At 37.0% G+C, this 57,671-nt stretch carries 49 protein-coding genes and 1 pseudogene (2 of these 50 only partly in view); 9 read left to right on the plus strand and 41 right to left on the minus strand.

Features of this window, described 5'->3' with window-relative positions:
- The 5 genes in view from RV17_RS02300 to RV17_RS02320 are tightly spaced (at most 48 nt apart) and all read right to left on the minus strand, a layout consistent with a single transcriptional unit that may run on beyond the window.
- Nucleotides 1-49 carry the 5' end (the start) of a glycoside hydrolase family 2 protein gene (locus tag RV17_RS02300; protein ID WP_071868400.1) on the minus strand. 1,778 nt of this gene lie to the left of the window's left edge, so only the first 49 of its 1,827 coding nucleotides appear in the window; it begins with the start codon at nucleotides 47-49; its stop codon lies off the left edge, out of view.
- Between the two features lie 15 nt (nucleotides 50-64).
- Nucleotides 65-475 carry a hypothetical protein gene (locus RV17_RS02305; RefSeq protein ID WP_067482126.1) on the minus strand — a complete coding sequence of 137 codons (411 nt, stop codon included), beginning with the start codon at nucleotides 473-475 and terminating at the stop codon, nucleotides 65-67.
- A 6-nt stretch (nucleotides 476-481) separates the two neighbouring features.
- Nucleotides 482-1,318: a carbohydrate ABC transporter permease gene (locus RV17_RS02310; RefSeq protein WP_067482128.1), complete on the minus strand. Its 837-nt coding sequence runs from the start codon at nucleotides 1,316-1,318 to the stop codon at nucleotides 482-484.
- Between the two features lie 11 nt (nucleotides 1,319-1,329).
- Nucleotides 1,330-2,235 (minus strand): carbohydrate ABC transporter permease, encoded by a 906-nt coding sequence (locus RV17_RS02315; protein WP_379904522.1) that lies wholly within the window; start codon nucleotides 2,233-2,235, stop codon nucleotides 1,330-1,332.
- A gap of 48 nt (nucleotides 2,236-2,283) precedes the next feature.
- Nucleotides 2,284-3,546: an extracellular solute-binding protein gene (locus tag RV17_RS02320; RefSeq protein WP_067482130.1), complete on the minus strand. Its 1,263-nt coding sequence runs from the start codon at nucleotides 3,544-3,546 to the stop codon at nucleotides 2,284-2,286.
- A gap of 251 nt (nucleotides 3,547-3,797) precedes the next feature.
- On the opposite strand from RV17_RS02320, the gene RV17_RS02325 reads away from it, so the two are divergent.
- Nucleotides 3,798-4,709, plus strand: coding sequence for an ArsR/SmtB family transcription factor (locus RV17_RS02325; protein WP_067482132.1), 912 nt, complete (start codon nucleotides 3,798-3,800; stop codon nucleotides 4,707-4,709).
- A 463-nt stretch (nucleotides 4,710-5,172) separates the two neighbouring features.
- Nucleotides 5,173-6,681 carry a helix-turn-helix domain-containing protein gene (locus tag RV17_RS02330; protein ID WP_071868401.1) on the plus strand — a complete coding sequence of 503 codons (1,509 nt, stop codon included), beginning with the start codon at nucleotides 5,173-5,175 and terminating at the stop codon, nucleotides 6,679-6,681.
- Between the two features lie 52 nt (nucleotides 6,682-6,733).
- Here the strand turns inward: RV17_RS02330 and RV17_RS02335 are convergent, their stop codons facing one another.
- The 6 genes from RV17_RS02335 to RV17_RS02360 all read right to left on the minus strand — a co-directional run bounded on the left by RV17_RS02335 (nucleotide 6,734) and on the right by RV17_RS02360 (nucleotide 14,846).
- Nucleotides 6,734-7,675, minus strand: a complete 942-nt coding sequence (locus RV17_RS02335) for a dihydroorotate oxidase (protein ID WP_071868402.1) — start codon at nucleotides 7,673-7,675, stop codon at nucleotides 6,734-6,736.
- A gap of 393 nt (nucleotides 7,676-8,068) precedes the next feature.
- Nucleotides 8,069-9,283 (minus strand): multidrug effflux MFS transporter, encoded by a 1,215-nt coding sequence (locus tag RV17_RS02340; RefSeq protein ID WP_071868403.1) that lies wholly within the window; start codon nucleotides 9,281-9,283, stop codon nucleotides 8,069-8,071.
- Between the two features lie 231 nt (nucleotides 9,284-9,514).
- The gene (locus RV17_RS02345) at nucleotides 9,515-10,501 is read right to left on the minus strand and encodes a LacI family DNA-binding transcriptional regulator (protein ID WP_071868433.1); all 987 of its coding nucleotides are present in this window, start codon (nucleotides 10,499-10,501) and stop codon (nucleotides 9,515-9,517) included.
- Between the two features lie 11 nt (nucleotides 10,502-10,512).
- Nucleotides 10,513-12,807: a glycoside hydrolase family 3 N-terminal domain-containing protein gene (locus RV17_RS02350; protein WP_071868404.1), complete on the minus strand. Its 2,295-nt coding sequence runs from the start codon at nucleotides 12,805-12,807 to the stop codon at nucleotides 10,513-10,515.
- Nucleotides 12,800-14,131 (minus strand): PTS sugar transporter subunit IIC, encoded by a 1,332-nt coding sequence (locus tag RV17_RS02355; RefSeq protein ID WP_071868405.1) that lies wholly within the window; start codon nucleotides 14,129-14,131, stop codon nucleotides 12,800-12,802. The genes RV17_RS02350 and RV17_RS02355 overlap by 8 nt, the downstream gene beginning before the upstream one ends.
- Nucleotides 14,132-14,312: 181 nt before the next feature.
- A complete protein-coding gene (locus RV17_RS02360) occupies nucleotides 14,313-14,846 on the minus strand; it encodes a TetR/AcrR family transcriptional regulator (RefSeq protein WP_067482145.1) in 534 nt (177 codons plus the stop codon).
- 104 nt (nucleotides 14,847-14,950) lie between these two features.
- Between RV17_RS02360 and RV17_RS02365 the strand changes: the two genes are divergently transcribed.
- Nucleotides 14,951-15,862 (plus strand): NAD-dependent epimerase/dehydratase family protein, encoded by a 912-nt coding sequence (locus RV17_RS02365; RefSeq protein WP_071868406.1) that lies wholly within the window; start codon nucleotides 14,951-14,953, stop codon nucleotides 15,860-15,862.
- A 195-nt stretch (nucleotides 15,863-16,057) separates the two neighbouring features.
- On the opposite strand, the gene RV17_RS02370 is transcribed toward RV17_RS02365, so the two are convergent.
- The 14 genes from RV17_RS02370 to menB form a co-directional block, all read right to left on the minus strand.
- The gene (locus RV17_RS02370; protein WP_067482147.1) at nucleotides 16,058-16,411 is read right to left on the minus strand and encodes a DUF1048 domain-containing protein; all 354 of its coding nucleotides are present in this window, start codon (nucleotides 16,409-16,411) and stop codon (nucleotides 16,058-16,060) included.
- Nucleotides 16,404-16,736, minus strand: a complete 333-nt coding sequence (locus RV17_RS02375) for a PadR family transcriptional regulator (RefSeq protein ID WP_071868407.1) — start codon at nucleotides 16,734-16,736, stop codon at nucleotides 16,404-16,406. The genes RV17_RS02370 and RV17_RS02375 overlap by 8 nt, the downstream gene beginning before the upstream one ends.
- Before the next feature lie 183 nt (nucleotides 16,737-16,919).
- Nucleotides 16,920-18,389 (minus strand): ribosomal protection-like ABC-F family protein, encoded by a 1,470-nt coding sequence (gene abc-f, locus RV17_RS02380; protein WP_071868408.1) that lies wholly within the window; start codon nucleotides 18,387-18,389, stop codon nucleotides 16,920-16,922.
- A gap of 243 nt (nucleotides 18,390-18,632) precedes the next feature.
- On the minus strand, nucleotides 18,633-19,454 hold the full coding sequence (locus tag RV17_RS02385) for a maltodextrose utilization protein MalA (protein ID WP_071868409.1): 822 nt from the start codon (nucleotides 19,452-19,454) through the stop codon (nucleotides 18,633-18,635).
- A 12-nt stretch (nucleotides 19,455-19,466) separates the two neighbouring features.
- Nucleotides 19,467-20,318, minus strand: coding sequence for a sugar ABC transporter permease (locus RV17_RS02390; RefSeq protein WP_071868410.1), 852 nt, complete (start codon nucleotides 20,316-20,318; stop codon nucleotides 19,467-19,469).
- A 3-nt stretch (nucleotides 20,319-20,321) separates the two neighbouring features.
- The gene (locus tag RV17_RS02395; protein ID WP_067482155.1) at nucleotides 20,322-21,626 is read right to left on the minus strand and encodes a carbohydrate ABC transporter permease; all 1,305 of its coding nucleotides are present in this window, start codon (nucleotides 21,624-21,626) and stop codon (nucleotides 20,322-20,324) included.
- A 97-nt stretch (nucleotides 21,627-21,723) separates the two neighbouring features.
- Nucleotides 21,724-22,983, minus strand: coding sequence for an extracellular solute-binding protein (locus RV17_RS02400; RefSeq protein ID WP_067482157.1), 1,260 nt, complete (start codon nucleotides 22,981-22,983; stop codon nucleotides 21,724-21,726).
- Nucleotides 22,984-23,091: 108 nt separating this feature from the next.
- Nucleotides 23,092-24,858 carry a glycoside hydrolase family 13 protein gene (locus RV17_RS02405; RefSeq protein ID WP_071868411.1) on the minus strand — a complete coding sequence of 589 codons (1,767 nt, stop codon included), beginning with the start codon at nucleotides 24,856-24,858 and terminating at the stop codon, nucleotides 23,092-23,094.
- A 165-nt stretch (nucleotides 24,859-25,023) separates the two neighbouring features.
- Nucleotides 25,024-26,130 (minus strand): o-succinylbenzoate synthase, encoded by a 1,107-nt coding sequence (gene menC, locus RV17_RS02410; RefSeq protein WP_071868412.1) that lies wholly within the window; start codon nucleotides 26,128-26,130, stop codon nucleotides 25,024-25,026.
- A gap of 13 nt (nucleotides 26,131-26,143) precedes the next feature.
- Nucleotides 26,144-26,968 (minus strand): 2-succinyl-6-hydroxy-2,4-cyclohexadiene-1-carboxylate synthase, encoded by an 825-nt coding sequence (menH, locus tag RV17_RS02415; RefSeq protein ID WP_067482163.1) that lies wholly within the window; start codon nucleotides 26,966-26,968, stop codon nucleotides 26,144-26,146.
- Nucleotides 26,961-28,688, minus strand: coding sequence for a 2-succinyl-5-enolpyruvyl-6-hydroxy-3-cyclohexene-1-carboxylic-acid synthase (menD, locus tag RV17_RS02420; protein WP_067482165.1), 1,728 nt, complete (start codon nucleotides 28,686-28,688; stop codon nucleotides 26,961-26,963). The genes menH and menD overlap by 8 nt, the downstream gene beginning before the upstream one ends.
- Nucleotides 28,678-30,060, minus strand: a complete 1,383-nt coding sequence (locus RV17_RS02425; protein WP_071868413.1) for an isochorismate synthase — start codon at nucleotides 30,058-30,060, stop codon at nucleotides 28,678-28,680. Before RV17_RS02425 ends, menD begins: the two co-directional genes overlap by 11 nt.
- Nucleotides 30,041-31,555: an o-succinylbenzoate--CoA ligase gene (gene menE / locus RV17_RS02430; protein ID WP_083571956.1), complete on the minus strand. Its 1,515-nt coding sequence runs from the start codon at nucleotides 31,553-31,555 to the stop codon at nucleotides 30,041-30,043. The genes RV17_RS02425 and menE overlap by 20 nt, the downstream gene beginning before the upstream one ends.
- Complete coding sequence (gene menB, locus RV17_RS02435; RefSeq protein WP_067482168.1) at nucleotides 31,500-32,315, minus strand: 1,4-dihydroxy-2-naphthoyl-CoA synthase; 816 nt, start codon at nucleotides 32,313-32,315, stop codon at nucleotides 31,500-31,502. Before menB ends, menE begins: the two co-directional genes overlap by 56 nt.
- A gap of 118 nt (nucleotides 32,316-32,433) precedes the next feature.
- Here menB and RV17_RS02440 point away from each other — a divergent pair, with 118 nt between their 5' ends.
- Entirely contained in the window at nucleotides 32,434-32,793 is a 360-nt protein-coding gene (locus RV17_RS02440) for a PaaI family thioesterase (protein ID WP_067482170.1), read from the plus strand.
- Between the two features lie 57 nt (nucleotides 32,794-32,850).
- On the opposite strand, the gene RV17_RS02445 is transcribed toward RV17_RS02440, so the two are convergent.
- Both RV17_RS02445 and RV17_RS02450 read right to left on the minus strand, forming a co-directional pair.
- A complete protein-coding gene (locus RV17_RS02445; protein WP_067482172.1) occupies nucleotides 32,851-34,092 on the minus strand; it encodes an MFS transporter in 1,242 nt (413 codons plus the stop codon).
- A gap of 151 nt (nucleotides 34,093-34,243) precedes the next feature.
- Nucleotides 34,244-34,711 carry a MarR family transcriptional regulator gene (locus RV17_RS02450; RefSeq protein WP_067482174.1) on the minus strand — a complete coding sequence of 156 codons (468 nt, stop codon included), beginning with the start codon at nucleotides 34,709-34,711 and terminating at the stop codon, nucleotides 34,244-34,246.
- Between the two features lie 207 nt (nucleotides 34,712-34,918).
- Between RV17_RS02450 and RV17_RS02455 the strand changes: the two genes are divergently transcribed.
- Entirely contained in the window at nucleotides 34,919-35,767 is an 849-nt protein-coding gene (locus RV17_RS02455; protein ID WP_067482176.1) for a YitT family protein, read from the plus strand.
- Between the two features lie 141 nt (nucleotides 35,768-35,908).
- Here the strand turns inward: RV17_RS02455 and RV17_RS02460 are convergent, their stop codons facing one another.
- The 6 genes from RV17_RS02460 to RV17_RS02485 all read right to left on the minus strand — a co-directional run bounded on the left by RV17_RS02460 (nucleotide 35,909) and on the right by RV17_RS02485 (nucleotide 45,491).
- On the minus strand, nucleotides 35,909-36,868 hold the full coding sequence (locus RV17_RS02460; protein ID WP_071868414.1) for a LacI family DNA-binding transcriptional regulator: 960 nt from the start codon (nucleotides 36,866-36,868) through the stop codon (nucleotides 35,909-35,911).
- A gap of 14 nt (nucleotides 36,869-36,882) precedes the next feature.
- On the minus strand, nucleotides 36,883-40,194 hold the full coding sequence (locus tag RV17_RS02465; protein ID WP_071868415.1) for a GH36-type glycosyl hydrolase domain-containing protein: 3,312 nt from the start codon (nucleotides 40,192-40,194) through the stop codon (nucleotides 36,883-36,885).
- Nucleotides 40,195-40,210: 16 nt separating this feature from the next.
- Nucleotides 40,211-42,361, minus strand: a complete 2,151-nt coding sequence (bglX, locus tag RV17_RS02470; protein WP_071868416.1) for a beta-glucosidase BglX — start codon at nucleotides 42,359-42,361, stop codon at nucleotides 40,211-40,213.
- Nucleotides 42,362-42,373: 12 nt separating this feature from the next.
- Nucleotides 42,374-43,204: a carbohydrate ABC transporter permease gene (locus RV17_RS02475; protein ID WP_071868417.1), complete on the minus strand. Its 831-nt coding sequence runs from the start codon at nucleotides 43,202-43,204 to the stop codon at nucleotides 42,374-42,376.
- 13 nt (nucleotides 43,205-43,217) lie between these two features.
- Nucleotides 43,218-44,111: a carbohydrate ABC transporter permease gene (locus tag RV17_RS02480; RefSeq protein WP_067482187.1), complete on the minus strand. Its 894-nt coding sequence runs from the start codon at nucleotides 44,109-44,111 to the stop codon at nucleotides 43,218-43,220.
- Nucleotides 44,112-44,249: 138 nt separating this feature from the next.
- The gene (locus RV17_RS02485; protein WP_071868418.1) at nucleotides 44,250-45,491 is read right to left on the minus strand and encodes a sugar ABC transporter substrate-binding protein; all 1,242 of its coding nucleotides are present in this window, start codon (nucleotides 45,489-45,491) and stop codon (nucleotides 44,250-44,252) included.
- A gap of 210 nt (nucleotides 45,492-45,701) precedes the next feature.
- On the opposite strand from RV17_RS02485, the gene RV17_RS02490 reads away from it, so the two are divergent.
- Together RV17_RS02490 and RV17_RS13630 are read left to right on the plus strand one after the other, a co-directional pair.
- Complete coding sequence (locus RV17_RS02490) at nucleotides 45,702-47,324, plus strand: glycoside hydrolase family 13 protein (RefSeq protein ID WP_071868419.1); 1,623 nt, start codon at nucleotides 45,702-45,704, stop codon at nucleotides 47,322-47,324.
- A 379-nt stretch (nucleotides 47,325-47,703) separates the two neighbouring features.
- Nucleotides 47,704-48,006 carry a DUF5960 family protein gene (locus RV17_RS13630; RefSeq protein ID WP_067482193.1) on the plus strand — a complete coding sequence of 101 codons (303 nt, stop codon included), beginning with the start codon at nucleotides 47,704-47,706 and terminating at the stop codon, nucleotides 48,004-48,006.
- A gap of 538 nt (nucleotides 48,007-48,544) precedes the next feature.
- Here RV17_RS13630 and bsh read toward each other — a convergent pair.
- Nucleotides 48,545-49,519: a choloylglycine hydrolase gene (bsh, locus tag RV17_RS02500; protein ID WP_067482195.1), complete on the minus strand. Its 975-nt coding sequence runs from the start codon at nucleotides 49,517-49,519 to the stop codon at nucleotides 48,545-48,547.
- Nucleotides 49,520-49,681: 162 nt separating this feature from the next.
- On the opposite strand from bsh, the gene RV17_RS02505 reads away from it, so the two are divergent.
- Nucleotides 49,682-49,939, plus strand: a complete 258-nt coding sequence (locus RV17_RS02505; protein ID WP_002295273.1) for a hypothetical protein — start codon at nucleotides 49,682-49,684, stop codon at nucleotides 49,937-49,939.
- A 231-nt stretch (nucleotides 49,940-50,170) separates the two neighbouring features.
- Here RV17_RS02505 and RV17_RS02510 read toward each other — a convergent pair whose 3' ends face one another.
- Together RV17_RS02510 and RV17_RS13775 are read right to left on the minus strand one after the other, a co-directional pair.
- On the minus strand, nucleotides 50,171-50,602 hold the full coding sequence (locus RV17_RS02510; protein WP_172843727.1) for a DUF4231 domain-containing protein: 432 nt from the start codon (nucleotides 50,600-50,602) through the stop codon (nucleotides 50,171-50,173).
- A gap of 250 nt (nucleotides 50,603-50,852) precedes the next feature.
- Nucleotides 50,853-51,005: pseudogene (locus RV17_RS13775) on the minus strand (N-acetylmuramoyl-L-alanine amidase); the annotation flags it as partial.
- An 81-nt stretch (nucleotides 51,006-51,086) separates the two neighbouring features.
- Here RV17_RS13775 and RV17_RS02520 point away from each other — a divergent pair.
- On the plus strand, nucleotides 51,087-52,013 hold the full coding sequence (locus tag RV17_RS02520; RefSeq protein ID WP_067482199.1) for a hypothetical protein: 927 nt from the start codon (nucleotides 51,087-51,089) through the stop codon (nucleotides 52,011-52,013).
- A gap of 175 nt (nucleotides 52,014-52,188) precedes the next feature.
- Here RV17_RS02520 and RV17_RS02525 read toward each other — a convergent pair whose 3' ends face one another.
- From RV17_RS02525 to aroB, 5 genes are all read right to left on the minus strand, one after another.
- A complete protein-coding gene (locus RV17_RS02525; protein ID WP_071868420.1) occupies nucleotides 52,189-53,373 on the minus strand; it encodes an LCP family protein in 1,185 nt (394 codons plus the stop codon).
- A gap of 215 nt (nucleotides 53,374-53,588) precedes the next feature.
- Nucleotides 53,589-54,098 carry a shikimate kinase gene (locus tag RV17_RS02530; protein WP_071868421.1) on the minus strand — a complete coding sequence of 170 codons (510 nt, stop codon included), beginning with the start codon at nucleotides 54,096-54,098 and terminating at the stop codon, nucleotides 53,589-53,591.
- Nucleotides 54,091-55,401 carry a 3-phosphoshikimate 1-carboxyvinyltransferase gene (gene aroA, locus RV17_RS02535; RefSeq protein WP_071868422.1) on the minus strand — a complete coding sequence of 437 codons (1,311 nt, stop codon included), beginning with the start codon at nucleotides 55,399-55,401 and terminating at the stop codon, nucleotides 54,091-54,093. Before aroA ends, RV17_RS02530 begins: the two co-directional genes overlap by 8 nt.
- Before the next feature lie 54 nt (nucleotides 55,402-55,455).
- Nucleotides 55,456-56,622 carry a chorismate synthase gene (gene aroC / locus RV17_RS02540; protein WP_071868423.1) on the minus strand — a complete coding sequence of 389 codons (1,167 nt, stop codon included), beginning with the start codon at nucleotides 56,620-56,622 and terminating at the stop codon, nucleotides 55,456-55,458.
- A 1-nt stretch (nucleotide 56,623) separates the two neighbouring features.
- Nucleotides 56,624-57,671, minus strand: the 3' portion of a protein-coding gene (gene aroB / locus RV17_RS02545) for a 3-dehydroquinate synthase (RefSeq protein ID WP_071868424.1). It continues 26 nt past the right edge of the window; 1,048 of the gene's 1,074 nt are visible here — the last part of the coding sequence; its start codon lies off the right edge, out of view — the gene reads right to left on this strand; it ends in the stop codon at nucleotides 56,624-56,626.

Raw genomic sequence — 57,671 nt, forward strand, 5'->3', positions numbered from 1 at the left:
CAAAGTGTTCACGGACAAATTGCGGACGAGGATACTCTTCACGCATCATATTTTTAACTCCCAACTAAGATTTTTGAACGTTCAATTTAATTCCCTTATTTCTAGCAAGTAAAATAATTCCTGCTGTCATTCCTAACGCCAAACTAATGATGTCCAGAATCAAATAAGAGAATAAGCCTTGAACTAATAAGTACACACCTATTTTTATATTCACCTGATTGTCTTTTACATATCGTTGGCTAATGACTAAATTTGCTAATCCTAAACCAATCAATAACGTGCCAAACGTACAGACAAATAAGAAAACATTCCCAAATAATGCATCAATTGCCTTCAATTGTGCTAAATGACTTTCGACCATACCAGAAAAGATTTGTTGCTGGTACAAGCCATAAATTCCGATTGTTACTACCCCATCAAGGATTTGCCAGATTCCCATCATTCGAATCAATTGTCGTTCTCTTTTTCGTTCCATTTTCTCTTATCCTTTCACACCAGCAGATAAAGACATCGACTGTAAAAAATATTTTTGAGCAAATAGGTACAAAATAAAAGTCGGAATAATCGCCACCAAAGCGCCCGCCATCAACAAGGTTGGTTGCGCTTGGTACATGCCTTGTAAAAGTTGTAACCCTGAAGTGATCGGCATTTTTTCAATATCATTAAATACGATGGATGGCCACAAGAAATCATTCCAAGAACCCGTAAAGGCAAATAACGCTACTACTAATAACACTGGTTTAATCAAAGGTAAAATAATTCTACGGAAAATCGTCCATTCGCTCGCACCATCAATCTGTGCGGCTTCATCAAAGTCTTTTGGAATATTATCCATAAACTGCTTAACTAAGAAAATGTTGAATACACCAGCTGCTCCTGGGACAATCATTGCCAATGGCGTATTGACCCAACCTAAAATATCAACGATTTTATAAAGTGGAATCAAATTCACTACACTCGGAAACATCATCGTTGCTAGCAAAAAGGAAAAAAGTCCATTTTTACCTCTAAAACTTAAACGGCTATAAGCAAACGCCGAAAATGAGACGACAACTAACACCAAAAGAGTATGAGAAACAGAGATGAATAACGAATTAAAGAACCATTTAACTAACGGTGTACTTGAATTATTCACTAAAAGTTCTGTGTAGTTCGTTAAGACCCATTCAATTGGTAATAACTTAAACCCCGCTGTCATCAGCTCCATCTCAGATTTAAATGATGTCAACACACCATACAGTAATGGAATCATCCAAACAATCCCCATCACAAGCAAAAAGCAAAATGCCATTAGTTTAGACATTGACTTTTTCTTCATCTTGTCTCCCCCTACTCTTTTCGTAAAAACTTAAATTGAATCGCAGAAACGACCATGATACAGAGACCTAAAATGACTGCCATCGCAGATGCCATTCCGGCAATTGATTGTCCTGAACCAAACGCATTTTGTTGGATATACATCAATAAGACTCGCGTTGAGTTGTTTGGTCCACCACCTGTCAACATTAGCGGTTGTCCGTAAACATTAAACTGTGCAATCGTTGTCATTACTACGGTATATAAAATCTGTCCTCTGATTGCTGGCAAAGTAATTTTAAAAAATTTTTGTAACGTCGTAGCGCCATCAATATCGGCTGCCTCGTAAAAATCTTTTGAAATGCCATTTAATGCTGCTTGATAGATAATCATATTTCCACCAATTGTCCACCAAACTGTTACAACCACTAACGCAATCCAGGCATAGGGCTGTGTCCCAGTCCAAGGAATGTTAGATTGTAAAATCGTGTTGATTGGACCATAGTTGACATTAAAAATTAGCGTCCAAATGATTACTACGGCAGAAATGGCAAAGAGTGATGGTAAATAAAACAGTGATTGAAATAGTTTTGCTAATTTTGGTTTCGTATTTAATGCTGCTGCTAAAATCAACGGAACGATAATACAGCTCGGCACTGAAAACAGAACAAATAAAAATGTATTTTTTAACCCAATCCGCAATTGTTCATAAAAAGTAGACTGTTCATTAAACAAAAGATCTTGATAATTAGCTAAGCCAACAAATGTCGGCGAGTTGAATAAGTCCCAGTCTGTTAAAGAAATATACAAACCAAAAATGACAGGTAGTAAGAAAAAAATTGTAAAAATCGTTAAGTGTGGTGCCAAGAACATCCAAGGCAGCCATTTCTTTTTCTTGATTACCTTGCCTGTACTTGACATCGTTTCCGTAGAAGTCATCATAACTGCGCAATCCTTTCTTGAATCAAAATAACTTGTGAAAAAAATTTATTTATTGGAACTATCCTTGGCAATTTTATCGACAACTTCTTTTTGCATCCCTTTCGTGAAATCAGCCACCGACTGTTTCCCAAAAATCGTATCAAAACCATGCGCATCAATGTACTCTGAAACATAACCATTATATTTATAGTCAAAGATTGAAAGTGTTGCTTGTTGTTCAGGTGTTTCAATGAAGAATGATTGTGGCATCTTTTGGTATTCTTCATTCTCTAAAATTGCTAACGTTGCTGGATTTTGCCCCGCTTTTGCCCACTCAAGTGAATTCGTCCGCAACCAATTGATAAATTCCATGATTCCTTTTGTTTTCTCATCGGAACGATCTTTGTTCTTGAACATCACAAATTGATGGGAAGATGCCCAATTGACTATTTTACTTGCGTCAGCTGTTAGTTGTGGTGAATTGGTCAATCCCCACTCAAATTTTGCATCTTTGATATTATTTTGTAGCCAAATGCCTTCTGGGAAAAAAAGTAGTTTTCCAGCTAAGTATAATTGCGTTGGGTCTTCCCCATCTTTTGTTGTAACTCCAGCTTGATATAAATCAGCCCATGCATTCATTGCTTCCTTAGCCGCTGGTGTATCCAAGGTTGGTGCCGTTCCATCTTCCGTTAATTCGCCTCCCGCTTGCTTGAATGTAGATAAGTAATTGGGTTTCATCCAAGTAACAGCTACGCCTCGAACGTCATCAGCTTTTGCTTTTTCGCCTGCCTCTTTGATCTCATCAAAGGTCAAGATATTGTCATCCAGAGCATTGGGTGCATATTTTTCTAGCAGTTCTTTATTGTAATAAGTTCCCCAGTTGTGGATATCAAGTGGCAAGCTGTATCGCACACCATCCAATTCACCCAAATTCCATGCTTCAGTCACGTAATTTTCGGCTTTGACTTCGGGAAAATCAGCCAAAATTTCATCATAATTTTCTAGCATGTCGTTGTCTTTATACTGCTTAATTCGCTCTGCATGAACAATATTCAAATCCGGGATATTTTTCCCTGAGTTAACGACCGTTGGGATTTTGGTATACATATCTGTTTCTTTTAACGAGACATTTTTGATTTTATATTCAGGGTCTGTTTTGTTATACTCATCAATCATTGCCTTGACGTTTGAACTGTCCGCCCCTGTGAATGGATTCCAAAAAACGATTTCTTTTTCATTTGCCGACCCCGTACTTCCAGAACTGCCACATGCTGTTAATGTCATCAAACAAGCGCCCGTCACCAATGCCATACCTAATAATTTTTTCATTTTTCTGTCCCTCTCTCAATTTTACTAAATAGTTAATTTTCAACCGAAATTATTTTTAGGCTAATGAACCATTTAGTATTTTTTTATTTTCAACAACTAGTACATTGCTAAATTAGCATCGTATGTAAGCGCAGTCAACACTATTTTGTCAACGTTTATCAAAAACAACTATACAGTTAAATAGGTGTTGGGATATAATCGTACTGAGAGATAATCTGTTAACTTTTTAGTTAAATAGGAGATGGAAAATTATGGAACTTTCTTTAGATGAACGTTCATTGCCTGTTTTTGAATGCCTCGCTAGTGCTACCCGTTTGGAAATTTTAAAATTTATCGGGAGCGAGAAAAAAAGTATTGGTGAGATTGCGAAACATTTGGAAATCAGTAGTGCGATCACCACTAGACACATTCAAAAAATGGAAGATGCAGGTTTGATACATTCTGAGCGTGGCGTTGGTGCCAATCGAAATAAAAAAATGGTCTACCTTAAAGTCGATGATATTAATATTTGTTTTCCAGAGAAAATTTATCAAGAATTTCAACGTTATTCTACTAACCTGAAACTTGGTCATTTTACTGATTTTTCTGTTACACCTACTTGTGGATTAGCGACGATTGAAGATGTGGTTGGTAAAGCAGATGACCCAAAATATTTTATGGACGCCAAACGAGTTGATGCGTCATTGTTATGGTTCAGTAGTGGGTTTGTTGAGTATAAAATACCTAATTTATTACAAGAAAATGAAACACCTGAAATGCTTGAAATTAGTTTTGAAATTGCATCAGAATTTCCGTTATCAAATAATGTTTGGCCAAGTGATATCTCCATCTACGTGAATGATGTCAAAGTAGCTGTCTACACTGTCCCTGGAAATTTTTCAGATATTCGTGGACGCTATACGCCCGAATGGTGGAACGATAGTTTCAGTCAATACGGTCTTTTAAAGCATCTTCGCATCAATAAATTAGATACCGGAATTGATGGTGAAGCTTATTCTGACGTGACGATCGAAGACTTGAAACTACGTGAACTACCTTTTATCAAATTACGCTTTTCGGTTGAAGATGATGCCAAGCATCAAGGAGGATTAACATTGTTCGGTACTGGATTTGGGAACCACCAGCAAGATATTTTGATTACTACCTATTATTTGAAAAAGTAACTTAAACATGAAACCTTAAAACCAAAAGAGAAAACCGCTAGTAATCTTTCTTCTTTTTTTGTTGAAAGCTATTACTCATCAATTCATACAGTATTTACGTAAAAATGCTTGCTTAAAAAAAGCAGAAACCAAATCTCCAAAAATTATTTTTCAGAGTTAGGACGAAATTCACTTGCTCACCCAAGTTATATCTGCTCTTCTTTTCATCTAAACTGATTGACGGAAAAGAAAAAGACTGGAACTAATTTTGTCCCAGTCTCCCTTTTTCTAAGACTTTTTCTCGTTGGTTTCGTTCATTGTGAAGAAAAAAACATTTTTAGCGCCCAGAAAATATTCTTTGCTTTTTTTTAATTGATGTTATAATTATCTATGCTAGATTCATATATATTGTTGTTATTTATAAATTCCGTGTTATGTGTGATGAACTAAGTCTTACTAAAAATGTGAAAAGCAGGTGTTGATTTTGAACCTTTTGAATTTATTGGATAAAAATAGTCGTATTCAAATTTCAATGGTCCATTTTTTATTGGATTATAATGCTAAGACAAGCACCACAACAATGATTGAAGAATTAGCACTCACTCGATTCCTTTTTGAAACAAATATTGAAGAAGTCGGCTCTACCCTCGAGCAATTAAATATCGGGTTATCTCTTACATACGATAAAATACACAACAGTATCACACTTCAAAAGGATAATCACACCAGCTTAGACAAGTTCTATTATTATTATTTGAATCGTTCGGTTGACTATCAAATTCTCATCTATCTATATCAACATCCAAGTTATTCAATCGTTGATTTAAGTCACAGCGTTTCATTAAGTGAAGCTGCTATTTATCGTCACCTAAAAAAATTAAACAAGGAAATTGAAGAATTTGATATTCAGATTCGCAAAGGAACCATCATTGGCGACGAACTACAAATTTGTTATTTTTTCTATCAATTATTTTGGGTAGGTGTCCCGCTAGACGAATTGGAAGGGAAAACAAATGACGTAAGCACCATGCGTTTTGCAGATTACTTGGAAAAGAAATTAAAACAAACTTTCACAAGAGAAGCAAAATTAAAGCTATACCTTTGGATTCGGATCTTAAAGACACGTATTTTAAAGCAATCTTTAAATGATTCAAGTCCTATTTTGGAAACTTTTTTTGACTATCAGACAGAAGATTCTATTTATCAGATTGTGCGTGATGCTTACTTTTTTTCACTCAGTCACTCTGCTGTTTTTGGTTCACCCCATAATGCAATTTATTTATACCTATTCATCTCTTCTATGTCGATAGTGCCACCTGATGTTGCAATGATTTTAGAAGATGGCTATTGGCCGACCAGCAACCCTAAAATCATCGCACTGAATGAACTGGTAGTAAGCAAAGTTAAATCTGACTATCAACTTGACCAAGAGAAAATTGACGAAACATTTATTGCTAATTGGAAGTACTATTTGACACAAATACATGGTTCACTTCTCTACTTTCGAGGAAGTATCACCTTTCTTGAAGAAAAAATTATTTCTGAACGGTTACTCAAAGCAACCACCTTTATTCCTAACTTCGAACTTGCAAATCAAATCGTAGATGAAGGAGAAATTTTAGTTGAAAAAGCTTTATTAGATACTACTAAACAACTAGTAACTCGTATCTACCTTTATTTCATTAATCAGATAAAACGTTTTTCAACAAATCAGATTACGATTGGCGTCCACTCAAGTGATGATTATCTTTACAGTAATATCATGGTGGAAATGGTCAAAACTGAATTTGAAAACCATTTTTTCATCACGTGTGAAATCGCTGAGTTTGGTAAGTCTTATGATATTCTGGTTACTAACTCCACTGTCTCTCTTTGTGATTTTGGATATACCGATCTTTATATCACAAATAATTTCAAAACCAATAAGGATGTTAGCTCTTTACGCGAACTATTAGCAAAACATTCCCAAAAAAATAAACCTTTAGAAGAATAAGCGTAAACAAAAAAAACGTGGGGCACAATTGCCTCACGTTTTTTGTTGAGTTTTATGAAATAGTTCGTAATTTCCCTTGAAATTCGCTAATTGATTGATACCCTTTTACTTCCATAATTTCTGCTAATTCTTTGATTATTCTAGTAAAAATTTCTGGTCCTTCTTTGTGCAATTGCGTTCCAATTTGCAACATGCTTGCGCCACACAATAAATGTTCGAAGGCGTCTTGTCCATTACAAATCCCACCAGTCCCAATAATTTGAATTTCAGGTTTTAATCTAGTATAAAAAGCACGAACATTTGCCAAAGCAGTTGGTTTGATATACTCGCCACCAATTCCGCCAAACCCGTCCTTCGGTTTGATTACTACCGTGTCACTTTGAGGATCGATATATAACCCATTCCCCACACTATTGATTGCATTAACGTAGGTCAAAGGAAATTGATTCAAGATATCTGCCATCGCATCGAAATGAGCAAAGTCAAAATATGGTGGTAATTTCACGCCCAACGGTTTTGTAAAAATGGCAAATGCTTGTTTAAGTGTTTCAAAAGTGGCATCGAAATCATAAGCAAGTTGTGGTTTCCCTGGAACATTAGGACAAGAAAGATTTAATTCTGTGATTCCACGAAAATCACTTTTTTCGATCATTTCTAACATTTCTAAGTTCTCTGCTACACTCATTCCCGCAATTGAGAAAAATAACGGAGCAGCAGTTGGATTTTCTTTTTCATATTGAAGTGCGTAGTCCAAATAATAAGCAAAACCTAAATTAGGTAACCCCATCGAATTGATGCTCCCTAACGCTACATCATAGTATCGTGGTTCAGGATTTCCTGCGCGCTCTGGGATGGTGCAACTCTTAGTAATCATTGCACCAGCATCTGAGCTTGCTAGTTCATGCATTTCTTGCACCGTTATACAATGAACACCAGACGCATTCATAAACGGATTAGCAAAAGTATGGTTGGCAAAGGTCATTTCTAAATTCAAGATAATCGCTCCTTCAAAGGCATTTTATCTAGTTTAGCATTTCCAACTAGAAAATCAACAAAAAAACTTTATTTTTTTCAAACGAACTGGATAACGTTCGTCTTTTACAAGAACAAAATTTATTTTAACGAAGGTTTCTGTTTATTTCACTAACAATGAGCAATCACCTTCACACAACCAGCTTCATTTTTATCAACTTAGACAAGAAGATTGCTGATTTTCTGGCAAAAAGAGGTAAAAAATACTCTATCCTCTTTTTAGACGTTTTCAGATACCAGAAAGCGTCTATTTTACACAAAAAAGGCCAGAACGCTGTCCAGCCTCTCCTCTTTTCAACATTCAATTACGTACTGAAACGAAAGCCAGCCTTTTGTTTCAGCCACTTTTACTTAACTAATTTTTTAACAGTGATTTCTTTTTTTCTTTCGAAAAGATATCTCTTCCTAACATTCTATATAAAATAACCGCACATGCTTCAGAAATAAAAATCAATACAGCTAAAGGTAAATACGTATTGCTTCCCATGATTCCTACTAGCGGCGTGAAGACCATCCCGATTGCATACATTCCTAATCCAAGTACGGAAGAAGCAATCCCAGCATGTTTGCCTTGCCTTTCCATCGCCATTGTTGTTACCACTGCATTTACTAACCCCAATGTCGACACGACTAACAACAACCCAAGCAGAGCTAACCACAAGTGATTTGTATGGATGCCACTAATAATCACTAAAATGCTACCCAAAAAACCAAGACCTACTCCCCAACCTAGCTGACGGAAGCTACTCATTCTCTTCGATAACACACCAGCAAGTTCTGCTGCAACTACAATTCCGATTCCATTGATTCCATAAATCAAGCTAAACATTTTATCCGACAAACCAAAAACATTTTGTAACATAAAGGACGAACCAGAAATGTAACAAAACATCGCTGCATAAACGAAACCTTGAATCAGCACGAACATCATAAATGGTCGATCGCTGAATACTGCTTGCCAACCTGCTCTTTGATCAACTTTTTCAGTTGCCAATTGGACTTCATGCGTTTCCTTAAACCCGATTAGAACACCTAAAAATAATAACAAACCAATTACTGCAAGAAAAATAAAAATAACTCGCCAAGAAAAATAGCTCAAGAAAAAACTGCCCAGTAAAGGAGAAACAATTGGAAAAATACCATTGATTGCCATCAACATTGCAATGAATCGAGTCAATTGAGTTCCAGAAAATAAATCTTTTGCAATTGCTCGCGTCAGAACAACGCCAGTTGAGCTAGCAATTCCTTGAATCAAACGTAAGCTTAAAAATAACCAAATATTTGTGACAGATACTGATAATAAACAGGCAATGACAGAAATACCAATGCCCCATAGAAGTGGTTTCTTCCGCCCGATACGGTCACTGATTGCGCCAATAAACAATGGACCAAATGCGAGCCCTGCTAAACACATGGTCAAGCTTAACTGAACCATTGATGTCGGGATGCCAAAGTCCGTTTCTAGCACTGGTAAAGCTGGTAAATAAGTATCAAGTAGTAAGGGGCCATAGGCGCTTAATGTGCCAAGCAAAATAGATAGCCACCATATTTTCTTTTTGTTTTCAATCATTTTCCTTTCACCTCAAAAAAGAAAATAGCATGGAAAAACGGAAATATCAATAAAAAATCCAGTAAATTTTCACTTTTTTCAAAAAAATGAGAACAATACTCATTTAAGTCGTTTTTCACCGCAAACAAAAAAACGCCGAGACCTCATTTGATCTCGCACGTCTTTCATCATTCCTATGAAATCAACTACTAGTTCTTCCCGATTCCTTTTATCAAATAAACTTTTCAACTATTATTCAGTAGTCATCCCTAAAATCTGGTTATTCAGAATAATTGTTTGTTTTTCAGATGGCAAGTTTTCCGGTATTCCTTTGATTCGTTCAAGGATAATCGTTGCTGCCGTTTCACCAATTTTTTCGGTTGGCGGATTAATCGTGACCTGCGGTAAAATACTTTGCTCCCCTTCAGATAAATAGTCATAATGACCAAAGGCAATGTCTTTTTTTACAGAAATTCCTTGTTCATTAAAACATTCTAAGGATCCAAGAGACATATTGTAGTTGCTGACAAAGATAGCTGTTGCATTTGCCATTAATAATTCTTTTGTTCCTTGGTAGCCACTCCTTCTGGTGTAATCCCCTTCGTAAATTTCAAGTGCTACTTCGGGGTGATTCTCGACTGCATCTTTTGCGCCTAACAGTCGTTCTTTTGCTGTGTAATCTGTTTGCGGAGCAGTGATATAACCGATTTTTTGATGGCCTTTAGCAATGTAATCAGAAATCACATTTGAGACACTTTCACGATCATCCAATAAAATGACATCTGCATTGTTCAATGGATCTGGATAATTCAAAGAGACAATTGGGACGTTGACTTGTGCTAATTTTTCCATGTCAATCCACTCTTCACTTGATAAAAAGACAATCAATCCATCCACGGAGTGTTTCAACAAATAATCAATTTTCTCATCCATTTGCTTTTCACTTTTTGAAAAACCACTAAGTAGTATGCTATAACCATTTGCTTCAGCAACTTTTTCAATTCCTGACACAACTTCTGAGCCGAATCGACTAGAAATACTGTTCATCAGTAAGCCAATGGAAAAACTTCGATTATTTTTAAGCCCTTTGGCAATAATATTTTCTTTATAGTCTAAAACTTTGATCGCTGAAGTAATTTTTTCAACATTTGATTGTCTTAATTTTTGACCATTCAAGTACCGTGATACTGTTCCTACTGAAACACCAGCAAGTTGAGCAACGTCTCTAATTGATGCCATTTCTCCCACCCCTACCAATCACAATTGATTTCTGCCTCCTGATCACCAACCATGATTTTTGCTTTTTTGGCGAAATGCCAGCAATTGTCTGCACCTACATATTGAAAATCCTCTGGAGACAACTCAAACGTCACCGTTTTTTCTTCCTGCGCTTTTAATTCATGTTTGCTAAAAGCTTTCAGCAATTTTTTACGCTGAATAACAGATCCTCCAAGGAGTTTGACAAATACAAGCGAACTAACTTTGCCAGCAATCGTTCCTTTATTTTTAACTTTAACGGATACCGTTAGTTTGTCAACATTTGTTTTGCATTGAAGTGCTGAATAAGCAAACGTGGTATAGCTTAACCCTTCCCCAAAATCATGCAGTGGACTGCCACTTAAATCATAATAATTCTCTTGTTTTGAGGCATCTCTCTGATAATAATAAACAGGTAATTGCTGACTATTTCTAGGATAAGTAACACTTAAACGACCACTTGGATTTGATTGTCCGAGTAATGTCTTCGCGATTGCTTTTCCTCCTTCTTGGCCTGGAAACCAGCCAATCAAAACAGCATCAGACACTGCTTCGACCAATGACAAGTCAGATGGACGACCTTGGATTACTACTGAAATGAGTGGTTTTTCAAGTTTTGACAGTTCAGTTAAGAGGAATTCTTGCTTTCCTCCTAAAGATAACGAGGCGACATCAACATTTTCTCCAGAGTCCATATTTACCCCTTTTGATGAGACCGCGCCATTTTGTAAAAATTCCATATCGAAATTTCGCGCACTTGAGCCACCTAAAACAGTAATGATTAGATCTGCCTCTCCTGCTACTTGAAGTGCTTCTTCGATTTTTGCTTCTTGTGATACTTCATTTCGAATTTCGCAACCCTCGGCATACGTAACAGTCGCTGAAGAAAATAGCTGCTTGATTTCCCGATAAACCGTTTTTTCTAATTGGATTTCTGTTTGTGGAGCTGAATAATCACCCAACAAATGATACAAGTTATCTGCATTCGGTCCGATAACAGCAACTTTTTTCCCGCTTGGATTTAGCGGAAGCACACCATTGTTTTTAGTAAGAACTAAGCTTTCCTCTGCCAACTGTTGATTTAATTTTCTTGATTCTGTCAATAACTCTTCCCATTGATCTTTCGGGTCTTTGATAAAAGGATCTTCAAATAATCCCAATAAAAATTTAATTGCTAGAATGCGTCGGACAGACCGATCAAGCATGGCTTCGTCAATCACATCTTCCAACACGCCTTCTTCAATCCGAGTATAAGTTTCATCCCACAAACTTAAATCAATCCCAGCAGTTAATGCATGGCTAGCTGCTTCTGTTTGGCTTTCATATACATCATTCAGACGATCCAGAGCAATCCCATCTGCCATGACCAATCCTTGGAACCCTATTTTTGCTCGCAGGTTTTGTTCAAACAATTCATGGTTCACATGACAAGGGACACCATCAATATCATTGTATGCAGCCATTACTCCGACAGCATTACGTGTACTTTTTAATAACGGTGTATAAACATCTGCAAATTCTCGTCTGCCAATTGGAACAGTTCCAGAATTATGACCACCAAGAGCCTCCCCTTGTGCAATGCAATGCTTCAAGACCACACCAATTTGTTCTTTAGACCGATTAATATCTGCCACTCGTTGATCCAAGAAAGCTATTTCATCAGAAATCAGAGAACCTTGAAAACCTTGAACAATTGCTTCGCTCATTCGTGCACTGAGAATCGGATCTTCCCCAAAGCATTCTTCTGACCTTCCCCAGCGCGGATCTTTTAATAAATCCAAGGTTGAAACTAATGCTAAGTGCACACCTTTTGCTGCTAGTTCTTTCGCCATTAAGCGACTTGTCTGCTCAACTAGTTCTAGGTTAAAACTACTACCTCGACCAACATTCGTAGGATAAGAAATGCTTTCCAGTCCTTGATGCCCATGAGGACACTCTTCAACGATTAAAGCGGGAATTCCCCAACGAGAATGGCTAATCACGTACTCTTGCACTTGGTTTGCTACCTTCCAACTATCCTTTGCAGCAATTCCATTTTTATCATCAACTTTTGACCAAGGATCTGCACGAAACAACCCGTAAAGTGCGCCTAAGCCACCACCCCACTGAACATGATTCTTAAATTTTTCTGTTAATTCAACAGCTTCTTGTTCCTTTTTATAACACTCCCAGCCATAGAGATGCTGATTGACTTGCCCAACTTTTTCGCTAAGACTTAAGCGTGCCAATAAGTCTTCTACACGTTGGCGAATCGTTAGTTCTGGATTTTGATATGGATACTTAGCCAAGTTCCCCCGCTCCTTCTTGTCGTGCTTTATTTGCAGCTAATACAAACGGTACAAATAAAAAGACGTCTAAAATAATTAATAACACAGTCAAAATAGCTGCTTTTACATCGCCCCCAGTTGCAATAAATGATTGGATTACTGGCGGTGTAATCCATGGTGCTGCAGCAACTGTTTTTTCAATCAAACCAACACTTGTTGCAACATAAGCAATAACTAAATTGATTGATGGAATAAGCGCACAGGGAATCATATAAATTGGATTCATTACGACTGGTAGCCCAAACATCACAGGTTCAGTAATATTGAACAAGCAAGTTGTCAAACCAAACTTGGCGATTTGTCGCTGTTCTTGTCGTTTTGAAACCCACAAAATCGCAATCACTAATGGTAAGATACAGCCTCCTCCACCAATTAATCCAAATGCATTCGTAAAAGGTTCGGTAATAATATTAGGAATTTCTTTTCCAGCAGAAAAAGCATCCATATTTTCTTGAATCGATTGTAATAATGGTGCTTGACGAATTGGTGCCAAAATACTTGAACCATGCATACCAAAAACCCAAAGAAAATCAGAGAAGAATTGTAAAAATAAAATACCAGGAACAGATAAGACGAAAGCTTTTAAAGGTGTTTGAATGGCTAATTCAATCAAACTTGGAAAATCAAGACCAGTAAACTTATCCAGTAGAAAAACAAAAATAGCAAATAAAAGAATAACTGCTGTTTCAGGAACTAAAGAATTGAATGAAGTAGCAACTGCCGGTGGAACACCATCAGGCATTTTGATTTTTAACTTCTTGATTTTTGCTAGCTTCATAAATAACTCTGTCCCAACAATGGAAGCAATCATCGCCGTTGCTAGACCGGAAGAAGAAGTCAGACTTTGTAAAAATACGCCAGTTGCTTCAGCTGTACTACCGTCCACCAAAGTAACACTGCTTTTCAACGGCATCAGAATAAACATAACAGCAACGCTTAACACACCTGCATGCACTGCACTAAAAGCCGGATCATTCATCTCACCTGATCGAATGTAATGATTTGCTAAATTCCAGCCGATGTTATAACACACAACAATTGCTAAAATACTCATCGTACCATTATTGACGATGGAAGCCAGGTTTGCTAGAAAACTCAAGTCAATCCATTGTTGAACAAAGGCATTAGAAAAAATCAATGCATTTAACAAGACCATGACAGACGCCGCCATTACTAGTGGCATCGTAATGATAAAACTATCTCGAATTGCAAGTAAGTGACGCTGGTTGTTCATCTTAGAAACGATTGGTAATAACTTTTCAGATAACTTGTCTACAAAACTCATTAGTAAATCTCCCCCATTTAAATAAGTTGAACCGGTTCAACTTCACTATAGCATGACTTTTATTTTTTGCAACAGTTTTTTTGGAGGCGGATTCATTTTTTTGTAAAATAGCTAGTTAACTAAAAAAATACCCAACCAAAAAATTGGATGGGTATTTTAGATTTTGTTTTTTAAGAAATAACTACTCATGAAATTCCTTAATTAAATCTGTCATTGCTGAAATACTTTCTTTCTGTCCCGTTTCGATCCAACTCAACCACACTTCAAAGATGCCAGCTGACATGAATTTGATCCAGTAGTAACGTTTACTTCCTTCCCAATCTTCCCAAGTGGTCGTTTCATCGTAAAAGCGGGCCATTTGTTGACTAAAGAGTTGAAAGATAATCTCTTTGTAACCTCCTTCAATAGCCGCTTGGAAATCTGGTGTCAGTTCTTGAAAAAATTCAGACAAATCATCAATTTTCTGTTCATGACTAACTTTGTTGATTGTTTTATCAAAAATAGCTTGAAATTTGGGTTCATAATATTCGGTCAACACTTGTGTTAGATCAGTAAAATGCCGATAAAATGCCATTCTACTCACACCTGATCTCTTAGCTACTTCAGAAACTGTCAGTTTTGATAATTGTGTTGTTTTTAATAATTCGAGTGTAGCTAATGTGAGCCATTTTTTGGTATCCTCTTTGATACTTTTTGAATAATTCGTCACTGCCATAACAGATTCCTCCTTCTGTTACAAATGCCTATCAATTGCTTGATTAAGCACTTTTTATCTTCTAAAATAGCATCCATAACAAATGTAACATCAGGAGGTAAAAAATGAAAGTATTAGTCACAGGCGCAAATGGATTTGTCGCAACTCATATCATAAAATTATTGCAAGAAAAAAATTACGAAGTTAATGGAACTGTTCGGAATTTGGATCGAGCTCCTGTTATTTTTGAAGGTGTTTCTTACTTTGCTGCAGATTTAACAAGTGCTTCTGGTTGGAAAGATTCGATGGTTGGTGTTGATGCAATTCTCCATGTTGCTAGCCCTCTTGGACATGAAAATTCCAACGATCCAAAATTGATTGATGAGGCTGTTCAAGGTGTTCAACATGTTTTTGATGCTGCACATCAAGCTGGAATCAAACGGATTATCATGACTTCCAGTCAAGCAGCAGCTACTCCTTTAGCAAGCACGACAGGCGTGATTGATGAAACGTATTGGTCTGATCAGCACAATCCAGAACTCAATGCTTATCGGTTATCAAAACTTGCTGCAGAAAAAAAGGCTTGGGAATTAGCCCAAAAGTATGATTTAGCTTTGACAACAATTTTACCAGGCGCTATTTTTGGTAAGGCTTTAACCAGTAACCGCTCATCAAATGGTGTCTTAGATGGTATCAAACGTTCTCGTTTAGTACCAAAAATTACGCTTGAAGTGACAGATGTTAACGACCTAGCTAATTTACATCTTTTAGCTTTAGAAAATAATGACACGATTGGCGAACGAATTTTAGCAAAAAATACAGACCTCTCTTTCGCACAAATCAGTCGAATTTATGGAAATCGACCAATTATCGTCCCTGATTTTGCTTTAAAATTTGCAGCCAAATTTGTTGGCGAATTGCGCTCATTAGTTCCCATGTTGAAACGCAAATATACTCATAGTAATCAAAAAGCGATCAAGTTGGGGTGGCAACCACGAGATGGACGTCAAACGGTACTCGAAGCAATCGAAAATTAAGTTAAAGAACGAGTCTGGGGCAAAATTAAAAATCCAGTCATTCATCGCACATTCTTCACTTCAAAGAACGCCTAAAATTAACGTTTACAAAACGAATTTTAGGCGTTTTTTTATTTAGATTACTTTTGTCCCAATCCTATTTTAAATGTGATTCTCTGAACCGAATCAAGTACTTGTCGGAAAAAATAGCTAGACTTATCTCAGCTTTTTGTTGATTTCACGGTTCAAATTTTCGCGCCAATCTTCCGTATACGTTTTTGTACTTTTCAACAGTTCATCGCAAAAAGAAGCCACATCTGTTCCCGTCACTTCAAGAACTTTTTTCCCGTCAGCTATACCTTCTTCAAACAGATCAATCAAATCATATTGCACTGCCATCATGTCATAACCACTACCAGTTGCAAATTTCCACATATGGCTTTGGATTTTTTTGAAAACAAATTGGTAATCATTTGGCAACGCATCGACTCGTGCCATTTGTGCTTTATATTCTTTTTTACTTGTAATGATTTTTTTTACATTCAAGTAATCATCAAAAAACTTATTCATTTACTGTTTCCTCCTTTAATTGAGTCATCTTTTCTGATAAAAATGCCCACTTTTCCCAAAAAATTGCCAGTTCAGCTCGCCCAGCATCATTGAGGGTAAAAAATTTTCTTGGTGGTCCTATATCAGAGGGCTTCTTTTTCGTATCCACCAGTTTATTTTTTTCAAGACGTAACAAAATCGTGTACACTGTGCCATCCACCACATCAGTAAACCCAAGAGCATTTAGCTTTTTTGTTATCTCATAGCCATACGTCTCTTGCTGACGAATGATTTCCAAGACGCAACCCTCAAGTACGCCTTTGAGCATTTCTGTTAAATTTTCCATATCCTTCTCCTTAAATTTCCCACTTCCAGTAATAAGTATTACTAAGTACCGCTATATAGTATTACTTATTACTTAAGTTGTCAAACTTTTGTGTGTATTTCTAAAAAAGGTACCCCAAAAAAAGAAGCTACGACTGATAAGGCCGCAGCTTCACTCTTTCTTGTGAGAAAATAGTCATAAAACTTATTTTTTCAAAATCAACTTTTGATTTTCAATTTGATAAACTACCTCTGCCACTTCATGAACAAATAACGTATCATGAGAAGTAAAAATAACAGTTCCCGGATATTGTTTGATTAATGCTTCTAAAGCTTGCATCGTATTTACATCAATAAAGTTCGTTGGCTCATCTAAGATTAGCGTATTTGCTGGTTTGGTAAAAAGTAAGGCAATCGCCAAACGTGTGGCTTCACCACCACTCAACTCACGAATAGGTTTAGTGATTTCTATTTGTTTAAACCCTAAATTATTTAGCAAGGCTCGCACAAAAGGTTCTGGATATTCCGTTTGTTTCAATAAATAAGCTAATAAGGGTTCCTCACTTGTTAATTGATAGTCCATTTGCTGATAAACAGAAAAAATAACATTTGAAGAGACAATTATGCCTCGTTTTTGGTCAAGAATATAACGCAATAACGTCGATTTTCCAGAACCGTTAGCACCTGTAATTGCAATTTTTTCTCCTAAACCAAATTGAAAAGTAGCTTCTTCTATTAGCTTTTTTCCAGTAACTTCCAACGTCACTTGATCTCCCATGATTGGAAATTTATTATGGATTTCCAGTGTTTTTGGCACAGGAAAAATAATTTTCTGATTTTTCACATCAACAGTTTGTTCTACTAATTGGTCTAAACGACTGGTCATTGCTTTTGCTGTTTTTTGTAAAGATTTTTGGACCGTATCTTTTTGTTTTGAAGAAGCTAGCCGATCTGGACGTTGACTTTTTTGTTTCTGTTTTTTCGTTGATTGTGTTAGTTTTTCTGCCTGTGCTTGTTTTTTCTTGATAGCATTTTCTAAACGCTTCTTCTCTTTTTGAAAATGATCTGCTAAACGCTCTTTTTCGATGCACTCTGCTTCTTTTTGTTTCACATACTCTGTATAATTTCCGTGAAATTCTCTCACGCGTCCCTCTTCAATTTCCCAAATTTTGGTCGCGATTTGGTTTATGAAGAATCGGTCATGACTGACTATAATTAATGTGCCGTAATAATAACTTAGTTCTTTAATCAATGTTTCAATACTCTGGCTATCCAAATGAGTGGTTGGCTCGTCCAGTAATAAGCCCATTTGATAATCTGATAGCTGATTGGCTAAACGAAATTTCGCTTGTTCTCCCCCACTAAGAGTCTCCATTCCCATTGTTGGAACAGCAAATCGACTTAACAGTTCGCCATCTAGTTGGTTACTAACGTGGACCTTTGTTAGCTCTTCGCTTTGGGCATAGTAATTAAATTCAATTTCTCTTTGAACTTTTCCACGATCAGGCTCGACTTTACCAACAATCATTTTTAGTAATGTTGATTTTCCACTTCCGTTTTTTCCAATAATTGCAATTCGTTCATTTTGATAAATCGTTAATTCATCAATAGATAAAATGTTTTTGGCGCCAAAATTTTTTTCAATATTTATTAATTTAACAGCTAAAGTTTCCATTTTTTCCGCTCCTTTTATGAGGGAAAAGTGTACAAAAAAGAGGTAGCCATAAGCCACCTCTTTGATTTCAATCAAAATTATCGAAGGAAAAAGGATACACTCATCCCCTGAAATCACATGTGCTTAGGACTTTTTTATTAACTAAATGTCATTAAAAGTTCAATGCGCAATTTCATGGAAGCAGTCATCTTTGTTCTCCTTTACTTTTTCTTTTCTAAACTATAACAAAAATACCGATGTCCTTCAAGCCTCGGCTACTTGCCGTTCATCCTTGAAGCCTGTTTTCGCGAAAATCCATAATAGTAACAAAACAGCTACCGTTGACTGGATACCTAACATTAAAATCAGATCAAAATGTACAAAACCAACTACCGCAGCAAGAATCGATCCTACACCCAAAACATTCAGCATTAGATTCGCACTTTCCTTAAACGTTTGGATAGAAGAAAAACGACTCTTTCTTGTCATCCATAAAAAGAGTGATGCGCCAAACAAAATCATGATAGTCATAACGAGTAAGATAAACCCCAAACTTAGACTATAGGACAAAATAATCACTGGACGATTGCTGAGATAGAATTGTTCTTCTAGAAATTGTTCAAATTCTTGTGGTGTTTGACTCATTGCTGGTGTAAAAGACGGCCCATAGTTCATCGTATAGCTTCTAGTTTGTCCATTGTCTTGTTGCTGAATGTGCCACTGTGTTTTTTCAAAATTAATAAACGTACCCTTTTGTTGAACACTCTTTGGTAAATCCACGCCCACTATCAGCTCTTGGTTTTCAAAAATGATGGCTTCTTTCCCCTTTAATTCGCCGTTGACAACTCGTAAGTGAGAAAATTGCTCCACACCTGCTTGATCCATCATCTGATTGACCGCTAAAAATTGCTGACTCGGTATTGCTGTAACCTGATTTGCGTAATAAAGAGTGATTGGGATCGTCATAAAAGAAACTAAAAAGACTAATACTAAGAAAAATTTTGGCCACGAAAGTTCTTTTCGTCCAGCAAACAAACGTTTTGGTCCAGCTAGACTGGCGAAATAATTAAATGGGAAAGTTTGCATTTCTGATACCTCCTATCCTTTGGTTCCTCCTGAAGTTAAGCCTGTAACAAAGTTCTTTTGTAAGAAGAAGAATAACAAACAAATTGGTAAAGCAATTAAGATTGCTCCCGCTGCAAATAACGATACTCTTTGATTCGTTACGTCAGAAATAAAGGTTTGCAACCCTACTGCTACTGTTTGGTTCTCCGGTGTACGTAATAAGAATTTTGATAGCATGAAATCGCCAAATGGTCCCATGAATGCCCATAGTGCTTGAACGGCGATCATTGGCTTAACTAATGGTAAAACGATTTGAGCGAAAATTCGAAAATGACCTGCGCCATCTAACTTCGCTGATTCATCAAGGTCGATCGGCACAGTATCGAAATAGCCTTTCATCAACCAAGTATTCATCGGGATGCCACCACCAATATAAATCATTGTTAGGAACCAATACTTGTCTAGCGCATCAAGCAAGAATGCCATAACATAAAAGGCAGTCAAAGCCGCCATTGTTGGCACCATCTGAATAACTAAGAAAAACATCAAACTTGATTTGCGACCAATAAAGCGATAACGACTATATGTGTAACCTGCTAATGTTACAACCGTTACTTGTATCACCATTGTTAATACAGAAATAATCAAGGTATTTTTATACCAAGTGCCATACAATGTTTCATTAAACAAACGTGAAAAATTATTTAATGTCCATTCACCGGATAAGTCTAAGCTAAATGCAGCAATGTTCCCTGGCTTAAATGCTGTACTAGCAGTAATCAATAGTGGATATAAAATAATGATTGAGAGAAATATCAAGAAAGCATACGTAAAAAAATGTGACACGCTTCGTTGAAATCTCGCACTAGAATTTATTTTTTTCATCTGCTAATCCCCCATGTTGAACGCATTTGTTTTCTTAAAGACAAGCAAGGAAACACAAATTACTACAGCAGAAATAATCAATGTAATTGCCGAAGCCATTGAATACTGTGGCGATGTCCCTGTTGTCAGTTTGTAGATCCAAGAAATCAAAATATCGGTTGAACCTGCGCCACCACCGACACTACCTGGCCCTCCATTATTAAATAGGTAGATCATCGAGAAATTGTTGAAGTTCCCTGTGTATTGCGTAATGAATGTTGGCGCCGCCACTAAGAAAATTGCAGGTAACGTTATATTTGAGAAACGTTTCCAAGCATTCGCCCCGTCAATTTTTGCAGCTTCATACAAATCTTCAGAGATTGACTGCAAGATTCCAGTGACCATGACATAGATATATGGGAAACCTAACCAACCTTGAACAAGAATAATTGCCACTTTTGTCCAATTCGGATCTGTTTTCCAAGAAATTGCGCCAATATCAACCAAAGGTAAGTTGTTCAAAAATGGGATAACTTGTGTGTTAATCGCTCCAACACTGTCATTAAAAATGTTAGAGAAGCTCATAATTGTAATAAAAGCAGGAACAGCCCAAGGTAATAAGAAAATAATACCAAATACACGTTTAAATTTAATAAACTTTTGGTGAGCAACTACGGCAGTCAACACGCCTAAGCTAATTTGCAAAGTTGTTGCACACAAAGTCCAGATGATTGTCCAACTGAAAACAGATAAAAAAGTATTTCGATAGGAACTTAAAAAGAAGATACTAAAGAAGTTTTTGAATCCCACCCAATCAATCAAACTTGCAGGCGGAATGTGGTTGAAATCGTAGTTTGTAAATGCTGTAAATAAGGTAACCAACACTGGAAAAATAATGGTAAAAATCATTAAAAGATAGGCTGGTAAAGTTAGTAAGTAAGGAAATCCTTCATCCCCAATAGTCTGCAACGTTTCTTTCATTGTTACATTGATTTTTTGGCCATTTTTTCGCATAGTTGCGACACGTCGTGCATCATAAAGATTTAAACCATAAAATAGAAAGAAAATAATCGTGATGATTAATTGTAATGTTCCTTCAATCAAAATAAACAATGAATGATCTTCTATAGGGATACTTCCCAGTGTTACTAATCCAACTAATGATTGAAAACCACCAAGGATCATTTGAATCACAAAAATAAGAAAGATACTGAAAAAGGCAATTCCTTTCGCTTTTTGTCCATTTGCTAGCTGACCGAAGCCAGGTATTAGCGAAAAAAGTGTCACTTTATTGACTTGAACTTCATTTTTCGTTCCAGACTGTTTCATCTAAAACGCCCCCTAATCATTTGATTCTAACTAGTTAAAGGGGAAGTGACCTAAGCCACCGCTCCCCTTCTTCCTTTATGTCTAGCTTTGTGGAACTTTAATATTTTTGCTCAATTGCCTCAGTAATTGTTTTGACTGCGCTGTTAGCAGATTCTTTTGGTGTTTTAGCACCAGAAGCTGCATCAAACATTAAGTTTTCTGCCCCTGTCCAAACTTCAGCCATTTCCGGAATGTTTGGCATTGCTTGTGCTGTTTCATACTGTTCGATTACCGCAGTTGTCAATTCATCATTTTTAGCTTTAGCTGTTTCACGTGCGCTTTGATTTGCAGGAATTTCATTGACCATTTCGAAGAATGTTTCTTGGTTTTCTTGGTTAGTCACATAATCAAGCCACTTTTGAGCCACATCTTTATTTTTTGCGTAGTTGCTAACAACCCAACCTTTACCTCCACCAAATGGTTGGTAAGATTCACCGTTATCTAATGTTGGAATTTTTGCTACGCCGTAGTTAACTTTACTTTCTTTATATGATTGTGCTTGCCATGGTCCATCAATAATCGCTGCTGCTTTGTTTGAAGTAAACTGTTGTGTCACAAAGTCGCCAGCACTAGTCACATCTTGCATTCCTTTTGGCCAAACATTTTGGAACCAGTCAGTTGCATAAGTGATTCCTTCAACTGCACCAGCATTGTTTAAACCAATATCTGAAGCATCCGTTCCATCTTCACCAAAAACATAACCGCCATAACCTGCAAGTAGTCCGTATGAATAATAAAAATCAGTCCATTTTGCTAGGAAGCCAGTGTTTTTACCTGCTTCTGAATCAAATGCAAATCGTTCGTCTTTCGCAAGATCTTCGACTTCTTTGAATGTTGTTGGTGCTGCATCGATCAAGTCTTTGTTATAATACAAAACCAGTGTTTCAATTACAGCAGGTTCTCCGTAAATTTTGCCATCATAAGTTACTTGTGCTTTATCCGTTTCATCGTAATCTGCTTCATTTCCTAATTTTACTTCTGCTAAGTGACCTTGTTGTCCCAAAGCACCGATTCGGTCATAAGCAGCCATCATCACATCTGGCCCTTTTCCTGCAGGACCATCAAGAGCTAACGCTTCTAATTGGTCAAACATGTCTTTTTCAACTAATTTTATTTTGACATCATTCTCTTTTTCAAACTTACCTTTAATCTCGTTCATGTAATCGGTATAACCTGAATCAACAGAAATCGTTAGTGTTTTCTCATCATCTGCTGCTTTACTGTTTGATTTTCCACCATTACCACAAGCAGCAAGTCCACCAATCACACCGACTGAAAGCAAACCTAAACCTAATGTCTTCATCATTTTACTTTTCATTTTTTATTTCCCCCTGTAGTTTATTTTTCTGTTTTCTTACTAAAATCATTATACTGTTATTAAAAATATTAGTGCAACCGCTTTCTCTTTGTTACCGGTAACAAAATATCAGCAGCTAAGAATAAACCCATGTGGTTGGATCTCAATTTTTTCATCTTTCAAGACATGAACACCTTGTGAAAAAAGTACTTCACTTGGTTGGTCTACGACATACACGTTCTCTGATTCATTAAAAATGGCTTGAACTTTTTGTTGATCTAGTTGTCGAGCAAACGAAATAATTCCTTGTGTTTCAGGTGATGTTTTCCACAAAGTTTCTCCCTCGGATAAAATTAAATGCAACCGTTTGCGCAAATGAATAAGTTCTTTCATAAAGGCAAAAAGTTCCAAGTCTTGCTTTTCTTCGTCCCAAATCATACATTTCCGACAATCAGGATCATCATGTCCTGTTAAACCAATTTCTGTTCCATAGTAAATACAAGGTGAACCTTTTTGTAAAAACATGAACGTCATGACAGCTTTCAGCAACTCTTTATTTTCTTCACACATCGTGAGAATTCGCGCTGTGTCATGGGAATCCAATAAATTGAAAGTTCCTTCATTGACTTGGTCTCGGTAAAGCATTTGTTGTTGATTCATTCCGCTAATCATTTGCGAAACACTGATTTTCTTTTTCACAAAATAATCTTTGATTGAATCTGTAAATGCATAATTCATTACTGCGTGAAATTCATCTCCCTGTAACCAAGCTTGTGAAGAATGCCAGATTTCACCCAAAATATAGATATCGGTTTTTGCCTCAGTGACTGCTGTATAGAATTTCTTCCAGAAGTGATGATCGACTTCATTTGCTACATCTAATCGCCAACCATCGATATCGAATTCTTCGATCCAATAAGTCGCAATCTTTAAAAGATGTGCTTGCACTTCAGGATTTGCCGTATTTAGCTTAGGCATATGTGGCGTAAATGCAAACGTATCATACGAAAGATGTTCTGCTGTTTCTGGCACCTCTGTCAACCGGTAATCGTCCACTGGAAAGGAATGGATATGAAACCAATCTTTATAAATCGACTCTTCACCGTTTTTAATTACGTCTTGCCATTGTGGTGAATCATCGCCCATATGGTTGAAAACAGCATCTAACATCACGCGAATCCCTCGTTGATGCGCTTGCTCAATTAATGTTTTAAATAATTTTTTATCACCGAAATGAGGATCAATCTCTAAATAGTCAATCGTGTCATATTTATGATTAGACGTTGCTTTAAAAACTGGACAGAAATAAATACCATTGATTCCTAAATCAACTAAGTAATCCAGATGATCAATTACTCCTTGCAGATCACCGCCAAAAAAATCATCCCGATCCGGCGCTTTACTTCCCCACGGTAATGTGTTTTCTGGATCGTTATTCGTATCTCCATTAGCAAAACGTTCTGGGAAAATTTGATACCAAACAGTTTCTTTCACCCATTCTGGCACTTTGAAACGATCAATTTCTTGAAAATAAGGCATTCTAAAGTACATGTTTGGTTCTGCTAAAAAGCGATTTTGATAAGGAAACACGCCTTGATCCCCATAAAAACATTCCGTTTCATCTTTGCCAATCACATGAAACCCATATTGGATTCTCCTCGTATCACTATGGACTTCAAGTTCCCAATAATCATGCACATTGGTACTTAATCCTTTTTTCATCGGCACTTCTTCTAAGTACCACTGTTCCGTCGTGAATGTGTATGGATCACCCTTTATCACAAATACTTTTTCGATATCATCTTTGCCAGTTCGTAGCCGCAAACGAAGTGTTTCTTTCGTATACAAATAAGCAAATTCGCTTTCTGGGCGATGATAAACTGCTGCTGTGTTCATGTATTTCCTCCTTTTTTACTTCTAAGATAATTTCACTATAAAAGAATCAAGCACGAAAGACAACGCTTTCAAAAATGTTAACGATAACAAGTTCTCTTGAAACAAAAAAATGTACGAAAACATTTTTTGTTTTCGTACATTCACTTACTGATTGCTTCAATGTTTTTATTGATAGGTTTGTTTCTGGTCACAAACTTGTTCAATCACTTGCCAATCTAACTCAACACCTAAACCAACTCCTTGAGGAACGACAATATTTCCTCTTTCCATTTTTGCCGGTTTCTTTATGACGTCTGCAGTGTAATAACGATCAGCAGCTGAGATATCACCAGGAAAAGTAAAGATATTTTGGCTAGCAAACTGTAAATTTAACGCTCGGCCAATTCCAGACTCGAACATTCCTCCAAGCCAAACTAGTAACTGATGTGTTTGACAAAAATCAACGATTCGTAGAGCTTCTGTGATTCCTCCCACGCGTGGAATCTTCAAATTGATTCCTTGACAACTTCCTAGCGTATAAGCGGTTTTCACATCCTCCAATGTCCGAATATTTTCATCTAAACAAATCTTTGTCTGAAGATGTTGTTGAAGTCTGGCATGATCGACAAAATCTCGTTGATGAAAAGGTTGCTCAATCATCGCTAAGTTCAATTGATCTAGTTGTTTAAATAACTCTAAATCAGCGAATGTATACGCTGAATTTGCGTCTGCCATCAGGGGAACATCTGGGAACTCTTCACGAATAGCACTTAGTGGCACAATGTCATAGCCCGGTTTGATTTTCACTTTGATTCGCTGATATCCTTGTTCAAGATAATTTGATACTTGTGCAATCAAATCCTCTGTTGTCGCATGAATCCCAATACTGACACCAACTGGGATTTCTGATTTGTGGCTGCCAAAATAACTTTGTAAACTTCGCTGTTCTCGTTTCGCAAACAAATCCCAAACGGCCGTTTCCAATGCTGATTTTGCCATAAAATTTCCTTGGACAGTTTGAAACAATGACCAAACATCCCCTACCTTTTGCAAATCAGCTTGAAATAGACGTGGCACTAATTGCTGTTCGATAAGTTGCCGATCCGCACCAATCGTTTCTTCGATATAATCAGGTTGTTCAAAAGAAACTAGCTCTCCGTATCCTTGATTGCCTAGCTCATCTTCTAAAATCAAAAGGTCTAACGCTTTTTCGTTAAGGACACCATAACTGGTTTGAAAAGGGGTAACTAATGGTAAACGTAGTTGGTACTGCTCAACTTTCATAATTTTCATCACATGTTCCTCACTAACAGTGCGTTTTTCTTTTTGCTAACCATTGAGACAATTTGTTCGCAAAAGCTTGTGACTGTTCCAGATGCACACAGTGACCACTATCAGGAATAACTGCCAATGTCGAATGTGGCAGTTGCTGACACAACGTATCCCCAATAGCAAGAAATTTTGGATCTTGTTCCCCTACCACGTATAGAACTGGTTGCTTTAACTCTTCTAATTCCAACCAATAATTTTTTTGTACACCTGTCCCCATAAACCACAAACTCATTGCCAAACCAAATTTATTTTGACTCAATCGCTCATCTCGAATCTTTTTTTGTATTTCTTTCGGTAATTTTTTTTGGCTAGAAAATAACGGAAGATTTTGCCAAAAATCTACAAAATCAACGAGTGGTTCACGCCATAGCCTGAGCGCTAATCGTCGGTCAGACTCTTTTCGCTGTTTTCTTTCTTGCTCGTCTACAATTCCAGGAGTTCCAGCTTCTAAAATGACACCAAGAAGTTTACTTGGATGCTCAATCGCCCAAGCTAATGCGACTCTTGCCCCCATAGAATAGCCTAAAACATACCATTGGTTAATTCCTAATTCCTGTATCAACTGATTGAGGTCCTTCACTATTTCGGACAATTGATAACGCCACGGATGTACAAAAATACTTGATTCACCATGGCCAAGCAAATCAATGAACAGGAAATTATATATTGGATCTTGAAGCAACTGAAACGTTTGCCTCGTTCCAGTGAAACCATGCAAGCAAACAATCGTCTCCTTTGAAGGATCGTATTTTTGTTGCCAGCTATACGCATATTTTACGCCACGAATGATCTTATTCATTTATTTCACCGATTTTTTCTCGGTATTCAGCTACTACCTCTTGCCAAAACTGCACTGGTTCATCTTGATTTCCTGCAATCTCAATCAATGTCCAACGATCAGCAAACCGACTTTTCTCGATTGCAAATTCAAATTCAGCTAAGGAAGTTGGTTTGATATACTGGCCATCGTATAAATCAGCCACTTTTGCAAAATCCAATGAAAGTGGTGTCTCAAATAACGGAGTAAAATCTGTTTTATCCAATTGTTTTTGCGGTAAAAAAGAAAAGATTCCGCCACCATTATTATTGAGTAATACAATTGTAACTGGTAACTTCAATGAACGGATCATTTGCAGTCCATTCATATCATGAAAAAGTGCCAAGTCCCCAATCAATAAATAAGTCCGTTGCATCGTAGCAGCTGAAATACCGGCTGCCGTTGAAACAATGCCGTCAATTCCATTGATTCCACGATTACCAAATACTGGATAAGAAGTGACGCTACTCATTGCATAACGGTCTACAAAACGAATGGCATTACTGTTTGATAAAAAAAGTTGTTCATCAGCATAAAGTAACTCACTCAATTTCAAGCTGGCACTACTTTCATTGAAAGACTGTGACAGGGTTTCTTTTTGAAGTACGACTTGTGCTGTTTCTTCAGCTTGCTTCCATCCATTTAGCCAGCTTGAATGCTTTTGTTTTTCTATCGAATCCACAGCTAGGGCTGATTGACAAAAAACGGAAATCGTGAAAGGTAAAAAGTAATTGGTTACGTGTAATAAGTCTTGCCACTGTTCTTGCTCATCGACTAACACAAAAGTCGTCGTTTCTCTAGTTAGTTTTTGTAAATACAGCATGACATTTTTCGTAACTGGTAGCCGACCAAAACGAATCACTACTTCTGGCTGTTCCACATTGCTACTAGAGAAAATCAACTCGGCATGCTTCAAGTAATTCTCACTTTGACTACCACAGGTTGCTAAATTAGTTAGCGGATCGCCAATAATCGGCCAGCCCAAATACTCTGCAAGCTGGATCAACAATTGTGCTTCTGTTACACTCACTTCATTTCCAACAATCAATAATCCTTTTTTTTCCAACCAATCTGAAAGCTCTGGTATTGATTGGACTGCTTCTTCATTCTTCGTCAATTTTTCACTTTTAAAAGATTTTTCTAACTGAAAATCTAAATCTGGTAGCAATGGCTCACGAAAAGGTAAATTGGCATGAACAGGCCCCATTGGTATTTGTTGAGCAGTATATCCTAGCTGGACACCTTGCCAATAACTATAACGTTGCATTGACTCCGAGCCTTCCGGAACAGCTAACTCCACAAATTTTTTCACATGGGTCCGATAAAGCTCCTGTTGATTCATCGTTTGAGGTGCACCCACTTCACGTAGTTCTGGCGGGCGGTCTGCAGTTAAAACAACCAATGGATGATTGGTTTCTTTGGCCTCACAAATTGCTGGATAATAATTTGCTGCCGCTGTCCCAGATGTACATAACAAGGCAACTAGTTCTTTTTTTGATCCTTTAGCTAAGCCTAAGGCAAAAAAACCCGCAGAGCGCTCGTCAACGTCAACGTAACATTCAACTTCAGGATCGCGAAAAAGCAATAGTGCTAGAGGTGTAGAGCGTGAACCAGGACTAATGACTACTTTCGTTAACCCACCTTCTTTTAAGCCTTGAATAAAAGCTAACAGATAACTAGTTGTTTCTTGTTTACTCGTCATTGCCTTTCACCCCTCTAATCATTGGTTGAAATTTCAACCTTGTTTCCAATCGTTCTGCTTCTGGATCTGAATCATCAACAATTCCACATCCAGCATATAATAAGCCTTGATTTCCGCTGAAAATACCTGAACGAATCCCCACTGCAAACTCACCGACATCTTCGGTTAAGTCAAGCCAACCAATTGGTGCGCCATAAAGTCCTCGTCCGGCGACTTCTTTTTCCGCCAGCCAACGTAAAGCCTCTGCCTTAGGCTCTCCACCTAATGCAGGCGTTGGATGCAATTCTCGAACAACATCTAGCAAACTAGTTTGCCCTTTCCTAGAACCTTTGACAGTTACAAATAAATGCTGAATATCTCGGTTTTTTAAAAGACTCTTATCTGAAACAAGCAATTCACCTTGCGTAAAATCTTTTAGCTGCTTTTTGATTCGTTCGACTACCACTTGATGTTCATATGAGTTTTTAGCGTCTTTTAAAAGTTTCAAACTATTTTCCTGGTCTTCTGTTTGATTTTTCCCTCGTGAAATTGAACCTGCAATGCCCGCTGTTGCAAACATCGTTCTGCTTGCTTCAACAAGTCGTTCAGGCGTTGCTCCGACGAAAGCTTGCTGTTTGTCCTCCAAGGCAAAAACATAAGTATTTGGTTGTTGTCGCAATAAATTTTCGACAATTGTTTCGATTGAAAAAGACTTTCCCTTGAGTTCCATTTGACGTGCTAGAACAACCTTTCTGAGTTTAGCATTTGTTTTTTTGATTTCCTCCACGCTTTCATCAACCAAGGAAACAAACGCGTCAACGTTTCGTTCTTTCCTAACGACATTTGTGCATGAAGATTCGACAGGAGGGTGATCGAGTAAGTTCGCAACTTCATTTTCCAATGATTCAAAGTGTTTCTCAAGCCTTTTAAAAAACTCTGAGTCGCAAGTCTCTTTTTCTTGATGACAAGTTAGCGTGACTACGCAAAAATCCTCTCTTTGAGTAAACAAAATTTCAGGTAATACAAAGTAGCCATTTTCTAACTTCCCCCAAAATGATTCTTTCGCGCCCTCACGGTCAAACGGGAACCCACCGAATAAGATAGGTGCTTCTTTTCGTTTACTCACCATGCAAAAACTTTTAAAAAACTCCTTCTTAAATCGCTCAATCGCTTCAAATTCTGTTTCCGCATTGAAAAACTGCTTCACTGTTCCTAACCCAATATAGCTTAAGTGACGGTCTGGGGTTTGCCAAAAAAAACGCGCACCACGGTAGTCGCTAGTTTTAGCAAATAATTGACCAAATTCTTGAGACGGAAGTTCATAACTATAACTAAAGTAGGCTTTCTCAGTTGAAGACACTTTTTCTTTCCAATTACTTAAGTTGATTTTCAATATAATTCACTCTTTCTTCTGTCAGAAATAGTCGTTTCAATGGTTTGCCACTCGCCGTTTTTGGAATACGCGACACACTAAAGACTTCACTAGGATGTTTAAACGTTGCTAACGGTTGTAAGACTCTGGCTAATTCATCACTTGTTAAATCAGCCATTTCTCTCACTACTAAATAGGCTACTGGTCGTTGTCCCCAGCGTTCGTCTCTTCGTCCTACCACCACGACTTCTTGGATCAACTCACTCTGGAGCAACGTAGATTCAATTTCTGCAGGATAAATGTTTTCGCCACCAGAGATAATCAATTCGCTCATCCGGCTATCCACATATAAAAAACCATCTTCATCCAGATGACCTAAATCCCCCGTTCTGAACCAGCCATCTTGTGTCCATGATTCTTCGTCGCGATAGTTTAAATAGTGACTAGCAATTGTCGGCCCTTTTAGTAAAATTTCTCCAGTAGTTTGCTGATCCTGGTTCGTTTCGATTTTCAACCTAGTTCCGGTCAACGGGACACCAGCAGAACCCAATTTTTCTGACGCTTTTTCTGGTGATAAAGCAACCACTTGTGAACAAGTTTCTGTCATTCCATAAGACTGGATTACCAATAGTTTTTTGACTACACATTCGCTTAACGTTTCCCGATCAATTGGCCCACCACCCAATAATAGTTTTGGTGCAGTAGCATACCCATTTTCCGGAACAAGCGGTAGAAGGTCTTTTAACGTTTTTGTCACAACAGAAAGACAGATTTCTTGCCCTTCCAATAGCTCTTCATGGATTCTTTCTGGAGAAAAATTCGTATGTAAACGAACACTAATACCCAACATTAATGAACGCAACAAGATTGCCAAACCACTAATATGATACAGAGGTAAACAACAAATCCAGCTCTCAGAAGCTGTCAGTTTCATGTTCATCTTGGTTGCTAAAGCGCTGGCGCGATGATTCGCAAATGTTTGTGGCACTCCTTTTGGTTTCCCTGTCGTTCCAGATGTATACATAATAGAAGCAATTTTTTCCTCATCATAACCAGAATCATGATAGTCCAGTTGATCCACTACAGGCAATTGTGTTGGACTTGGAAATTCCAGTAAAGAACTAGTTACGGAAATATGTGCATGTTCTGTAATCAGCCACTTAGTTTCAGCATCAGCTAATTGAAATGCAACCTCCTCCGATGTCAGGTGTGTGTTTAAGAACTGAACTTCAAGACCTAACTCCCACAAAGCCAAAATTGTCAAATAACATTGCTCTGAGTTTTGGCTATAAATGGCTACTCTTTGTTCGTTTTCAGGCAATTTTTGTGCAAAATAAGTCGCGTATCTTTGGACAAATTGGTTTAATGCAGCAAAAGACCACCTTTTATTTTCAAAATAAAAAGCTGGTCTAGTTGGATGAAGCTGTGCTTGTTGCTGCAACCAACTCCTTGGATGTAGCCTATGGGAATTTAGGGAATTGATCAAAATCTGGTTCTCGTTTTTCTTTAAAGGCATCGCGCCCTTCTTGTGCTTCATCCATAGTGTAATAAAGTAACGTTGCATCACCAGCAAGTTGTTGAATGCCAGCAAGGCCATCTGTATCAGCATTCATAGCAGCTTTAATCATGCGCAATGCCAATGGACTTTTTTTCAACATTTCTTCTGCCCATTCAATTGTCACATCTTCCACATCAGCTAGTGGAACCACCGTATTAATCCAATTCATTGCTAGTGCTTCTTCAGCTGTATATTGTTTGGTCATGAACCAAACTTCTTTTGCTTTTTTATGACCTACGACCCGCGCTAAATAACCTGCGCCATAGCCGCCATCAAAACTACCAACATTAGGACCCGTCTGCCCGAATTTGGCATTATCAGCCGCAATCGTTAAATCACAAACCAACTGCAATACATTTCCTCCACCAATTGACCAGCCCTTAACCATTGCAATTACTGGCTTGGGAATCACACGAATTAAGCGTTGTAAGTCAAGAACATTTAAACGTGGAACTTGATCGTCACCAACGTAACCCCCATTCCCTCGAACTTTTTGATCACCACCAGAACAAAATGCCTGATCCCCAGCGCCAGTTAAAATAATGACACCGATATCTTGACGTTCACGACTAATTGTAAAAGCGTCCATCATTTCAAAAACTGTTTTTGGGGTAAACGCATTATGAACCTCTGGGCGATTGATTGTGATTTTCGCGATTTTTCCATATTGTTCAAATAAAATTTCACTATATTCTTTAATTGTTTGCCATGTTCTCATAATTTTCCTCCTTCAATTCATCCTTTTTATTATACACAAGAACGAAAGAAAACGGTTAAAAATCGGCGGAATTTTTAGTATTCTGTTATACTAAGAAAAAGAACGGAGTGATATTTGTATGAATTTATTGGAACATTTACAAATCAAAACGCTAGAACTTTCTCCAGAAAAAGTTGTCTTATCTTTAGACATCCACGCCATTCATTTGCAACCTTATGGCTATCTACATGGCGGAATCAATGGTGTTTTGATTGAAACAGCTTGTAGCCTTGGCGCAAATCAACATTTAGAGCAACCTCATTTTGCTGTTGGTGTGGATCTACAAGTAAATCATCTCAATAAAGCACAGACGGGTACGTTAACTGTCATTGCTGTGCCAGACAAAGTTGGACGCTCTTTACAAGTTTGGCATGCAGACATTTTTTTAAATCAACAAACAAAAATCGCAGTCGGACGCTGTACCTTAGCTGTCAAATAAAACAGGTGAAGCTTTCAAGTTATTTTTGAAGAGCTTCACCTGTTTTCAGTAAAACGATTAATGTTTAACTATTACTGTTTGAATGGTTTGATACATCACTACAATTGCACAGAAAATCAAGAAAATCCCCATAACTGCTGGCGCAGAATGTCCCAGCGAGACATATAGCTGTCCACCAATCAATGGTCCGATAACTCTTGCTAACGATTGGATTGCTTGACTTCCACCTTGCACGCGTCCTTGTTCCTGTTGTGTAACTGCTTTGGATAAGAGGCCGTTGAACGCTGGCCCAAAAATTGAATCACCAAAACCAAAGATAAACATTCCGATAATAAATAAACTTGGTTGGTGAAAAATTGTCGAACAAGCAATCAATACATAGCCAACAATTTCAGCACTCATTCCTAAGGTAACAATTTGACGATCCGTGAGCCATTTTAGTAGTCGAGGCATGATTAAGCTTTGAGAAAAAATATCTTGAATACCAATTATTGAAAAAACTAAACCGATAACTGTCGGCTGCCAGTGAAAAGAATCAATCGTAAATTGAGAAAACACTGCTTGAAATGCACCGTTTGGAATCCAAAGCAAAAAACCGGCGAACAATAAACGACTGACTTGCTTAATGGAAAGAATATTTTTTAATTGGGTAAATGGATTTAAGCGACTAACAGGAACTGCGGTCAAGCGACTTTCTTTTGCTAAACTTTCTGGCATAAAGAAGTACCCAAATAAAAAATTGAGAAACGTTACAAAAGCACCGGCAAACATTGGAATTGCATAACCAAAATTAGCAAGTAAACCACCGATCGTTGGTCCGAATACGACACCAACACCGGTAACAGCACTAATCCAGCCAAAATATTTCGTTCGTTCCTCAGCTGGAGTGATATCTGAAAAATAGGCAAAAATCGTACCAATCGTCCCTCCCGTGAACCCTTCAATTATCCGACCAAGAAATAAAATCCAAAGTGCACCACCTAAACCAAATACTAAATAGCCAATTGTTGAACCTAACAAGCAAATCAGCAACACAACTCGTCGGCCAAAGCGATCGCTTAATGCACCTAATCCAGGAGCTGCCAGAAAAACACAAACAGCATATACAGAAGTCAGTGCTGTCACTGCAAGTGCTTGATTGGCTGGATTACTGATATAAGGTTGAACTAAAAATGGAATCACAGGTGAAACAATTGTAAAACCAATGCCTGAAAGAAAAACGGAGATCAAACCAAAAAGAAAAGCCTTTTGGTCGATTTGATTACGTGATTTGATCGTATTTTGTTGATTAGAAAACATAAAAAACTCCTTTGTTATAAATATCATATTGTGTCCTAGGCAACAAAATAATATTCTTTTTTTGTGTCCTTGTCAACAATTTTTACGCAAAAAAATAGAGCGAATGATTCGCTCTATTTTCAGTCAACATTTTGCTCTCTAAATTTTCTTCTCACAAACCTAATTTCTCGATTTCCTGATTTAGATGTTGGTCATACTTTGCTAAAAAAAGCCCTAATTCTTCATACTGTTGTTCCGTCACTTGGTCAAAAATCACTTGGTCTCGTTGCTGAAATTCTTGATGTGTCCGTTCGTGCACTTCAAAAACTTCTTTTCCCTTCCCAGTCAATTTGAAATAAACTTCTTTTTTATTGTCAGGTTTTTGATAACTTTCGATATAGCCTTTTTTCACTAATTTTTTAGTTATTTTACTAATTGCACTTCTTGTCATAAATAATGAACTAGCAAGCTTAGTCACATTTGAGTCCTGATTTTTCCCGATGAATTCGATACAGTGGACTTCTGATGGCTGATAGCCTTCTAATCGTTTTTCCATTGTTAATTTGTTCAGCCACGCCATTTTGCTGAAAACATTTCTTGCTTTATCCATAACGGCTGCATTTGTTTCCTTTTTGCCCATTTCTAGCCCTCCCGTAAGCTTCTTCTCACCTAGTATAGTGATTTTTCGAAGTTGATTCAACTACATCCATTATTTTTCAAATCAAAAGAAATGTTCGCTATGCCTAAAAAAAAACACAAACCATAGTTAACATTACACAAAAATTAGGTTATAATGAACTAATTGAAAAAAAGGAATTAAAACAAAATGTGTTTAGGATGTGGATGAATGAGACAAACAAAAGATTTTATTTGGACTTACATAAAAATTCTTTTTGCTTTACTTATTTTAGGTGTAAGTATCAACTTATTTTTAGGCCCTCACCATGTAGCGGCTGGCGGTGTTAGTGGGCTAGGTATTTTATTTGAATCCGCTTTTGGAATGAATCGTGCTTTAGTTATTTTGGCTTTGAATAGTCTCATGCTAGTGCTTGCTATTCTCTTTTTAGGCAAAAAATTATTTTTAAAAGTTCTTTTTGGTAGCATCGTTTTTCCCCTTGTGATTGCCATCGTCCCTGAGACAATGGTGACCTCTGATCGCCTACTATCAGTTATTTTTGGTAGTGCCATTTTTGCCTTAGGTGTTGCGATTTTATACAACAACAACTCTTCTAGTGGTGGAACGACCATCCCTCCGTTAATCTTTAAAAAATATTTTCACTTGAATACATCCATTGGGTTGCTGTTAACTGACGCTGTGGTAGTCTCCTTAAACTTACTTATTTTCGGTTTTGAAGAATTTCTTTATGCCATTCTCTCCATTGTTATTACTTCAATTGTCATGACCTATATCGAAACTGGTCTCAATCGTAAGAAATCAATTATGATTATGAGTGAAGATTCATTAGAAGAAATCCGTATTCGTTTAACTGCGGAGATTGGTCGCGGTTTGACTTTATTAGAAGCAAAAGGCGGCTATAATCGAAAGCCTAAAGAAGTCTTACTGATTGTCACGACGGATCAGGAATTTACTCGGATCAAACCATTGATCAAAGAAATCGATCCAACTGCTTTCGTTATCGCAAATAATGTTGCTGAAGTTACAGGTAGTGGCTTCACCTATCATCCGATTGAATGATGAGCTTTTATGCTTTTTTTAAGGTTCATTCCTTATTATTAGGACATCCCAAAACTCCTAATTTTTTCATTTTCTTTTCTCAAAAAATAAGCAGAACTCATCTTTGGACACAAAGTAAGTTCTGCTTATTTTGATTTCTGTTTAGCTGAAGGAATCCCCATTGATAAACGTCGTGTAAATGTGCTCATCTTCTGTAGATTCGCCTTGAATCAATTGAATAATTTTTTCTGCTGCTAACATTCCCCAACGATGTTTAGAATATGAAATCGTTGCTAACGTTGGTGTTAAAAACTCACCAATTTCGATATGGTCAAACCCGATTATACGAACGTCTTTTCCTATTTCATACTGCGTTTCTTTGAAAAATTTATACACACCTACCGCCATTTCATCATTGAAAGCAAAAATATCAATTGGAAAATCCGGTTGGCTAGCTACGATTTCTTTGGCTGCTTGATAACCAGATGGCTCTGTAAAATCCCCCTCAATTGTTTGATAATCAATACCAAATCGTTGAAGCTCTTTTGTACTTGCAGCTAAACGTTGCTGACTATCATATGCTTTTGTTGAACCCGTAATCAGGTGAACAAATTTCGTCTGTTTTGCAACCATTTCACCTACTGCCAGTGTTGCTCCACCTTTATTATCTAACAATACTTTCCGAACATGTTCATGAGAAAGTTTACGATCCAACACAACGATTGAATGTCCCCGTTGTGCAAACTGTAAAATTTCCTGTGAATCAAATGTCCAATCTAAAATGATTGCACCGTCGACCATTCGTTCAGGAATGAATAAATGAGATTTCTCACCACTACAAACAATCATCTCAAAGTCATAAAATGCTAAGCCTTTTTTGATTCCATCTAATAATTCACCATAAAAACTGCCACCATAATCTGCTAAATAAACACCAATAATATTTGTTTGTTGTCTTTTTAATGTACGAGCAGCCATATTAGGAACGTAGTTTAATTCATCCGCAATTGCTTTGATTCTTTCTCTCGTTTCTTCCGTCACCTTTTGGCTACCATTTAAAGCGTACGAAACAGTAGAGATGGATACCCCTGCTTTTTTTGCGATATCTTTAATTCCCACCATGTTGCTCTCATCTCCTAACAATAGATATCAATTTGATTTGTTGCTTGTAAATGCGCTAGAATCGCCTGGTTAGATACTTTCAAGCCACCCGTTCGATACGGATTTTTTTCATGTTCAACTGGCAATTCTTGCTGGTTCAACATGACTTTTGATTCACCTGAACCTAAATGGTAATGAATAGTGACTGGGTTTCCTAGCAATTGATAGCGAAGGCTTAATTGGTCCAGCTCAGTTGGCAATACTGGATCGAAGGTTACGCTCTGACTTGTTTCTCGAATACCTAAAACACTTGAGATCAATTGGCCTAAATAAATTCCCGGACCACTTGAATAAATGCGCCAGCCACCTTTTACTGGTACACTTCCATCTTTCAGTTTACCAAAGTTTGATTCCGCTTCATACCTTGTTTTAAAATCTCCATCAGAACTACTGAAATAGACATTTGCTTGTCGTAATTTTGCATGCTTCACTTGGTTCGTTATTCCGATAGGATTAATAATATTGAGTGCATGCCAAGTTTCTTCTGTCTTGCCTAATTTCGCCATGGCTTCTGTAAAACGAATGTGTGCATGCACATATTGTAACCCAATTTCTCTCCCAAAATTGGCAGATTGTTCTGCCCGTTTGAAGTTCGTACTTACACCACCTTGATAAGCCGCTGGGCGATTCATCAACCGAACACCATCAGGAAATTGTAAGTGTTTTTTGATAATGGCTAAATGATGTTCAGCCTGTTTTGGCGTCAGTAATTCAGCAATCATTCCTCTAGTCATTGGCAACAAACGATAATGAATGCCCGTTTTCTGATCATTTGGATGGATCATCAATTCTACTTCGTTTTGTGCGTCCATTCGGACAAAGCCTGGCAAAGTATCGGTTGTGAACATATATGTTTCATAATCCTGTTTTATTTTAGCAACTAATTCACTCAAATGCTGACTATAAGACTGATCGACCTCTCTCAGCAAAATACTTAACTTGTGCAGTACTTGATACGTCAAAGCGACTGTCCAGCTACTTGCCATTGATTTCTTTAATTGATTATCAAATGGTTGCAACGTATCATCCCAATCACCGTCACCGTAGCAAGACAAAGCTGTCCCAGGTAAAAAGTGGGATTCGATATAGGAAATTTCTTTTTTGATATGGTCTAATAGTATCTCTGCTTCATTTGTTTTCAAAAAAGTTTTACGATCAGTATAAGTTATATTTTCGTTCAGAATGCCCCAATCACTCGTTTTATCCAAGTAATCTGCAACAACCTTCATTGGCCAAACAATTACATCTCCATGGCTTTCATCCGCTTTTTGTGTTTCGTAACGATCAAACATAAACCATTGCGGCCAGTTTCCATCATCAGAGAATTGGTTAGCATAAACTTTTTTGATAATGGACGCAACAACTTCCGGTCGATTCACAGCAAAGAAAAATTCAGTTGGTCCTTGCGAAACATCTCTGGTTCCCCAGGCAGCTCCGCCATATTGTTCTAACCCATGTGGAGATAAATAATGAACTAACATATTATGGGTGTACCAGCGTGCAATCAAATTCATTTGCTCAACTGTTTGTGTTTCATGCACTAATTCAAAGTTGTTTAATAACTCATTGATATATTCTGTATACTGTTGATCTTGTTCAGCAAGAGTTGTTGCTTTAGCTGCCTTAAATTCACCTGTTAGGCTTCCTTCAATTTTGACTGTTACTTCTGCTTGATTTTCAATTAGGAAAATGGTTAGTTTCTGGTCATTATTAGGACTAGCAAAAAACAGTGATTCGTCTGTTAGCTGAAACGGTTGATCCAAGGTGAAACGATAAGCTAGATTAGGATACGTTTGCTGTGTATCTGACTGTTCACTCCCTGTTACCGTCACCACTTGCTTGTTTTGCTCTAACTGATAAGTTGGTTGTGCTTCATCGGCACCCATCACTAGCTGGTTGGTAATCGCGAATGTATAGTTTTTCCCTTTCTGGCTGTGGATCTCTGTTCGGATTTCACGGCCGTCAACCACCGTATAAGTCGTAATGGTCAACAAATCGTCCTCTAATTTATAGTACCATTTAGCCGAATTCAGTCCCATCTCAAATAAAGAAGGCATTGTTAAAATCCGCCAATTTTCGCCCTGTTTCAAATAGATTCTTTGACCAGATTCCTTGATAACATTTAAAGCATTTCGACTATTACTCATCAATTTATTCATTGTCGTATTGCCTAAGACCACTTGGGAATTAAAAATTCCGGGCATATAAACAGTTGTACTTAATAAGGGACGGTCAACATCTAGCTCAGTTCCGCTTAATAAGATATGTCCATGCGTTCGCTCCATTGCTCGCTCTTTTGCTTTGGTAACGACATGATGATAATTGGTTGTAAAAAAGGAAAGTAACTGCTGATTTTCTTGTTCAACTTGTTCTTTCACAGGAAAGTACTTCAAAATTTCTTCTTTAGTCATCGTTTCACCAACAATTGGCTCGCCCAAATGTTTCGTTACTTGTTTTCCTTCAGTCCCCATAAACGAATGATCAAACGTTAATGAATGATACGAGGCTACAACTTCTGCTTTTGAAAAAGCTGGCTTTGTCACAGCCGTTGCTTGATTTGCCAGTGTCCCACCATAAAAAATAATTATTTGTTTCTCTTGTGTAACTGTTATTTTTTCTGACTGCAACGCAACATAAGCAAATTCATATTGATAAACTTCATTTGCTAAAAATGGCTGGTTCAATGCTTCTGGCTGATTTGTTTCTTTATAACTCTGGCCAAAAAATTGATACCCATCTGTTGAAAAAGCAACAGCATTTGTTAAACTTCCTACTTCTACTAAAGGATAATTTTCCCCTTGAATTTGATTTTGGCGCGAAGAAATCACAAATTTATCATCGACTTGGGTAATATGGTGATCCAAGTATTGTGACATATACGCCTCGTTTGAACGAACTGCTCCTGGTAACGCATTGCCTAAATCTTGTCCATAAATCACATCTGCTTGCTGTCCCGTTCCTTGCAAATTGACTTGCCAAAACCACAAGCCAGTGTTTGCTAATTGAAAGTCCACTTGATAACTAACTCCTGCAAATTGTCCTTTCCACACCAATTGATTCTCTTTTTGGAAAAACTGACTATGCGCATTCGACCCAATCATTGGCGCAAATAAAATAGTTTCTTCTTGATAAACTCTTAAATAAAGTTGAGTTAAACTACCATCTAAATAATTTCCCATTAGTTGGTTGATCATCATCCCATGACTTTCGATTTCTGCTAAATCACCTGTTGGCAGAAAAGAAAAATGGCTATTTTTTTCTGTCAAATCAATCATTTTTTGTGTCATCATCTAATCTTCCTATCTATTTTTTTAAGTTGAAACGCACCGACGAAACTTCTCGGCTGTTTGGACCAATCATTGCTTCAAACTCACCTGCGTCACTGCTCATTTCTTGGTTACTGTGTACATATCGCAAAAGCGACTCATCAATCGAAAAAGCCACCGTTTTCTCTTCAAAAGGTGCCAAGTGAACTTTCTGGAATCCTTTTAGTTCTTTGACTGGTCGAACAACTTCACCGACTAAATCATGAATATAGAACTGAACCGTTTCTTCACCCGCAAAAACTGATTGATTTTTGATCGTAACAGAAACAGTTATCTCCGTTGCTGGTGTCAATTCATCACTGGTTAAAGAAATTGCTGAGTAACGAAAATCGCTATAGCTAAGGCCAAAACCAAACGGATATTTTGCATAATTTGAAACATCTAGATATTTTGAAACATATTTTTCATCAGGTGTCGTCTCAAACGGACGACCAGTATTATCACAATTATAATAAATCGGTACTTGACCAACTGTTTCAGGAAAGGACATACTTAATCGTCCACTTGGATTATATTTACCCCAAAGAATTTCTGCTAATGCTCTCCCACCTTCTGTCCCAGGAAACCATGCTTCAATGATTCCTTTTGCTTCATCAATTCCCTGTAAGTCTAATGGACGACCATTATACAAAGTAACAACAACTTGATCATTTATTTCCAAAACTTGTTGGAAAAATGCTAATTGCGCACCTGGTAAGCGAATATCACTGCGACTTGCTGCTTCTCCACTCATTTCTTCTAATTCACCTAATGCAATAACAACTTTATCTGCTTGTTCTGCTAACAATAAGGCTTCTTGAATCGCCTCAGTCGTTGGTTCTAAATAATCAAATACTTCGTTTCCAACTAACAATTTCTTGCTTAAACTAGCGGCACCTTCAACTAACGAAATTGCCTCTTCTGATTTTCCTTGCCAAGACCACGCACCTAAAATTTTCTTAGAAGCAGCAGCTGGGCCAATAATCGCGATGGTTTCTTCTTTTTTAAAAGGTAAGATATCATCATTTTTCAATAATACCATTGATTTTTTAGCAATCTCACACGCGACTTCTCGATGTTCATTGGATAGAACAATCTCTTTTTCTTTAACTGGATCTGCCCCACGGAATGGTTGTTCAAATAAGCTTAAATCATTTTTCAATTCTAAAATTCGAACGACAGCTTCATCTAATAATTCGACAGAGATTTGTCCTTCTTTAATCAACTCACTTAAATAATTGCTGTAGCAAGTCGTCATCATTTCAATATCTACTCCAGCTAGCAACGCTTGTTTAGCCGCTTCTTTTTCATCTTTGGCAACGCCGTGTGGAATCAGTTCTTTTACTGCACCCCAGTCAGAAATCACAACTCCTTGAAAATTAAGTTCTTTCCTGAGAACTTCTCTAAATAACCACTTATTCCCTGTTGCTGGAATACCATCTATGGTGTTAAAAGAAGTCATTACTAATTTAGCACCTGCTTCTAGTGCAGCCTGATACCCGGGAAGATAGCTTTCTCTCAACTGGCGTTCTGACATGTTCACCGTGTTATAATCACGACCAGCAATCGCTGCTCCATAAGCTGCAAAATGTTTGACACAAGCAGCCACTCTGAAGAAATCTTCTTTTAAATCTTCTCCTTGATATCCCTTCACAAAGCGCTCAGCAAACCGACTATTTAGAAAGGAATCTTCACCCGTTGATTCCATTACTCTGCCCCAGCGCGGATCTCGAACGAGGTCAACCATTGGTGAAAAAGTCACATGTAAGCCAGATACAGCGGCTTCTTTCGCTGAAATCTCTGCCATTTTTTCAGCAGCATCCAGATCCCATGAACTCCCTAACCCTAATGGAATCGGAAAAATCGTACGAAACCCGTGGATGATATCTGCCATCAAAATAGTAGGAATACCCAAACGGTTTTTTTCTAAATATTTTTTTTGGATTCGAATGGCTTCTTCTGCACCTGAAACCCCTAACGTTGTCCCTGCATTTGCAATGGTTGCTTCAGTTAAGCCTAAATCAGCCATTGGACCTGTTCGTTCTTCTGCGTTTTCCGAATAAAATTCTGCTGCTAATTGTAACAGTTGATCGATTTTTTCTTCTAGCGTCATTTTTTCAAGTAAATTCAGAATTTCTTGTTGTTTCATGCGTAAGCTCCTCTATTTATTACCAGACACATTGTACCCATCTAGAATATATTTTTGTAAAAACATAAAGATAATAATAATCGGTACGACCATAAAAGCAGATCCTGCCATTTGTAACGCATAGTTGTTTGCATATTGACCTTTTAATAACTGCAACCCAACTGATAACGTGTAATATTTTTCATCACTTGCCATAATCAACGGCCATAAGAATGAGTTCCAACCACCGATAAATGTGGCAATTCCTTGAACAGCCAATACTGGTTTAGAAATTGGCAAAATGATTCTCGTAAAAATAAACCATTCACTCGCACCATCCAAACGAGCAGCTTCTAATAACTCATTTGAGATTGCTGACATGAACTGTCGGAACAAGAAGATACCATATGCTCCAACCAAGCCTGGCAATACAATCCCCGGCATCGTATTAGTCAAGTTCATTGAATTCATAATCAAGTAAACGGGGATCATTGTCACTTGACCAGGAATCATCATCGTTGCTAATACTAAATAAAAAAGAGGTTCTCTTCCCTTAAATTTATATTTAGCAAAACCAAAACCTGCCATCGCATTAAAAATCATTCCTAAAAAAGAAAATGCGACAACAATCAGCGTATTTTTTAAGTACGTCGTAAAATCAAATGCATTGAACAATTCAATAAAATTATCTAAACTCGCTTTTTCTGGAAAAATTCTAGGTGGAAATTTCATGATTTCCATATCCGTTTTTAACGAGGATAATAGCATCCAAATAAACGGCAACATCCAGACTAGTGCGCCAATCGTTAGAACCAGACCCATAACAAATTTCACTCGTCGGTTACTTTGTAATTCTTTATTCATAACAGTCACACCTCTATAGTTGATTTTCAATATTGCGTTTTTGCATTCTAAATTGGAATAAAGTAACTAGGATAATTACCGCAAATAAAATAAATGACCCCGCAGCGGCATACCCAAATTTACTGAATTGGAACCCATTACGATAAATGAATAACGCAACTGAAGTCGTGCTATCTAATGGTCCACCATTCGTCATTACAAATGGTTCTTCAAAAAATTGAAGCCAGCCGATTAAAGTTGTCACCGTTACAAAGAAAGTTGAAAAACGTAAGGACGGAATCGTGATATAAAAAATCTGTGCTTTTTTTGAAGCGCCATCTAATGATGCTGCTTCATATAATTCTTTGGGGATTCCTTGGATTGCCGCTAAAAAGATTAACATATTTGTTCCAACAGCCCGCCAAACACCCAAGATAATCAAGGATATTTTTGCGATGGTTGGATCCGTTAGCCAAGGAACAGCTGGTAAATGAACTAAAGACAACAAATAGTTCAAAAAACCAAAACTTGGATTGTAAAGATAACTAAACACCACTGCAACGGCAACCACATTGGTAATTGCTGGTGTGTAAAAAATCATTCGAAAAGCTGAGAATAATTTATTTTTTCCAAAGTTAATCATTAATGCTAAGCCTAGCGACATGACAATGACTAACGGCACGCCCAAAACAACATAAAAAATCGTATTTTGAATACTTTTTAAAAACACCGGGTCACTAATGATTTCTTGATAGTTATCGAATGAAACAAAATTGATTTTTGACCAATCTGCTAACCCTACCAAGCTCATATCAGTAAAACTAATAAAAAAAGCGACAAAAATCGGAATGATTGAAAAAAGTAAAAGCAAAAGAAGTGCAGGTGCAATAAATAAATATGGTGCTTTAAGTGTTCGACTTTTTTTCACTTTCAGAACTTCCTTTCTAGAATGGGGAAAGCTAGCTTGATTGCTATTTGACAAGCAAACATTAGATTCTTTCGCCAATTTAATTGAATAAATCGGCCCGAGATAGCGACACGAGTTGCTGACCTCAGGCCCGATAAACTATTTATTTAATAAAGTTTCTGTTTCTTGATTGAATGAATCCATTTCTTTTTGAACATCTTGACCACCTAAATAGATTTGTTCAAAATGTTTCAAATAGTTTTGAGCGATTTCTTCAAATTGTGTGATTAATGGCATTGGTTCTGAATTAAGTAGTTGTTCATTGAAGACACTATAAATTGGATCATCTTTCAATTCAGGATTTTCCCAAGTCTTTTTAGCTGTTGGAAGTGCGTCTGTCAAATGCATCCACTCTAACTGATTGTCTGGCTGTGCCATAAAGTTAATAAATTTCGCCGCGTCATCTTTTTTCTCTGAATATTCAAAAATAGTTAAGTTTGACCCACCCATGGATGAGATATTGTTTTCTTTACCCGGTAACGGTGCGATTGCCCATTTTCCATCAATATCTGGAACAGTATCCTTCACCGTTTTTGCCATCCACGGTCCACTAATGAACATTGGAACCATCGCATCGCCTGAAAACGTTTGGCTGACATCTAAGCCAAGATCTTGCTTAGGCGCATAGCCTTTTTGGATAAAGTTGTTCAAGTAAGCAACACTGTCGACAAAAGGTGCTTGGTCAAATTCTGGTTGGTTATCTTTAATCAAAGGTGAACCATTTTGTCGTGCAAACATGAACCCTAATGTTTGTTCCTTGGAATCAATATTGATTCCATATTTATCATCTCCACGTGCTGCTAATTTTTTCGCAGCATCTTCTAATTCTTCCCAAGTTTTTGGTGGTTCTTTATATCCTATTGATTCTAAGATATCTGTTCGGTAAAACAAGACACGTGTTTCTGCCGCCCAAGGAATACCATAAGACTTCCCATCAAACTGTGTCGTTTCAACAGAACCTTCATAAAAGTTATCTGGATTCATCGCATCGTACTTATCAATGTAACTTGACATATCTGCTAATGCACCAGCTTCTTGAAATTCAGGCATCCAAGTCGTTCCCATCTGTAAAACATCTGGACCACTTTTTGAAGCCACAGCCGTTAGTAGTTTATCGTGTGCATTCGACCATGGGATAGATTGAATTTTCACTTCAATTCCAGTTTCATCTGTAAATTTATCAGTCATTTTTGATAACTGCTTTACTTCGTCCCCCATTCCCCAAATATTTAAAACTTCGCTATCTTTTGCTGAATTATTGCTTGAACCACACGCCGCCAATCCACCAAGTGCCATTACAGCTGTCAATCCTAATAAGCCAATTTTCTTCGATAGTTTCATTTTTTTACTCCTCCATTTTTTAGTGAAACGTTTCTACAGGGAGAAGTATACTAGCTTGTTTCTAATTTGTAAAGCGCTTTCTAAAATATTTTTTTCGATAAAAAAGCATTGAAAGCTTGATTTTTTTGATTATAATGAAAGCTAAGTCAGGAACTTGTTTGAATTTTATCAAGTGACTCTTAGAAACGTTTCACCAGAAAGGAGTTTTTTATGAATAAAGACAATAAAGATAACATACCTTGGTGGCAATCAGCGGTTTTTTATCAAATCTATCCAAAGAGTTTTCAAGACAGCAATCATGACGGGATTGGTGATATCAACGGCATTGTCTCTCGCCTTCCCTACTTGCATCAACTGGGAATTGATGCGATTTGGCTATCACCGGTTTATTCCTCGCCTAACGTTGATAATGGTTATGATATTGACAACTATTATGCAATTTTAAATGAATTTGGAACAATGGCGGATGTTGAACAGTTAATTACCAAAGCGAAGTCTTTTGGAATCCGAATCATTATGGATTTAGTTGTTAATCATACATCTGATCAACATTCTTGGTTTTTGGAAGCAGAAAAAGGAAATAAAAAATATCAGGATTATTATATTTGGCAAAAAGAACCACCCAATACTTTGCAGTCCTTTTTTGGCGGAACGGCCTGGACATTTAACGAAAAACAAAATCGGTATTATTTGCATTTATTTTCCAAACATCAACCAGATTTAAATTGGGAGAATCCCAATATGCGAAAAGAGATTTGGGAAATGATGCGCTTTTGGATTGATAAAGGGATCGGTGGCTTTCGATTAGATGTTATTGATTTGATTGGAAAGCAACCTGAAAAAGAAGTACTCGGTAACGGACCAAACTTACACACATACCTCCAAGAAATGTATCATGAAGTCTTAAAAGAAACTGACCTAGTGACTATTGGCGAAGCAGGAAGTGTGACTCCTGAAACTGCACCGTTATATACGGCACCAGAAAGAAACGAACTTTCAATGGTCTTTCAATTTCAACATATGGCATTAGATGAGCAAACTGGGCACTCAAAGTGGGCACTTAAAAAGTTAAGTGTTGCTGAACTAAAAAAGGTGCTTTCAAAATGGCAAACTGCCCTACCTGAAAATGCTTGGAATAGTTTATTTTGGAGCAATCACGATCAGCCTCGCATTTTATCTCGTTGGGGAGACTTAAACTATCCATTAGAGAGCGGGAAAATGTTAGCAATCCTGCTTCATTTGATGCGTGGGACCCCATTTATTTATCAAGGTGAAGAAATTGGTATGACGAATTTTCCGATTCATTCCGCCAAGCAGATTCAAGATATCGAAAGTCTAAATTTTTATCATAGTCAACAAGAAGCGGGGATTGCGAAAGAAAAAATTTTTGAAGCGATCAATACCAAAGGTCGTGACAATGCACGTACACCTATGCAATGGGACGATTCGCTCTTTGGGGGATTCTCAACTGTTTCTCCTTGGTACCCAATCAATCCAAATCACGAGCAAATCAATGTCGAAGCAAATTTGAATCATCCTAATTCACTTTTCTTTACTTATCAAAAGCTGATTGCTTTACGAAAAAAATACCCAATTATTATTTGGGGAAACTATGAGTTATTAGATACTCCCCCTACAATTTTTGCCTATAAAAGAAATTACGAACACGAGACTTGGTTAGTCTGCGCAAATTTTTCAGATCAAAAGACTTTCTATTCCTTTTCTGAAAAACCAGAAACGACAATTATCAGTAATTACGATGCCACTTATTCAACACTTGACCAACTTAACTTACGTCCATACGAAACTTTTGTTGTAAAACTTACACCTTGACTACTCTGCTATTTTTCTATTTACGATTTTAGTAACTAGAAAAATAGCAGTTTTTATTTATAGCAAAATTATTTAAAAAGTAACCGCTAACTTAAATTTCATTTTGTCATTTTAATTTCCTGATTAATTCTTTAATTACTAGTTACAATATAGTAAACTTATTTAATAAGATGGTTATTTTAAGATTAACTTTAATTCAACTGGTTTATTACTAATACAAACTGGTACTTTTTCGCATAAAATCAAAGAAATATAACGTTTTTTATTTACGCAAAGATCGAACTAGAGCGCACTAGAAATAGTTTTTTGCCCCTTCCGTCTCAGAAAATCAACTTTACAATAAGAACGTTTGTTCGTATAATATTTTCGAGGTGATCTTATGTTTGCAATTGATGGAGTCTATCTGTGGTTCAACTATGACCCAACACATAAATTCGTTAAAGACTTGTACAAATTTTGGAGTACTGAAATCATATTTGAAGCTATCGAAGATAGATTGCTAATCAATTTATATTATAGTCAAAAAAAATACATTAAGATTTCGGCATCTAAGAGTAGAATTGGCAAGTCAATCTATTTTTTATTTAATGTTAAAACAGATGTCCCCGATGTTCGCCAAAAACATCGACGTTATGACTATATAAAGTATACTTTCGTTGATCCAGAAAGGTATATAGATTAAAATAAGTTACCTAAAAAGGACAAATACAAATTTTATTATCTTATTCATAGTAAGAAGATAATTTTAAGATTGCGAAATACGATACTATTTGTAATCTATAGTATCAGTCCTATAAAATAAACATCTAATTAATTACTCTAAATCCTAATTATAAGCCTTTTTTCTCACTTTTTTTCAAAAATATGGTATGCTTCTTAGTGAATTCAAATATAAAAGAGTTTAAAGCGTAAAACACTTATGGGGAAGTGGTTTGGGGTGCGCTTTAAACTCTTCTTTATTATTATCTCACAGCATGCTTAAAAGGTCTATAGATTAAGTTATGTAAAAAAGTGCCTCTTTAAACGTCCTAAAATCCAAACAAGGATAGCATAATATACACTATCGTTGATCCAGAAAACAGGTAAATAAATTTTGCAAAAGCAATAAGTTAAAAACATTACAAAAAAGACAAGGATATCACATCAAGAAAAAATGTTTTGAAAATATCTTTGCCTTTTTGTATTATATCTATATTAAATAATCAATCACAACACATTAACTAATTTATATATTTAATTTGTTGTTTTTCTATAATTGGATAACTAATTAACTTATGACTATCTAAGTCTTCTTTATTCATATCAATTGCAGTAATTTGACTGTCTTCATATGTTCGATAATAATATATTCCTTTGTCAACATTGCAACAAGAAGAATAAATTGTATATTCATATTTTCCATCACCAACATCACACAAACCTTTTTGTTGTTCTACTGAACCTAAGATATGGAAAAATTGACTAATACTTTCTGACTCTGAATCTCCAGATACAGAATTCAGCTTCGTAAAAGTCGCTTTAACAAAACGAGATACTGAGGATAAATCTCCAGGCAAGCCTATCCCTCCCATACCGCGGCTATAGGCATTCAAACTTATTTGATTTGAAAAATTATTTTTAGGAGTTTCACTCGATAAGACACGATAATTGTTTAAATTAAATAATTGATAGTCAAATGAAGGATTATTGGTAAGAACGCCCACAGGGTTATCATATATATGAAGTCCATCTTTCATACTTTCAATGACAATTGATTTTTCTTTATCAGCTAATAGCCAATGTAAAGGGGATAAAGGAAGTTCATCACTATAATTTATATTTGCTAAATTGATATTTTTTAACAATTTTTTAGCTTCTCCTACTGTTGAGCATTGTCCTAAAATCCAAGGAATAAATTCAAAAGGAGATACATTGTCTTTCCCTTCTTGTATTTCTTTATAATCAGCATACCCAGAAAAATTTAGCCCAGCCATACTCAATCCTTTTTCATTTGTCGCATCGTAATAAAGAGGGTAGTCATCTATACCAGCGGCAATACCAATCATTGCATAATGAGTATCCAAATCATTTACCTTTCGAAAATTCAACTTATAATTTCTTGGAGTAACAGTGACTACTTCATTGTAAGATATTTCATAATCAAAATTCCTTCCAAAATAATGATCACTTGTTACATAAGTAATAGACGTACACATAGTTTATTCCTCCTAAATATTGTTCTGTCCACGTTCATTTTACTCCAAAGTTTTCCTCATTTCAAAAGAAAATCACAGAATACACGAAGAAGCGTTTCTATTTGTATAAACTATATCAAAGTTCTATACTTAAATTATCAAATAAAAAGGACGTGAAGATAAATGTCAAATTTAGAAAACAAAGAAGAAAAAGTTGTAAACAAAATTGTTTCTGTTGTCAATAAACTGGATAAAGAGTTAGACGAACTTGATACGTTATCTGAAAATCCAGAAAAAAAACATAACCTAAAAAAATGGTTAGTTGAACGAAAGGCTATTCATGAAATTAAAAAAGTTCTTCATGAAGCTGATAAATATGAAAAATATGATGAAAAAGAACTTGATAAAGAATTTAAAGAAATCAATGACTTATTACTATAATTGATTTATACGACTCATTTTTGAGTCGTCAGACTGCAAACAACACTCTAAATTTAGGAGTTTGTCTACAGTCTGAATAAATTTTAAATTTATTGTCCATAATGTTATTATGAATTTATAGCATTAAGAAAAGAGATAAGACTTTACATTTTTTTAGGAATGTAAAGTCTTATCTCTTTTCTTAATTGTACAATTAGTACTATCTGCACTACTTTATAATTAAATAAATTTTTAGTTATTAACTTGATTAAAATCAGAGATAATATCATTTAATTCAGTTTGAAGGGTTGTAACGATTAAATGGAAATTTTCTTCATCTGTTTTATTATATGGGGATGTTTTCGTTATATATAACAACTTTTCTTTTTCAATTTTCATTAATAACTCTGTCGAAGTCTGTACTTTATCTTGATAATTAAATGCAGACATCCCACTTTGTATAATTGTAATTATTGCTGAAGCAATTGAAACAATCAATAGTAAAGACCTGTGTTCGGAAGCCTGATCAATTAATATTGGGATACTAGCTGATAAGACTATTTTTATAATATTTCCGATAGCAATTACTCTATTATAAAATCGAATTTCTTTTTTTAATCTATCGATTGTAGAATCAATAGATTCGATAAACGCTTTTTGATCCATCATTTTCTCTCCAATCATTTTATTAAAATCATTAACAAAAATATTATAATAGGATTTAAGTAAGTTCTAACTAATCACACATAAAAATAAAAAAACATTTGTATTTTATCAAAGTTTTATTATACTTGTCAATTTGTGTACATCCTAAAATATAAGCTATTTGTTTACTTCTGTAGAATATATACTTTGTTGTTAGATAAGTTGTACATGTTTATAGAATCTAAATAATAAATTTTTATGTACCGCCCCTCAAAGAGGGGGGAATTTTTTATCTTTGTGGAATATTTAAATACCAACGCTTGTCATGAAAATCTTGTGCTCCACCCTTAGTATTTCCTTCTGGATCGTTTGTCGCACGCATCATGACGTATACTTTCTTATTAGGGAAATCACGCATATTGAAAGATACATGATAGCCAACTTTAAATAACTTTTACACAACTATATGGCGACTATCGCTACCTGCCAATAAGTGGGAGCAAAAATTATCTAGGAGGAAAAAATGAAAAAGAAAAATGGGGTAACTTGGTTTCTTGCAGGGATTGGGATGGTTTTATTCTTTCAATCAATAATTAATATGGAGGCAACTGCCTCGATTACATTGGGTACCTTACTCTTTGCATTCGTTGGTTGGCAACTAAAACAAACACAAAGAGTTCAATACAAGAAATGGCTTTTGCCAATAATCTTTTCCCTTTCACTGATTCTTGGTGCCTGTGGAACTGGTTCGGCTATAACTACAGAAAGCACCAGTAGTTCGACCAACATAACCAAGTCATCAAAAACAAGTGAATCATCAACTAAAGATACTACTGAGATTTCAAAAGAAAAAGCTAAGAAAAAAGAACTAGAAAATTTAACAAAACAGGCACAACAAGAAGTTGAAAAAGCGGAAAAAGAACCAACCAGAGATCAACTAAACATTGCGTTGACAGCGATTGGAAAAATCCCTGGTGGAAGCAGTGCATTAACTGAACGAACAAATAAAGTTGAACAGACCATCGTTACTGCGGAAAAAAAGGCAGCAGAAGAAAAACGCGTCGCTGAGGAAAAGGCCGCTGAAGCCAAACGAATTGCTGAAGAACAGCGAGTCGCCGAAGAAAAAGCTGCGGCTGAAGCTAAACGTGTCGCTGAAGAGCAGGCTGCAGCTGAAGCTAAACGTGTTGCCGATGAGCAGGCTGCAGCTGAAGCTAAGCGGATCGCCGATGAACAAGCAGAACAAGCTAGAGTCGCTGCGGAACAAGCCGCCGCTGCGCAAGCTGCAGCCCAGCAAAATCAAAACCAACAAATGGTTTATATTGCTCCGGATTCTGGTCGAAAATATCACTATAATCCCAATTGTCGTGGGCTAAATAACGCAAATTCGGTTGTAAGTATTCCATTGTCCGAGGCACAAGGTTCGTATGGTTTATGCGGCTTTGAGGACTAGCAACGAAAATAAATTAAACCACGCATAAAATGCGTGGTTTTTTTACATGCTTTGCGAAAAAATGACTAAAGTCTATAATAAAAAAATCCTAGGAATTTTTTCATCCTAGGATTTTTTAAATTGTTTCCATTATGAGCCTACCTGATAACAAAAATCACTCTTATCTTTACTCAAATTATTCATTCAAAAACGTGGTAATCGCATCTTGGTTCATTTGATTATCAATGACTAAGACACTTCCTGCATACTCACTGTTACCATAATCCCAAGAGCCGTCAACTGGTACGCTTAGTCGATCGATGCCAGTTGCACCACGAGCAATTGAAAGCAGATGAGTAGCTATAAATGTTGCGGTGACGTTTGTCGAAGTATACCCAATTGCTTTTCCAGCCGCATAAGGTGCTCGAAGTAAGTTAATTGGATTTTTTAGTTGACTGAAAATTGCATTCATCACCTGTTGCTGACGTCTAACACGACCAAAGTCCCCTTCCTCATCCATTCGAAAACGAGCATATTGCAATAAGACATGGCCATCCATTTTTTGGACCCCTTTCTTGATATCGACACCATCAAGATTCAGGTCTTTCTCAGCATCTAGCTTCACACCGAACATAAATAACGCATCAATTACTTTTTCAAACGACTGAAAATCAACTTTTGCGTAATACTGACACTCGATTCCAAAGTTTTCTGCTAACGTCTGCCGGACTAGCTCTGCACCGCCATAGGCATAAGCAGAATTGATTTTGTTTTGCCCGACACCAGGAATGTTAACAAAGCTATCACGCATAAAGGAAACGAGCTTCGGTTTGTGCGCTGGACCTCGTAGCTGCAAAACCATAATTGTGTCTGCCCGACCAGCGTCTTCTCCCCTTGTATCACTTCCCAAAATCAAAATGTTTTTTGCTCCGTTTTCTGACTGAACACCATTAAAGGTCTCAACTGGTGCATTAGCTAAACTACTGTCATGCTCAGCCATAAATTTTCCTACAAAAAAAGAAATACCTGAATAAAGTAGAATAAGAATGAAAAGACCAAAAAGCATTTTCTTCCATGAACGTTTTTTTCGTCCTTTTGGTGGTGGCTGTGGTGATTTCTTTTTCCGAAAAAATTTCTTTTTCTCAGTTGTTTGCTGATTCAATTGCTCATATTCATTGTATTCATCAAATGGTCGATTCAATTGGTTGTTTGATGAATCAAAATCATTCGAAAATGACTGATTGCTTTGATTTTGTTCTACATGTTGATCTGATTCTCGCTGAATATCCTGTTTTCGTTGACGGCGAGCGAAGAGATTATCTGTATTATTTTTTAAGGATTTCCCTTTGTTTTTTTTATTGTGACGGTCCATCCGACTCATCGCATTTCCTCCTAATTACCTAGTGATAGTTCAAGGATACGTTACCTATCGATAAAAAGCATGCTACTTAAGTCCAATTTAATAAAAAATAACGATTTTTTATTTGAAATACTATTTTTTTTCAGTCAATTTCGTAAAAAAGTAGGACAAAACAAACTTCTTGTTTTCCCCCACTCTTCTTTGCCAATTTACCAATAGTCATTCGAGATGCTTTCTTAACAGCGTGCTAAAATTTCTGTCACGATTTGTTGTGGCGATTTGTTCGTCGTCTCAATTTGAAACGTGGCTACTTCTTGATAAAATGCTTTTCTAGTCTGATATAGTTCTGAGAATTCAGCAACTGTCTTCTGTCGTGCCAAAGGTCTCACATTTTTTTCGTCATGAATAACTCTTTGATACAGCTCAGCAATTGATGCTTCTAAAAAAATAACATTTCCACCATTTTTTAGCAATGTTCGATTTCTTTGATTTAAAATAATGCCACCACCAGTAGAAATCACTTGTGCTTTTGAAACAGTCAATTGTTCTTGAAGCAGCTTTGTCTCAGCTTGACGAAAGTGTGATTCGCCATATTTTTCAAAATATTGTGTAATCGTAGTCGCATATTTCTCTTCGAACAATTCATCTAAATCGACTAAAGAAACAGCAAGTTTTTCTGCTAAGAGTGTGCCAATCGTGGTTTTTCCCGACCCCATAAAACCAACAAGTATAATCGAATTATTCATTTGATGTACCTTGGACTAATTTAGCTAAATCACCAAAGAACTGAGGATATGAAATGGCTACCGCTTCTGCTTCCGCTAGTTCTATTTCGCCAGTTTCGACTAACAAAGCAGCAATTTGTAACATCATACCAATCCGATGATCGTTATGGCTGGAAACTTGTTGTTTTTTTTGGAAAACTCGAAGTGGTGTTGGTCCCTCAATGATTAGCCCATCTTCTGTCGCTTGGATTTTTGCACCCAATTTTGTTAATTCTGTCGCCACTGCATCAATTCGATTGGTTTCTTTCACTTTTAATTCTTCGGCATCATAAATTCGGGTTGTTCCTTTTGCTTGGGTAGCAAGTAACGCAATCACAGGTAGTTCATCAATCAGTCGCGGAATGATTGCCCCTCCGATTTCGATGCCTTGAAGTTCAGATGTTTTCACCTGAATCGTTGCTGATTGGTTAACAGAATCTTCTTCCGTTAGCTTGATTTGACCATTCATCTGTTTAACTACATCTAAAATGCCAGTTCGAGTTGGGTTAATACCGACATTTTTTAGTGTAATTTCACTTTCTGGACACAACAAACCTGCAACAATAAAAAACGCAGCCGAAGAAATATCACCGGGAATATTTACTTCACAGCCGGTTAATTTTTGTGGTCCAACAAGTGTGATTTCTTTTCCTGACTGCTGAATTCGCCCACCAAACTGTTGGATCATTTCTTCTGTATGATTTCTAGAAGGTGTTTTTTCAATAATTGTTGTCGTACCTTCTGCCTGTAAGCTTCCAAATAAAATAGCTGATTTTACTTGAGCACTTGCAACAGGCATTTCATATGTGATTGGTATTAATTGATTTGTTTGATCGATTTTCAGAGGTAACAAACCTTTCTCCGTCGCCCCAGTTATTCGAGCATTCATTTGAGTCAGCGGATCAATGATTCGGTTCATTGGTCGTTTGCTTAACGAAGCATCTCCAATTAACGTTGACGAGAAGGCCGCACCAGCTAAAATTCCTGAAACGAGCCGAACCGTTGTTCCTGAATTCCCACAATCTAGCGGACTACTACTTGGACGTAATCCTTCAATCCCTTTTCCATTGATACGAATAGTTTGGTCTATCTCCTCAGTGATCTCGACACCTAAGTTTCGGAATAGCTGTAACGTTGAAAGGCAGTCTTGTGCCCGCAAAAAATTATGAATAACAGTTTCTCCATAACTGATTGCACCAAACATAACACTTCGATGAGAAATTGATTTATCTGCAGGTACTTGTAAAGTGCCTCGGAGCTTCGTCTGATTTGTCAGTAATTTCATCTTTTGTCCCACTTCCTAACATAGCTGAAATAATAGCTAAACTATTTGTTGCCGTTAAAACTGAGCAATTCGATCGCGATACAAGTCAACAGCTTCTTTTAATTCCCCACAAGTGTCCGCAGAAAATTTTGTTAAAAATGCTTTAGCTATCTCTGTTGCCACGACGCTTTCGCAAATGACGCTTGCTGCAGGAACAGCTGTCGTGTCAGAACGTTCAACACTTGCTCGGTATGCTTCTTTTGATTGGATATCAACACTTTGTAACGGACGATATAAAGTTGGAATTGGCTTCATTACTCCTTGTACGATAATCGTTTCACCATTGGTCATGCCACCTTCGAAACCACCTAAGTTATCGGACTGCCGAGTAAATCCACGTGTTCCATCCCAAGTGATTTCATCCATGACTTTTGATCCAGGCAAGTTTGCCATAGTAAAACCTAAGCCAAACTGGACACCTTTAAAAGCATTGATACTCATCACTGCTTGGGCGATTTTCGCATCTAGTTTTTCATCCCAATGGACATAGCTTCCCAACCCAGCTGGAACATTTGCTACTAGCACTTCGACTACGCCACCCAAAGTATCTCCCGCTTTTTTCGTCTGATCAATCAACTCTTTCATCGCAGCTTCAACTTTAGAATCAACTACACGTAATTCGGAATTTTCAGAGCGATGTTTGATTTCTTCTACTGTCAAGTTATCCGGTAGTTCACTTCTCAAACCTCCAAGGGCTAATACGTGCCCAGCAACTGATACGTCCAGTTCCTTAAGCAATTGTTTACAAACGGCTCCAATCGCTACTCGTATTGCCGTTTCACGCGCGGATGATCGTTCCAAAACATTTCTTAAATCGCGGTGACCATACTTCATCCCCCCAACAAGATCTGCATGTCCTGGTCGAGGTCGAGTCACTTGTCGCAGGGGTGCATCTTTCTCGGAAACTTGTTCAGGCGACATCACAGTTTGCCAATTTTTCCAGTCTTTATTCTCAATAACTAATGTTACTGGGGAACCTAGTGTATAGCCATGACGAACACCCGAAGTAATTTTTACTCGATCCTTTTCGATTTTCATTCTGCCGCCACGACCATAACCGACCTGACGTCTTGCTAGTTCAAGATTGATTTCATCAACAGATAAGAAAAGACCTGCTGGCAATCCTTCGATAATCGCGGTTAATTCTAATCCATGCGATTCTCCGGCTGTCAAAAAGCGCATCTCATTTCTCCTCCTTCTTCAAATAATCCATTAATTCATTTAAGGGGGTCGGCAAAATAGTTGCTTCACCAATTTTATTGAGCACAATTAATTTCACTCTATTTCCTCGTGCTTTTTTATCGTGAGTGATAGCTTCAAATAATGCACGCTCTTGCCATTCAGTTGTTTCTTCAGGAAGTTCAAATTTCCGCACCATTTCACGTAAACTTTCCGTTGTTCCTGTTTCCGTTAAACCCTTTTTTTCCGCGACTTTGGTTAATTGAATCATTCCGATTGCAACAGCTTCTCCATGGGTAATCTTTCCATAACCGGCAGTTTTTTCAACAGCATGACCGATTGTATGGCCAAAATTAAGAATTAGTCGTTGCCCATTATCAAATTCATCTGCTTCAACTACTGTTTTTTTTATAGCTAAACACGCTTCAATTATTTGTTCAGATTGCTGAACTATTTCCTCTCGTCCATTTATATTCACTAAGGTTTCCCATAAATTTTTGTCAGCAATTGCAGCATATTTAATTACTTCTGCTAATCCTTCACTGACTCTTCTTGGTGTTAACGTAAGTAACGTATCCGGATCAATCAATACCCCTTCAGGTTGCCAAAATGCACCAATGATGTTTTTGGCATACGAGGTATTCACTGCTGTTTTTCCACCAATACTACTGTCTACTTGAGCAAGTAAAGTCGTCGGGATTTGTAAAAAATGAATACCACGCATAAACGTTGCTGCAACAAAACCTGCTAGATCACCAATTACGCCACCACCTAAAGCAATGATGCCATCACTTCTAGTAAATTGTTTTTCTGTTAGTAACTGAAACAACTTTTCTGCTTGCTGCAATGATTTGCTTGCTTCGCCCGGCTCAATCACAGCTTTGATTACCATGTAGCCTGCATTAGTTAATTGTTCACTCACTGTTTGAGCATAAAGTGAATCAACATTTTTATCAGTTATCAAACAAATTTTTTGTGGAGACCACAAAGCGTTCACCCATTGACCGATTCTCGATAATGCACCTTTTTCAATAATGATTTCATAAGAATGT

The sequence above is a fragment of the Enterococcus thailandicus genome (assembly GCF_001886265.1).
GTDB classification, from domain to species: Bacteria; Bacillota; Bacilli; order Lactobacillales; family Enterococcaceae; genus Enterococcus_B; species Enterococcus_B thailandicus.

Bases quoted from the DNA above. Each gene is read 5' to 3' on its own strand.
- RV17_RS02455 (WP_067482176.1), top strand. From the start codon at position 34,919: ATGAGACAAACAAAAGATTTTATTTGGACTTACATAAAAATTCTTTTT.
- menE (WP_083571956.1), bottom strand. From the start codon at position 31,555: ATGCCTTTAAAGAAAAACGAGAACCAGATTTTGATCAATTCCCTAAAT.
- menH (WP_067482163.1), bottom strand. From the start codon at position 26,968: ATGAATAAGATCATTCGTGGCGTAAAATATGCGTATAGCTGGCAACAA.
- RV17_RS02390 (WP_071868410.1), bottom strand. From the start codon at position 20,318: ATGAAAAAAATAAATTCTAGTGCGAGATTTCAACGAAGCGTGTCACAT.
- bsh (WP_067482195.1), bottom strand. From the start codon at position 49,519: ATGTGTACGTCTATTACTTATGTAACAAGTGATCATTATTTTGGAAGG.
- RV17_RS02510 (WP_172843727.1), bottom strand. From the start codon at position 50,602: ATGATTGGAGAGAAAATGATGGATCAAAAAGCGTTTATCGAATCTATT.
- aroA (WP_071868422.1), bottom strand. From the start codon at position 55,401: ATGAAATTACTGACAAATCAGACGAAGCTCCGAGGCACTTTACAAGTA.
- RV17_RS02345 (WP_071868433.1), bottom strand. From the start codon at position 10,501: ATGGCATCAATTAGAGACGTTGCTCAACTTGCTGGTGTTTCAGTAGGA.
- RV17_RS02460 (WP_071868414.1), bottom strand. From the start codon at position 36,868: ATGGTGGGAATTAAAGATATCGCAAAAAAAGCAGGGGTATCCATCTCT.
- RV17_RS02365 (WP_071868406.1), top strand. From the start codon at position 14,951: ATGAAAGTATTAGTCACAGGCGCAAATGGATTTGTCGCAACTCATATC.
- RV17_RS02450 (WP_067482174.1), bottom strand. From the start codon at position 34,711: ATGGGCAAAAAGGAAACAAATGCAGCCGTTATGGATAAAGCAAGAAAT.
- menC (WP_071868412.1), bottom strand. From the start codon at position 26,130: ATGAAAATTATGAAAGTTGAGCAGTACCAACTACGTTTACCATTAGTT.
- RV17_RS02485 (WP_071868418.1), bottom strand. From the start codon at position 45,491: ATGAAACTATCGAAGAAAATTGGCTTATTAGGATTGACAGCTGTAATG.
- RV17_RS02355 (WP_071868405.1), bottom strand. From the start codon at position 14,131: ATGAGTTTTGTAGACAAGTTATCTGAAAAGTTATTACCAATCGTTTCT.
- RV17_RS02305 (WP_067482126.1), bottom strand. From the start codon at position 475: ATGGAACGAAAAAGAGAACGACAATTGATTCGAATGATGGGAATCTGG.
- bglX (WP_071868416.1), bottom strand. From the start codon at position 42,361: ATGAAACAACAAGAAATTCTGAATTTACTTGAAAAAATGACGCTAGAA.
- RV17_RS02525 (WP_071868420.1), bottom strand. From the start codon at position 53,373: ATGAGTCGGATGGACCGTCACAATAAAAAAAACAAAGGGAAATCCTTA.
- RV17_RS02310 (WP_067482128.1), bottom strand. From the start codon at position 1,318: ATGAAGAAAAAGTCAATGTCTAAACTAATGGCATTTTGCTTTTTGCTT.
- abc-f (WP_071868408.1), bottom strand. From the start codon at position 18,389: ATGGAAACTTTAGCTGTTAAATTAATAAATATTGAAAAAAATTTTGGC.
- RV17_RS02465 (WP_071868415.1), bottom strand. From the start codon at position 40,194: ATGACACAAAAAATGATTGATTTGACAGAAAAAAATAGCCATTTTTCT.
- menB (WP_067482168.1), bottom strand. From the start codon at position 32,315: ATGAGAACATGGCAAACAATTAAAGAATATAGTGAAATTTTATTTGAA.
- RV17_RS02490 (WP_071868419.1), top strand. From the start codon at position 45,702: ATGAATAAAGACAATAAAGATAACATACCTTGGTGGCAATCAGCGGTT.
- aroC (WP_071868423.1), bottom strand. From the start codon at position 56,622: ATGCGCTTTTTGACAGCCGGAGAATCGCATGGATTAGAATTAACCGCG.
- RV17_RS02400 (WP_067482157.1), bottom strand. From the start codon at position 22,983: ATGAAAAGTAAAATGATGAAGACATTAGGTTTAGGTTTGCTTTCAGTC.
- RV17_RS02530 (WP_071868421.1), bottom strand. From the start codon at position 54,098: ATGAATAATTCGATTATACTTGTTGGTTTTATGGGGTCGGGAAAAACC.
- RV17_RS02325 (WP_067482132.1), top strand. From the start codon at position 3,798: ATGGAACTTTCTTTAGATGAACGTTCATTGCCTGTTTTTGAATGCCTC.
- RV17_RS02340 (WP_071868403.1), bottom strand. From the start codon at position 9,283: ATGATTGAAAACAAAAAGAAAATATGGTGGCTATCTATTTTGCTTGGC.
- RV17_RS02520 (WP_067482199.1), top strand. From the start codon at position 51,087: ATGAAAAAGAAAAATGGGGTAACTTGGTTTCTTGCAGGGATTGGGATG.
- RV17_RS13630 (WP_067482193.1), top strand. From the start codon at position 47,704: ATGTTTGCAATTGATGGAGTCTATCTGTGGTTCAACTATGACCCAACA.
- menD (WP_067482165.1), bottom strand. From the start codon at position 28,688: ATGACGAGTAAACAAGAAACAACTAGTTATCTGTTAGCTTTTATTCAA.
- RV17_RS02445 (WP_067482172.1), bottom strand. From the start codon at position 34,092: ATGTTTTCTAATCAACAAAATACGATCAAATCACGTAATCAAATCGAC.
- RV17_RS02360 (WP_067482145.1), bottom strand. From the start codon at position 14,846: ATGGCAGTGACGAATTATTCAAAAAGTATCAAAGAGGATACCAAAAAA.
- RV17_RS02505 (WP_002295273.1), top strand. From the start codon at position 49,682: ATGTCAAATTTAGAAAACAAAGAAGAAAAAGTTGTAAACAAAATTGTT.
- RV17_RS02395 (WP_067482155.1), bottom strand. From the start codon at position 21,626: ATGAAACAGTCTGGAACGAAAAATGAAGTTCAAGTCAATAAAGTGACA.
- RV17_RS02385 (WP_071868409.1), bottom strand. From the start codon at position 19,454: ATGCAAACTTTCCCATTTAATTATTTCGCCAGTCTAGCTGGACCAAAA.
- RV17_RS02320 (WP_067482130.1), bottom strand. From the start codon at position 3,546: ATGAAAAAATTATTAGGTATGGCATTGGTGACGGGCGCTTGTTTGATG.
- RV17_RS02375 (WP_071868407.1), bottom strand. From the start codon at position 16,736: ATGGAAAATTTAACAGAAATGCTCAAAGGCGTACTTGAGGGTTGCGTC.
- RV17_RS02475 (WP_071868417.1), bottom strand. From the start codon at position 43,204: ATGAATAAAGAATTACAAAGTAACCGACGAGTGAAATTTGTTATGGGT.
- RV17_RS02440 (WP_067482170.1), top strand. From the start codon at position 32,434: ATGAATTTATTGGAACATTTACAAATCAAAACGCTAGAACTTTCTCCA.
- RV17_RS02315 (WP_379904522.1), bottom strand. From the start codon at position 2,235: ATGACTTCTACGGAAACGATGTCAAGTACAGGCAAGGTAATCAAGAAA.
- RV17_RS02370 (WP_067482147.1), bottom strand. From the start codon at position 16,411: ATGAATAAGTTTTTTGATGATTACTTGAATGTAAAAAAAATCATTACA.
- RV17_RS02405 (WP_071868411.1), bottom strand. From the start codon at position 24,858: ATGAACACAGCAGCAGTTTATCATCGCCCAGAAAGCGAATTTGCTTAT.